Here is a 57671-nt window from a genome sequence, read left to right as displayed (position 1 = left end):
CCAGGTCTTTGTCGGCCAGGCGACGCAGGTAGCGCATCAATTCGGTTTCGCTGTGGTAGCGATTGAACACCGGGTGCTGAAGAATCGCCGATTGACGCTGCAGCGCAGCCGGCAGGCGCGAGCCGGTGCTGGCGGCGAGGGCGGCGAAGTCAGGCTGTACCTTGTCGCCAGCCAGCAGTTGCCAGAGGGCTTCGACGTCAGCCTGGGTGCTGGTTTCGTCAAGGGACAGGCCCAGGTGGCCGGCGTCGATCTGGCGCAGGTTGATGCGCTGGGCGCGGGCTTTTTCATGCAGGTTGGCAGTGGCAGCACCGGTGGCCAGGGTCAGGGTGTCGAAGGCGGTCTCGCCCAGCACCTCGATGCCCAGGCTCTTCAGGCCGGCAGCCAGGATCGCGGTCAGCGCATGGGTGCGCTCGGCGATGCGCTTGAGGCCTTCCGGACCGTGGTAAACGGCGTACATGCTGGCGATGTTGGCCAGCAGTACCTGAGCGGTGCAGATGTTGCTGGTGGCCTTCTCGCGGCGGATGTGCTGCTCGCGGGTTTGCATGGCCAGGCGCAGGGCAGTCTTGCCGAAGCGGTCGATCGATACGCCCACCAGGCGGCCCGGCATGTCACGCTTGAACGCGTCACGGGTGGCGAAGTAGGCCGCGTGCGGGCCACCGAAGCCCAGCGGCACACCGAAGCGCTGGGCGCTGCCGATGGCGACGTCGGCGTCGAACTCGCCAGGCGGGGTCAGCAGGGTCAGGGCCAGCAGGTCGGCAGCAACGGCAACCAGCGCGTTGGCGGCGTGCAAGCGCTGGACCAGTTCCCGGTAGTCGAACACTTCACCGTTGCTGGCCGGGTACTGCAGTAGGGCGCCGAAGAAGGCACTGACATCGGTCAGTTCACGTTCGTCGCCAACCACGATCTCGATGCCCAGTGGCTCGGCTCGGGTGCGCAGCACGTCCAGGGTTTGCGGGTGGCAATGGCGGGAGGCGAAGAAGGCATGGCTGGCCTTGTTCTTCGACAGGCGTTTGCAGAAGGTCATGGCCTCGGCAGCGGCGGTGGCTTCGTCGAGCAGGGAGGCGTTGGCGATCGGCAGGCCGGTGAGGTCGCTGATCAGGGTCTGGAAGTTCAGCAGCGCTTCCAGGCGGCCCTGGGAGATTTCTGGCTGGTAAGGGGTGTAGGCGGTGTACCAGGCCGGGTTCTCCAGCAGGTTGCGCAGGATCGGTGCCGGCGTGTGGGTGTTGTAGTAACCCTGGCCGATATAGCTCTTGAACAGCTGGTTCTTGCCGGCGATGGCTTTCAGTGCGGCGAGGGCGTCGGCTTCACTCTGGCCGTCTTCGCTGCCCAGCACGCTGGTGCCCTTGATGCTGTCGGGGATGACGGCGGCGGTCATCGCTTCCAGCGAGTCGAAGCCCAGGCTGGCGAGCATGGCTTGCTCGTCGGCGGCGCGGGGGCCGATGTGACGGGCGATGAATTCGTTGGCGGTGCCGAGGTTGATGGTCATGGTCGGTTCCTCAGGCGTCGTCGTTGGCTTTGATCAGACGGTCGTAGGCGTCCTGGTCGAGCAGGGCAGCCACTTCGCTCATGTCGGCGGGGACGAAGCGGAAGAACCAGCCCTCGCCCAGCGGATCTTCGTTGACCCGCTCGGGGCTGTCGTTGAGGCCTTCGTTGACGGCGACCACTTCACCGCTCAGGGGCATGTACACGCCGCTGGCAGCCTTGACCGATTCGACGGTGGACGCTTCGGCGCCTTTGTCGTACGACTGCAGCTCCGGCAGTTGCACGTAGACCACATCGCCAAGGGCGTTCTGAGCGTAGGCAGTGATGCCCACGGTGACGCTGCCATCGGCTTCGACGCGCAGCCATTCGTGATCTTCGGTGAAACGCAACTCGCTCATGGGAATTCCTCGGGAAGCAGGGCGTTGGGCGCGGTGGCTCCGCGCTCTTGGGGTTGGAATTCCCTTAGCAAATATGCGGCCAGTATTTAAAAACTCATTTAAATCAAAGACTTGTGTGATTACAGAAATGTTTCTGACATTTCGGTGGAATGAAAACGCTACAGAAGGCGCGGGTAGCAAAAGGGTTGGCGGATCAAACCCTTGCGTAGTGGCATTTGCAGGAGGGTGTATTGGTTTCGATACGGTGTATTGATTTCGATACGGAAGAGTCGCAACGCCCAGGCCAGGTTCAGGCTTTGCTGGGTATGCCGTACTTGCGCAAGCGCTGCGCAATTGCGGTATGCGAGGTTTGTAGTCGTCCTGCCAGTTGCCGGGTGGAGGGGTAGCTTGCGTACAAGCGCTGCAACAGTTCGCGCTCGAAATCTCCCACCGCCTGCTCAAGGCTGGCCACGTCGCCATCCTGCCCCCGCGCCACCGAGGTACCGGCGATGTCCAGATCGCCAATGTCTACCAGGTTACCCTCGCAAATGGCGGCGGCGCGAAAGATCACGTTCTGTAGTTGGCGCACGTTGCCTGGCCAAGGGTTGGCCAGCAGCGCCGAATGGGTGGCGGGCGCCAGGCGGCATGGCGGGCGCTGGATCTGGGTGCAGGCCTGCTGCATGAAGAAGTGGGCGAGCATCAGGATGTCCTGGCCACGTTCGCGCAGGGGAGGCACCTGCAGGTTCAGCACGTTCAGCCGGTAGAACAAGTCTTCGCGGAAGCTGCCTTCGGCCACCATGCGTTCGAGGTCGCGGTGAGTAGCGCTGATGATGCGTACATCGACCTTCACCTCGCGGTCACCGCCGACCCGGCGGAAGCTGCCATCGCTGAGAAACCGTAGCAGCTTGGCCTGTAGGTAGGGTGACATCTCGCCAATTTCATCGAGGAACACCGTGCCTTGGTTGGCCAGTTCCATCAGCCCCGGTTTGCCGCCGCGCTGGGCCCCGGTGAAGGCGCCCGGGGCGTAACCGAACAGTTCGCTTTCGGCCAGGCTCTCGGGTAGCGCAGCGCAGTTCAGGGCCAGGAAGGGCGCCGCATGGCGACTGCTGATCGCGTGACAGGCGCGGGCCACCAGTTCCTTGCCGGTACCGGTCTCACCGTGGATCAGCAACGGTGCGTCCAGGGTTGCCACGCGCAAGGCTCGGGCCTTGAGGGTGCGGATCACCGGGGACTCGCCGAGCAGAGCGTCGAAGCCTTCGGCATGGTCGTGGTGCAGGGCCGAAAGCCGCTCACCCATGCGGGTGGGTGGGTACAGGGTCAACAGGCCGCCGGCATTGGTGATCGGCGTGGCGTCCAGCAGCAGGCTCTGGCCGTTGAGCTGCATTTCGCGCATCGGCAAGTGGAAGTTATTGTCCAGCAGGGCCTGAAGCAGCCCTGGATCCCCGAACAGCTCCCCCACTGAGCGGCCAGCCGATTCGCGCCCGCACAGGGCGATCAGGGCGGGGTTGGCCAGCAACACCTTGCCAGCGCTGTCGACAGCCAGCACCGGGTCGCTCATTGCCGCCAGCAGGGCATCGAGTTGCAGGTGGCGGCGTTGGCCGGGGAGGATGTCGACGACCTCCACCGACTGCACGCCACGGACTTCGAACAGCGCGTCGTGCAGCTCTTCCAGTACAGCAGGGCTGAGGGTCGGCGCGTCGATGTAGACGTTCGGCGGGACCATCTCCACGGCGTCCAGGTTGAGGTTGCGGGCACCGAGCAGGGCCAGGACTTCCTGGGTGATGCCGACGCGGTCTATGAAGCTGACGTGGATGCGCATGGGGGGCAGAGCTTGTGGCCGTGGAGGGCGGTAGTATGCCTTGGGAGGGGGATTAAGCCCAATCGCCGCGACGGGCCAGCTGCCACAGGTATTCCGCATTATCTGAAGCGGCGGAGCACCTGTGGGATTGGCTGTCGTGCATTGGCTGTACCGGCGGCGTCGCCGGTAAGCGGGCTCCTGCGCGGCTTGCGGTCATTCCAGGTGTTCTGGCTTGATCGGGTCGCCCGATTTCACGTCCAGCTTGATGCGAATGTCTTCGAACATCGCGTCGTAGATCTTGTGGGGCGAAGAGAGCGTCTCGAATTTCTTCGGTGGGGGAAGGTGTGCCTGCGCTTTACGGCTCAGTACCATGAGAAAGCTGGGCAGCACCTGGTCTTTGGCCAGGAAGAACTTTTCATCGACATCCTTGCCCTCGATGCTGCCATGCATGCGGAACTGGATGCCCCGGCCTTCCCGTGGGTCTTGCGATGCTTCGTACTCGATGTTGAGGTCGTAGCTGTGGTCATTCTTGTTCAGCGCGTCGCGCTCGATATGTACATGACCTGGCTTGAACTGAGCCATGGCGAAATCCTCTGGAAGGTTGATAACGGCGGGCACCGTAGCACCCGCCGACTGCCATCAACGGTAGCTGATTCCCGGCGTAGCGGTGCTCACCCGCGTGCCGGCGGTGCCTTTGACGATGTCTTCGATGTTCTCCAGCGAGCTGATCACTGCCACTTTGCCGGTATGACGGGCGAAATCACAGGCGGCCTGGACTTTCGGTCCCATCGAGCCGGCAGCGAAGCCCAGGCGTTCGAGTTCGTCGGGATGCGCCTGGGCAATGGCTTTCTGCGTCGGCTTGCCCCAGTCAATGTACGCCGCATCCACATCCGTGGCGATTATCAGAAGGTCGGCATCCAACTGTTCGGCCAGCAGCGACGAGCACAGGTCCTTGTCGATGACAGCTTCGATGCCTTTGAGCTTGCGATTTTCATCGTACATGGTGGGGATGCCGCCACCGCCGGCGCAGATCACGATGCTGTTCTTTTCCAGCAGCCACTTGATCGGACGAATCTCGAAAATGCGCTTGGGTTTCGGGCTGGCCACCACACGGCGGTACTTGTCGCCGTCGGCCTTTACCACCCAGCCCTTTTCCTTGGCCAGGCGTTCGGCTTCTTCCTTGCTGTAGACCGGGCCGATGAACTTGGTCGGGTCCTTGAAGGCCGGGTCGTTGGCGTCGACTTCCACCTGGGTGAGCAGGGTGGCGAAAGGCACTTCGAAGGCCAGCAGGTTGCCCAGTTCCTGTTCGATCATGTAGCCGATCATGCCTTCGGTTTCGGCGCCCAGCACATCCAGTGGGTAGGCTTCATCGGGTTTGTAGGCCAGCCCCTGGAGTGACAGCAGGCCGACTTGCGGGCCGTTGCCATGGGCAATGACCAATTCGTTGCCGGGGTGAATCTTGGCGATCTGTTCGGTGGCGGTACGGATATTGGCGCGCTGGTTGTCAGCGGTCATGGGCTCGCCGCGGCGTAGCAGGGCGTTGCCGCCCAATGCAACAACGATACGCATGGGGAATGTCCTTTCATGTAAAGAGGTGAGTGAAGCTCAGGGGCTGGACACCGCCCCCTGTGGGCACCGGTTTACCCGTGAATGCGTGAGCAGCATCCGTGGCGAATCCGGGACTGACGCTTTCGCGGGTGAACCAGCGCCCACAGGGATTGCGGTTAGAGATCAGCCAGGGTCGACACCAGAATCGCCTTGATGGTGTGCATGCGGTTTTCTGCCTGTTCGAAGGCGATGCATGCTGGCGACTCGAACACGTCCTCGGTCACTTCGATACCGTTGGCCAGGTGTGGGTACTGTTCGGCGATCTGCTTGCCAACCTTGGTCTCGGAGTTGTGGAACGCCGGCAAGCAGTGCATGAACTTGGTCCGTGGGTTGCCGGTGGACTTCATCAGTTCCTTGTTCACCTGGTAGGGCAGCAACTGCTTGATACGCTCGCCCCAGGCTTCGACAGGTTCACCCATCGACACCCAGACGTCGGTGTGCACGAAGTCCACGCCCTTGACCGCGGCTTTCGGGTCTTCGGTGAGGGTGATGCGAGCACCGCTTTCTTCGGCGTACTTGTGGCAGCGTTCGACCAAGTCGTCGTGGGGCCACAGGGCCTTGGGCGCAGCGATGCGTACGTCCATGCCGAGCTTGGCACCGATCAGCAGCAGCGAGTTGCCCATGTTGTTGCGGGCATCGCCCAGGTAGGCGTAGCTGATGTCGTGCAGCGGTTTGTCGCTGTGCTCGCGCATGGTCAGCACGTCGGCGATCATCTGGGTCGGGTGGTATTCGTCGGTCAGGCCGTTGAAGACCGGAACGCCCGCGAACTTGGCCAGTTCTTCGACGATCTCCTGCTTGAAGCCCCGGTACTCGATGGCGTCATACATGCGCCCAAGCACGCGGGCGGTGTCCTTCATGCTTTCCTTGTGGCCGATCTGCGACGAATTGGGGTCGATGTAGGTGACGTTGGCGCCCTGGTCGTAGGCGGCGACTTCGAAGGCGCAGCGGGTACGGGTCGAGGTCTTTTCGAAGATCAGGGCGATATTGTTGCCCTTCAAGTGCTGCTGCTCGGTGCCGGTGTACTTGGCGCGCTTGAGGTCGCGGGACAGGTCCAGCAGGTACTTCAGCTCGCGGGTGGTGTGGTGTTCCAGGCTGAGCAGGTTGCGGTTGTGGATATTGAACGCCATGACAGTTTCTCCTTGAGTTCGGTGATGTTCCGGCCACCACCTTGTGGGGATGGCCGGGCGTGATGGACGTTAGTAGTCGATGGGGTCGCGTACGATCGGGCAGGTCATGCAGTGGCCACCGCCGCGGCCACGGCCCAGTTCGCCGGCGCTGATGGTGATGACCTCGATCCCGGCCTTGCGCAGCAGGGTGTTGGTGTAGGTGTTGCGGTCGTAGCCGATGACCACGCCGGGCTCGATCGCCACCACGTTGTTGCCGTCATCCCACTGCTCGCGCTCGGCGGCGAAGCTGTTGCCGCCGGTCTCGACCACACGCAGCTTGACGCCCAGGTGCTCGCCGACCACCTCGATGAACGACTTGTTCTCGCGACGCACGTCCATGCCGTATGGCTTGCTTTCGTCCGGGCGGATGATGAACGGCACGATCTCTTTCACCACTTCCGGGAAGACTGTGACCAGGTCGCGGTCGCAGAAGCTGAAGACGGTGTCCAGGTGCATGGCGGCGCGGGATTTCGGCAGGCCGGCGACGATCACTTCCTTGACTGCGCCCTTGGCGAACAGGCTCTGTGCCAGCTGGCCGATGGCCTGGCGCGAAGTGCGCTCGCCCATGCCGATCAGCACGATGCCCTTACCAATCGGCATCACGTCACCGCCTTCGAGGGTAGACTGGCCATGGTCCTTGTCCGGATCGCCGTACCACACCTGGAAGTCGGCACCGGTGAACGCCTTGTGGAATTTGTAGATGGCGGTGGTCAGCAGGGTTTCCTGGCGTCGCGCCGGCCAGTACATCGGGTTCAGCGTCACGCCGCCGTAGATCCAGCAAGTGGTGTCGCGGGTGAACTGGGTGTTGGGCAGTGGCGGCAGGATGAAGCTGGAGTGGCCCAGGTATTCGTTGTACATCTTGACCACTTCGGCACCTTCGGTATCCGGCAGGTCCTGGCCGGCCACGCCGCCGATCAGGTACTCCGCCAGGCGCCGAGGTTCAAGCCCTTCGAGCCAGTGGCGTACTTCGTTGGTCAGCCCCACACCGACAGTGTCTGGAGTGATCTTGCGGTCGAGGATCCACTTGAGGGCCTCTGGCTGCTGCACGATGTCGGTCAGCAGGTTGTGCATTTCCAGTACATCCACACCGCGCTCGCGCATCTTGGTGACGAAGTCGAAATGGTCACGCTTGGCCTGTTCGACCCAGATCACGTCATCGAACAGCAGCTCGTCACAGTTGCTTGGCGTCAGACGCTGGTGCGCCAGGCCGGGCGAGCACACCATCACTTTGCGCAGTTTGCCGGCTTCGGAGTGGACACCGTACTTCTGTTTTTCAGCGGACATGGTTTCATTCCTCCAATTGAGCGAAGACGTGGATCAAAGCGTCAGGAAGCCGTCGTACAGACCATAGGCTGCCACCAGAGCACCGATGACCACGGCGGCGAAGATCAGCTTTTCCACGTTGGTGAAGACAGGTCGGCCAACTTCACGCTTGGCCTTGGCGAACAGGATCACGCCCGGGGCATACAGCAGCGCCGAGAGCAGCAGGTATTTCACACCGCCGGCATACAGCAGCCAGATGGCATACAGCAGCGCGATGGCGCCGATGATCAGGTCTTTCTTGCGTTCGGCCAGGGCCTGTTCATAGGTTTCGCTACGCAGGGCCAGCAGGAAGGCATAGGCCGCCGACCACAGGTAAGGCACCAGGATCATCGAGGTGGCGAGGTAGATCAGCGACAGGTAGGTACTGCTCGAGAACAGCGTGATTACCAGGAAGATCTGCACCATGGCGTTGGTCAGCCACAGGGCATTGGCCGGCACCTGCTTGGCGTTCTCGCGGCGCAGGAACTCCGGCATGGTGTGGTCTTTGGCGGCGGCGAACATGATTTCGGCGCACAGCAGTACCCACGACAGCAGGGCACCGAGCAAGGAGATGACCAGCCCGACGCTGATCAGCACGGCACCCCAGTGGCCGACCACATGCTCGAGCACCGCAGCCATCGATGGGTTTTGCAGCTTGGCCAGCTCTGGTTGGGTCATCACGCCCAGCGACAGCACATTGACCAACACCAGGAACAGCAGCACCGTGATGAAACCGATGACAGTGGCCTTGCCGACGTCCGAGCGTTTTTCCGCACGAGACGAGAAGATGCTTGCGCCTTCGATGCCGATGAACACCCAGACGGTGACCAGCATCATGTTGCGCACCTGATTCATCACGCTGCCAAGCTCTGGCGTGCCCAGGGCCCAGATGTCGGCGGTGAAGATATCGAGCCTGAAGGCGAACAGGCAGATCAGGGCGAACAGCACCAGCGGCACGACCTTGGCCACCGTGGTCACCAGGTTGATGAACGCCGCTTCCTTGATGCCGCGCAGTACCAGGAAGTGTACTGCCCAGAGCAGGACCGACGCGCCGACGATGGCGGCAGGCGTATTGCCTTCGCCAAAGATCGGGAAGAAGTACCCCAAGGTACTGAACAGCAGGACGAAGTAGCCGACGTTGCCCAGCCAGGCACTGATCCAGTAACCCCAGGCCGAGGAGAAGCCCATGTAGTCGCCAAAGCCCGCCTTGGCGTAGGCGTACACCCCGCCATCCAGGTCAGGCTTGCGGTTGGCCAGGGTCTGGAACACGAAGGCCAGGGTCAGCATCCCCACGGCGGTGATGGCCCAGCCGATCAACACGGCACCGACACCGGCGCTGGCCGCCATGTTTTGCGGCAGCGAGAAGATGCCGCCGCCAATCATCGAGCCGACGACAAGTGCAACTAACGCACCAAGTTTTAGTTTTCCGGACGAATCAGACATTTAACAACTCCTACCAGGAGAAAGTTGACGTCAGAGTAAATCTGACGCCTGGATCATTAGCTGACGTGGGTCAGCTGATGACGACGTGAAGTGGGAAAATTCCTTCACGTAGCTCCTGGAGCGTGCCGACAGCTCTGCTGCAGGCCTCGTGCGCTGGCACCTCCATGTCTTTCTAGAGCAAACGCTCTGTTCAGCCTGCGAAGTCTGAAACTAGCCGCTTTTGCCGCTTTCGCAAATTTTTCACGATAATTTCGAGTGCTATCACTTTCTTTTCTGGCGACCTCTCAATGGCGGTTTTTTCCGCAGGCTTGGCATAGACAACGCAGTTCTGAGTGCTATAGCTTTAATGGCTTGCGCTCATATAAACCGGCTTTGTTATATGAGTGTGTAGCTGTTTCAAATGAATGACAGCGCATAAGAAGGAGGCCCATGAGCGAACCGGGACAAAAGCTGCGCCTTGGCGCATTGATCGCGTTGGTGGTCGGTTCGATGATTGGTGGCGGCATCTTCTCGCTGCCGCAGAACATGGCGGCCCGCGCCGATGTCGGTGCCGTGCTCATCGGTTGGGCCATCACTGCCGTGGGCATGCTGGCGTTGGCCTTCGTGTTCCAGACGCTGGCCAACCGCAAGCCGGAGCTTGACTCTGGGGTGTACGCCTACGCCAAGGCGGGCTTTGGCGAGTACATGGGTTTCTCCTCGGCCTGGGGTTACTGGATCAGTGCCTGGCTGGGCAACGTCGGCTACTTCGTCCTGCTGTTCAGTACCCTGGGCTTCTATTTCCCCGTGTTCGGCGAGGGCAACACGCCGGTGGCCATCGGTTGCGCCTCGCTGTTGCTGTGGGCGGTGCACTTCCTGGTACTGCGTGGCATCAAGGAAGCGGCATTCATCAACCAGGTGACCACGGTGGCCAAGGTGGTGCCGTTGCTGATCTTCATCGTGATCGCCGCCTTCGCTTTTCGCGCCGACATCTTTACCCGCGATATCTGGGGCTTGAGCAACCCGCAGTTCGGCAACGTGCTGAACCAGGTGCGCAACATGATGCTGGTGACGGTGTTCGTGTTCATCGGTATCGAAGGCGCCAGCGTGTACTCCGGTCGTGCGCAGCGCCGTTCGGATGTCGGCAAGGCCACGGTGATCGGCTTTCTCGGCGTACTGGCGCTGTTGGTGTTGGTGAACGTGCTGTCTCTGGGGGTAATGACCCAACCAGAACTCGCCGGCCTACAGAACCCGTCGCTGGCATCGGTTCTCGAGCATATCGTCGGGCCGTGGGGGGCATTGCTGATCAGTATCGGCCTGGCGATCTCGCTGCTTGGGGCCTTGTTGTCCTGGGCCTTGTTGTGCGCCGAGATTCTCTACGCCACGGCGCGGGACAAGACCATGCCGCGATTCCTGGCGAAGGAAAACGCCAACCACGTGCCCGCAAACGCGCTTTGGCTGACCAACTGCATGATCCAGGGCTTCCTGCTGATTACCCTGTTCTCGGCCGGTACGTATACCAGCCTGATCTACCTGGCATCGTCCATGATCCTGGTGCCGTACCTGTGGTCGGCGGCTTATGCGGTGTTGCTGGCGCTGCGTGGTGAAACCTATTCCGGCCAGGGCGCACTGCGGCGCAAGGACCTGCTGGTGGCGATGGTGGCGCTGCTCTATGCGATCTGGCTGCTGTATGCCGGTGGGCTCAAGTATTTGCTGCTGTCGGCGCTGCTGTATGCCCCGGGGGTGATCCTGTTCGCCCGCGCCAAGCGAGAGCAGGGGGAGGTCTTGTTCACCACCTGGGAAAAGCTGATTTTCACTGCCGTGCTGGTGGGGGCGGGGTTGGCGGCGTATGCCCTGTATTCAGGGTTGCTGAGCCTGTGATGCTTCAGTGTCGAGCGCTGCTGCTCGCTCGGGGCGTGACCAGATCCACAGGTTGCCGAGCGTCATGCCGGTAATGGCCAGGAACACCGGCCAGCGGTGTTCGAGAAAAATCAGCATCAAGGCCGCACACACCAGCATGCTGAAGGTGGCGCTGATCTTGGCGCGACGCTGGATCACCTTGCCATTGCGCCAGTTGCGCAGAATCGGCCCGAACACCCCATGATTCTCCAGCCAGGCCGAGAGGCGCGGGGAACTGCGGGTGGCGGCCCAGGCGGCCAGGAGAATGAATTCGGTGGTTGGCAGACCGGGAATGACGATCGCGACCAGGCCGATGCCCAGGCTGACATAAGCCAGGGTGGCGTAGAGCAAGCGGGACAGTTTCGAGCGGGCAGGTCGTGTCATGGTCTCACTGCGAAAAACGGTTGGCCACCGCAAGGGTGGCCGGGTAGAGCGTATCAGGCCAGCGCAGCATCGGCGGCGTAGGCGTGCTTAAGCAGTTCGGTGAAGCGTTCGAATGCCGCGACAGCACCGCGTTCGACAGCAGCATCTTCCTCGGCCGACAGCTCCAGGCCATCGAGTATACGCGTGAATTGCTTCCAGCCTTCGGCGCGACCGCCGACCGGCTCACCCAGGTGACGTGCGCCGAAATGGTCGGACAACCCCAGCGCCACGGCGCGCTTGATCAGAAACGCGGCGCCCAGTTTGGAGCCTTCGGAGACGAAGATCCAGCCCATGGCTTCACCCAGGCTGGGGTTTCGCAGTGCGCCGGGCGCTGGCGCTGGCACCGGCGTATCGAGGTCAGCGAGGTCCAGCCTGGCCTGCTCGGCGCGGCAACGCGCGGCGAGGTCCGGGACGATGGCGATCAGTTTCGGATCGTTGTACAGCGCCTGCAGTTCGGACTGGAACAGGTACTGGGCAGCGACGAAGCGGGCGAAGCTTTCGCGGGTATCGAACGGTGCGTGGGATTGGACCAGGGCGTCCAGATCGGAGTGGGGGGCCTGGGTTACTTGGTTCAGTCGCTTGGAGCGCAGGGCTGGGCGTTCGGTGGTCATGGGCAATCCTTGGGAAATTTGGGCTTCTAATGACATAACGAAGCAGCGTGCATTGGAGCGTAAACGTTTTTGTCAGTGATGGCCCTATCGCCGGCAAGCGGGTTCTTGCAGGTGCCGTGCGATAGGGTAACCAAAACGGGTGATCAGATGTCCCAGACCACATTGATGGCGAAGTTACGCCCCGGCATGGTGAGGCGATCGAGGTTGGCCGGCTGGGTCACCGCCGCTTCGCCCTGGCCGTCGTAGCTGCGTACCGAATCCCACTGCCAGTACTTCTTGTCGGTGAGGTTATACAAGCCGGCGTTGAGGGTGACGTCGTCGGTCACTTTGTAGAAGCCGGTCAGGTCCAGGACACCGTAGCCTGGTGTGCGGAATTTCGTGCTCGAACCGTCCGGAGCATAGAAGGCGGTGTCGTCCACGCGAGTCTTGCGCTTGACCAGCGTCCAGCTCAGCAGGCCGCCGAAATTCGGCTGCTCGTAACCCAGTCCGAACACACCGGTCAGCGGGTTGACGGTATTCAGCGGTTGGCCGGTGTCGTCGTTGCGACCATAGGCATAGGCGATCGACGTCTGGGTGTACAGGCCCTGCGGCGCGCCGAAGTGGTCCAGGTTCAAGCGGCCCTTGAATTCGGCGCCCTTGATGGTGGCATGCCTGATGTTGTTGGCCTGGAAGGTCTGCTCCAGGTTGGCGCTTTGCACGGCGTCCTCATCGATGAAGTCGCGGTACTTGTTGTAGAACACCGCCACATCGAAGTGACCGGCATCGAAGTTGCCGCGCAGGCCGGTCTCGTAGCTCTTGCTTTTTTCCGGCTCAAGCCCAGGGTTGCCCTTGACGCTGTAGCCCAGGGTCTGGTTTTCGAAGCGGCCATACATGGACTTGGCGGTCGGTGTGCGGAAGCCTTCGGCATATTGGCCGTACCAGGTGTAGTTGTCATTGAAGGCATAGGTGATGCCGAACTTGGGCGACACGCGGTGCCACTTCTTGTCCGAGTCGTCGCTATCGGTAGGTGCCGAGGTGCCGGAGCCTTGCAGGCCGCGCAGGTACGCTTCGGTGAACTTGGGCTCCATGCGGGTGTAGTCATAGCGAGCGCCGGGCATGAACGTCCAGTTGTTCCAGCGGATCTCATCCTGGGCGAACAGGCTGTAGGTGTTGACGGTTGGGTCCGGGAAATCGCTGACCAACACCTGGCCGTCACGCGAACTGTCCTGGCCGACGAAGGTGCAGGAGCCTCCGATGTTGAGGCAGGTGCCGGTGCCGCTGCGCGAGCCGGTGACCTTTTCGTGTTTCACGGTGGTGCCGTATGTCAGCACGTGGTCGGTCTGGCCGAGGCTGAAGGCCTTGTCCAGCTGCGCATCGAACACCCACTGGCGGTCCTTGTAAGTGGTCTGGCGTTCGCGCATAACTTCACGGCCCGATGCCGCGTACAGTTCGTCTGTGCGCTGGTCGGTCTTGGCGATCTGGTAGTTCAGGCTCCACTTCACATGGTCGGCGACCAGGCTGTCGAGACCGAACTGGTGATCGATGCCGAAGCGTTCCCGGGTGATGGTGTCGTTACCCTGACGCATGCGATAGGCGTTCATGCCGCCGAAGCCCGGAATGAACGGTCCGCCCACGGCGCTGAGGATATTCTGGTCGCGGTCATCCTTGTAACGCTCGTAGGTGAAACCCAGGCGTGCATCGTCGGCATAGTCCCAGCCCAGTTTGGCCAGCACGTTGGTGGTACGCGCATCCTGCGGGTTGGCTTCGGTGCGGTCCAGGCCGGTGCCGCCGTGGCTGCCGTAGGACTCGGTCTCGTGGCCATTGCGCTGGCTCAGGTGCAGCAGAGCGTCGAAATCGCCCTGGCGACCGGCCACCGTGGCGGAGGTCAGCCAGCTGTCGTCGGCCGAGCTGTAGCCGGTCTTCAGGCGCACACCGGCGTCCTTGCCGGACTTGATGATGTCGTCCGGGTCGAGGGTGAAGTAGCTTACCGCGCCACCGATGGCGTTGCTGCCGTACAGCACTGAGGCTGGGCCACGCAGAATCTCCACCCGCTTGACGATCTCTGGGTCTACATAATTGCGCTGGGTCTGAGCGTAGGGGCCATAGAAGAAACTGTCGGGAATGGACACGCCATCGACCTGGGTGAGGATGCGTTCACCGTCGATGCCGCGGATGTTGTAGCCGTTCAGGCCACTGCGCTGGCCGGTGCCAGCCACCGAAACACCTGGCTCGTAGCGCACCAGGTCCTGGATGTTGTTGACGTTTTGGCGGTCCAGCTGTTCACGGTTCTGCACGGTCACGGTGCTGGGCACCTGGCTGACTTCCTGGGCGCTGCGGGTGGCGCTGACGGTCAACTGCTGCAGGGCGATGGCCTTACCGGCCGACTGGCGCTCGAGCACCACGTTGCCGTTGCCGATCTTGCGAAAGCCCAGGCCGGTGCCATGCAACAACTGCTTGAGCGCAGCATCTGGCGGCAGAGAGCCTTGCACGCCTGGGGAGGCGATCCCCTCGGCCAGCGGCGCGCTGAACCCGACCTGCCACCCGGTGACCTGGCTGAACGCATTGATCGCCGCCACCAGCGGTTGCTGGGCAATGTCGAAGCGGTAGTCGCCCATGCGCGGGCTACTGGCTTGGGCCGGCTCGGCGGCCAGCGCCGGCAAGCAGCAGGCGCCGCTGGCAAGCAGGGCCAGGGTCAGTAGGGACAATTGCCCGGTACGGCGGGGAAGGGTGGACGGACGAGCTGGGGCTGTGGACATCGAAAGCGCTCCCTGACGCGCGAACTGTTATAGGTGATGTCTGTTCTTGTTTTTAAACAAGAATCAGTTGCATTGGCTATAACGTGACGGGCGGGGTGCTGCGATCGCGTAAAAATAATCTGGCCGTCGGTGATTCGGCTTGGCGACGGATTGCGGCGATGGGGCCAGGGCAGGATTTCTAGTTGAGAATGACCAGGGCCGGGTACTCATGCAACTGGGCCGACGTGATATGAGCCAGGGCACGCAAGGTTTCCAATGGCTGATCGAGGCGGTAGTTGCCAGTGACGGCTACATCGTCCAGCTGGCTGTTGCGGTTGATGATCCAACCGGGGTAGTAGCGCCGGACCTCCGCCAGCACCTGGCTCAGTGGGCAGTTTTCGAACACCAGGCGGCCGTCGACCCAGGCCAGGTCCTTGTCCATGTCTGGACGTTGGCGCTGGCCGAACCCTTTGGGGCCGACACTGATGCTGTCGCCAGCATTGAGGCGGATACGCTCGTCGCTGGCAGCCAGCAAGTCCACATCGCCACGCTGGACGCGCACCTGGGCTTCGCCATCGAGGTAGCGTACGGCGAAATCGGTGTCCCGCACCTGGGCGCGTAGTGGGCCTGCTTGCACTTCCAGCGGCAGTTGGGCGCCGCCGGGTACCTGGAAGTAAGCCTCGCCTTGTAGCAGCCGCGCGATCGACCGGCCGTCGCGCTGGTCGCTGGCCAAGGCTGAATGGGTGTTGAGCAGCACCTTGGCGCCACCGTCCAATGCCAGCCGCTGACGTTCGCCAACCACGGTCAGATGATCGGCTTGCAGGCGTATCGGCAGGTTGCCGAAGGCGAACAGACCCACCATCAGGACGGCAGCGGTGGCCAAGGGTTTCCAGTGACGTCGCAGGCGCCCATGCAAGGAGCGGCGCTGCTCCTGGTTCAGTTGCAGCGCCGCCTTGCGCAAAGCGGCACCATTCCACAGCGCCTCTGCTTCGACATAGGCCTCGGCGTTTTCCGGCGCGGCGCTCAGCCATGCCTCGAAGGCACGGGTATCGTCTTGGTCAGCGCATTGCAGGCGGATGAGCCAGTCCAGCGCCTCGTCCATGGCACGGGCACGGGCGTCGGGCCCGGCAGGTGACGAGTGAGTGACGGGGCTGTCGGTCACGGGTAATCCTTGAAATGATTTTCCACGAATGATCAAGGCTTGGGTCAGGCATGGCAAGGGCCTGGCCGTGCCAATCAGGCGGGCGGTCGGCTTACTTGAGGCGGTCGGCCACACCCATGCAGATGGCCATGATCAGCTTCAGTTCCTTCTGTACCGTGCTGGCCGAGACGTTCAGTTGCTCGGCGATTTCCAGGTAGCTGGCGCCCTGCAGGCGGCTGAGAATGAAGATGCGTTGCTGGCGAGGGGTAAGCTGGCCAAGGCTCACGCTCAGGCGTTTGAGTATCTGTTCGGCGTGGGCGGCGTCTTCGCTGCTGCTGGTCGGTGCGGCGACGTTGTGCAAGACCTCTTCGGGCACGTCATCGACCAGGGTACGCGACTGCATCCGGCGCGTGCGCAGGTGGTCCAGTGCCAGGTTGCGCGCGGTCTGGAAAACGAACGGTTCCAGGTGTTCGATGGGACGCTCGCTCAGAGCACGGGAAACCCGCAGGTAGGTTTCCTGCAGCAAGTCCTCGGCGGTGCTGGGGTTGCCCACCATGCGCTGCAGGGTGCGCAGCAAGCTAAGGCGCTGAACGAGGAAGACGGAGTTGAACCGGGACTGACTCACGGTGGGACCTGGCCGATGAAAAGTTAATGATAATGCTTATCATCCGCTCGCAGGGTCAAGCCCGAAAGTGTTAGTAAAAGGTAAAGATTGTCGGCAGTGCAGTTAAATGAGTTGCTGTAGAGGCCTCTCGCGAGACAAGCCTGCCTGCTCCCACTGGGAGCAGGCTTGCCGGCGACACGGCCGAGGGATCAGCGCGCGCTGCACAAAGCCAGGCAGTTATCCAGCATGCGGTTGGAGAACCCCCACTCGTTGTCGTACCAGGCCAGTACCTTGAGCATGCGTCCGTTGGCGCGGGTGTGGTTGGCGTCGAAGATCGACGACAGCGGGTTATGGTTGAAGTCGCACGACACCAGCGGCAGGGCGTTGTAGCCCAGCACCTTGGAATGCCGGCTCGCCTCCAGGAACAGTTGGTTGACCTCGTCGCTGCTGACCTCGCGCTTGAGGTTGACGGTGAGGTCGACCAGCGACACGTTGATCACCGGCACTCGCACGGCCATGCCGGTGAGCTTGCCGGCCAGTTCCGGGAGTACCAGGCCGACCGCCTCGGCCGCGCCGGTCTTGCTCGGAATCATCGACTGGGTGGCCGAGCGTGCCCGGTACGGGTCGCTGTGGTACACATCGGTCAGCACCTGGTCATTGGTGTAGGCGTGGATGGTGGTCATCAGCCCTTGCTCGATGCCGAACTCACGGTGCAGCACCTGGGCGATCGGCGCCAGGCAGTTGGTGGTGCACGAGGCATTGGAGATGATCTGGTGCGAGGCGCGCAGGATGTCGTGGTTGACGCCATAGACCACGGTGGCATCGGCGCCCTTGGCCGGTGCCGAGACAATCACCTTGCCGGCTCCCGCGGCCAGGTGGGCAGCCGCCTTGGCCCGTTCGGTGAACAGGCCGGTGCATTCGAATACCACGTCGATCGCTTCGGCTTTCCAGGGCAGTTCGGCCGGGTTGCGGATGGCACTGACGGCGATGCGGTCGCCGTTGACCGTGATGCTCTCATGGTCTGCCTCGACGATGGCGTCGAAGGTGCCATGCACGCTGTCGTATTTGAGCAGATGGGCGTTCATCGCGCTGTCACCCAGGTCGTTGATGGCGACGACCTGCAAGTCCTGGCGGTAGCCTTGGGTATACAGTGCGCGCAGGACATTGCGCCCGATGCGGCCGAATCCATTGATCGCGATACGAAGGGTCATGGCATTACCTCTGGCAGTCCGAGTGAAGCTTGTGGCAAAAAGGAGCTTCACTGAAACGGTTTTGTTGTTGGAATTACAAGATTATTCACTGGCAGATAGAAAACAAGCCTTTTTGATGGCAGTATTTTGTTTAAATATACAACGAGTGGTTGGGAAAGCCCCTTTGTCGATGCGTCAGGCCCTGTTTCCATGAGCCTAGGTGGCAATCGTTTGAAGGGGAAATGCCCCGGTAAACCGCCCTTACCGTTAGTCTGGAGTCCAGTACATGCATCCGCGCATCCTTGAGGTTACCCAACGGCTGGTCGAGCGCAGCCGTGCCACCCGTGAACGCTACTTGCAGCTGATTCGAGGGGCGGCGACCGACGGACCCATGCGTGCCAGCCTGCAGTGCGCTAACTTCGCCCACGGTGTGGCCGGTTGCGGCGCTCAGGACAAGCAAAGCCTGCGAATGATGAACGCGGCCAACGTCGCCATCGTCTCGGCCTACAACGACATGCTCTCGGCGCATCAGCCCTATCTGCACTTCCCCGACCAGATCAAGCGAGCCCTTCGTGAGGTCGGCTCGGTCGGCCAGTTCGCAGGTGGCGTACCTGCCATGTGCGATGGCGTGACCCAGGGTGAGCCGGGCATGGAGTTGGCCATTGCCAGCCGCGAAGTGATCGCCATGTCCACAGCGGTCGCCCTGTCGCACAACATGTTCGACGCCGCATTGATGCTGGGTATCTGCGACAAGATCGTGCCCGGATTGATGATGGGGGCACTGCGCTTCGGGCATCTGCCGACCATCTTCGTGCCAGGTGGCCCCATGCCCTCGGGTATCTCCAACAAGGAGAAGGCCGATGTGCGCCAGCGTTACGCCGAGGGCAAGGCCACCCGCGAGCAGCTGCTGGAATCGGAAATGAAGTCCTACCACAGCCCCGGGACCTGCACCTTCTACGGCACCGCCAACACCAACCAGCTGGTCATGGAAGTGATGGGCCTGCACCTGCCGGGAGCCTCGTTCGTAAACCCTTACACCCCACTGCGCGAGGCGCTGACTGCCGAGGCCGCCCAGCAGGTCACCCGGATGACCAAGGCCAGCGGCAACTTCATGCCCTTGGGCGAAATCGTCGATGAGAAAGCGCTGGTCAATTCCATCGTCGCCTTGCATGCCACCGGTGGCTCCACCAATCACACCCTGCACATTCCTGCCATTGCCCAGGCGGCGGGCATTCAGCTGACGTGGCAGGACATGGCCGACCTGTCCGAGGTGGTGCCGACCTTGTCTCACGTCTATCCGAACGGCAAGGCTGACATCAACCACTTCCAGGCGGCGGGCGGCATGTCGTTCCTGATCCGCGAGCTGCTCGATGCCGGGCTGCTGCACGAGGACGTCAACACCGTGGCTGGCCACGGCCTGCGCCGTTATACGCAGGAGCCGTTCCTGGAGGATGGCAAGTTGGTATGGCGCGAAGGCCCGACTCAAAGCCTGGACGAAAGTATCCTGCGTCCGGTGGCGCGGCCGTTTTCGGCCGAAGGTGGCCTGCGGGTGATGGAGGGCAACCTCGGCCGTGGTGTGATGAAGGTGTCTGCCGTGGCGGCTGAACATCAGGTCGTCGAGGCTCCGGCCCGGGTGTTCCACGACCAGCAATCCCTGGCCGATGCCTTCAAGGCCGGCGAGCTGGAGCGCGATTTCGTTGCTGTGGTGCGCTTCCAGGGGCCACGTTGCAATGGCATGCCAGAGCTGCACAAGCTGACGCCGTTCCTCGGGGTGCTGCAAGACCGCGGCTACAAGGTGGCACTGGTGACCGACGGGCGCATGTCCGGTGCTTCGGGCAAGATCCCGGCAGCGATCCACGTTTGTCCCGAAGCCTTTGACGGTGGCCCGCTGGCACGGGTGCGCGATGGTGATATCGTGCGCGTCGATGGTGTCGAAGGCACGCTGCGGGTGATGGTTTCCAATGAGGAACTGGCCAGCCGCGATCTGCCGCCAGCGCCCCAGGGCAACGACCTGGGCTGCGGGCGCGAGCTGTTCGGCTTCATGCGTATGGCGTTCAGCCCGGCCGAGAAGGGGGCAAGCGCCTTTACCTCGGCTCTGGAGAACCTCAAATGAAGGCATTGCTGGTCGGCGACATCGGTGGCACCAATGCACGTTTTGCCCTGTGGCGCGACAACCAGCTCAAGGCCGTGAAGGTACTGGCGACAGCGGACTACACCAGCCCCGAACAGGCCATCGAGGCTTACCTGGCCGAGCAGGGTATCGCCCGCGGCGGCCTTGAGGCCGTGTGCCTGGCAGTGGCAGGGCCTGTGAGTGGCGACGAGTTTCGCTTCACCAACAATCACTGGCGCCTGAGCCGTAGCGCCTTCTGCCAGACGTTGCAGGTCGAACGGTTGCTGCTGCTCAATGACTTTTCCGCCATGGCCCTGGGGATGACCCGTCTGCGTGAAGGCGAGTTCCGCGAGGTTTGTCCAGGGACGCCAGACCTCTCGCGACCCGCGCTGGTCATCGGCCCGGGAACGGGTCTGGGAGTCGGTAGCTTGTTGCGCCTGGAGGATCAGCGTTGGCTGGCTTTGCCGGGCGAGGGCGGGCATGTTGACCTGCCGGTGGGCAATGCCCGTGAAGCGGCTATCCATCAGCAGATCCACAGCCAGATTGGCCATGTGAGCGCCGAGACCGTGCTCAGTGGGGGGGGGCTGGTGCGCTTGTATCAAGCCATTTGCGCGCTGGATGGCCAAGCCCCGCGACACAAGACCCCTGCCGAGGTCACCGACGCCGCGCTGGCCGGTGAGCCACGGGCGCTGGAGGTGATCGAGCAGTTCTGCCGGTTCCTCGGACGGGTGGCCGGTAACAATGTTCTTACCTTGGGCGCGCGGGGCGGAGTCTATATTGTCGGCGGTGTGATTCCGCGTTTTGCCGAGTTGTTCCTGAGCAGCGGTTTTGCCACGAGCTTCGCTGACAAGGGCTGCATGAGCGGTTACTTCGCTGGCGTCCCGGTGTGGTTGGTGACGGCTGAGTTTTCCGGCTTGCTGGGCGCTGGGGTGGCGTTAGGGCAGGCGCTGGATCACTGAGTTTCCAGAAAAGGGGCGCTGTTGCGCCCCCGATTGGCAGAGAGGAGCCGGCTTGCCGGCGATTGGGGCGCGAAGCGGCCCATGCAGCAGGCGACCAAGACCTGCGACAACGAGAGGGCGGGATACCTTGAGCACTGCCGGAAAATCGATCCTCATGGTCGACGATGACCAGGAGATCCGTGAACTGTTGCAAACCTACTTGAGTCGTGCCGGTTTCCAGGTGCATGCCGAAGCCGACGGTCAGGGATTTCGCCGGGCACTGGAAAACACCCCCTGCGACTTGGTGATCCTGGATGTCATGCTGCCCGACGAAGACGGTTTCAGCCTGTGCCGCTGGATTCGCCAGCACCCTCGTCAATCGCGGGTGCCGATCATCATGCTCACCGCCAGCTCCGACGAAGCCGACCGGGTGATCGGCCTGGAACTGGGGGCCGACGATTACCTGGGCAAGCCGTTCAGCCCCCGTGAACTTCAGGCGCGCATCAAGGCGCTATTGCGTCGTGCCGAGTTTGGCCAGGCCACGCCCAACGGGGTGGTGCTGGCCTTCGACGACTGGCGTCTGGACACGGTCAGTCACCGCCTGTTCCACCGCGATGGCGAGGAAGTGACCCTGTCCGGCGCCGACTTCGCCTTGCTCAAGCTGTTTCTCGATCACCCCCAGCAGATTCTCGACCGCGACACCATTGGCAACGCCACCCGTGGCCGCGAGCCGATGCCCCTGGATCGCATCGTCGACATGGGCGTGAGCCGCCTGCGTCAACGCTTGCGTGATACCGACAAGCCGCCGCGGTTGATCCGTACTGTGCGCGGCAGTGGTTACCTGCTGGCCGCCAATGTCCACTGCACGTCCTGAGCGGCGCTGGCGCCTGCTGCCTCGCTCGTTGCTGGGGCGCATGCTGCTGCTGACCCTGTTGGTGGTGCTGGTCGCCCAGGGCCTGTCGAGCGTGATCTGGGTGGCTCAGTTGCGGGCCAGCCAGTTGCAGGGGCTGCGTGCCAGCGCCGCCAGCCTTGCCCATTCCATGAGTGCCAGTGTCAGCTATTTCCGCTCGTTGCCGGTGGCTTTCCGGCCGATGGTCCTGGACCAGTTGCGCAGCATGGGTGGCACGCGTTTCTTCGTCTCGCTCAACGACAAGCCACTGGAGATGCCGGTGCTGCCCATCACGCCGCGTAAGCAGGCAGTGATCGAGGTGTTTCAGCAAGTGCTGCACGAACGGCTCGGGCCGCAGATGGAGATCTCCGTCGAGTTCGTCAGCCCCGATGACCTGCGTATCTTCAATAGCGGCCTGAAGCTCGACGAGCTGCCGCGCTCCTGGGCGCACTATTCGCTGACCCTGGAACCGCTCAACCCGCCTGTGCTGGTGACGCAGATCCGTCTGGGCGAGGGCGAGTGGCTGTACATCGCGTCGCTGCTGCCCGAGCCCTATACCAGCCTGGAGGCCGAGCGCCTGCCACGCCAGCAGATCGGTTTCATCGTGCTGACCACTGCATTGCTGTTGCTGTTCATCGGTCTGTTGGTGCACTGGCAGAGCTGGCCGCTCAAGCGTCTGGCCCGGGCGGCGCGGGAGATGTCGCTGGGGGCCGATGTGGCGCCCGTGGTCGAAGGTGGTGGCAGCGAGGTGGCCGAAGTGGGCCGCGCCTTCAACAACATGCGCGAGCGCATCAGCCGCTACCTCACGGAGCGCTCCCAGCTGTTCAGCGCCATTTCCCATGACCTGCGAACGCCCATCACTCGCTTGCGTCTGCGGGTCGAACTGTTGGAGGACGAGCGCCTGCAAGCCAAGTTCAGCCAGGACCTGGATGAGCTGGAGTTGCTGGTCAAGGGTGCGTTGCAATGCGTGAAGGACACCGACATTCACGAGAACATCGAGCCGATCGACCTCAACCAGGTGTTGGAAATCCTTGCCGAGCCATACCTGGGCGATGGCAGGATCACGCTCGAGGGGCGCGCCCTGGCGGCGTATCCGGGCAAGCCGCTGGCCTTGCGCCGGTGCATCGGCAACCTGATCGACAATGCCATCAAGTACGGCGAGCGGGCGCATTTGCGCATCCTCGACAGTGCCGAGGGGTTTGTCCTGCAAGTGGATGACCAGGGCCCCGGGGTGCCGGAGCAGCGCCTGGAGCAGGTGTTCGAGCCCCACTTCCGCTTGGCCGGGCAGCAGCAAGGGTACGGATTGGGCCTGGGGATTGCGCGCAACATCGCCCATAGCCATGGGGGAGAGGTGAGTCTGCTCAACCTGCGCGAGGGTGGGTTGAGGGTGACGTTGTACCTGCCGCGTGGGGCCGATTGACTGGGCGGTCGGTGGCGGCCCTCCACGGGTGCTCCTAGGCGGTTGTGCGCGCAGTGGACAGTGAATGTAACCAAACGATGACATTCGCACATCGCTTCGTTACCTGGCGTGGTCCGTGCGCTGATTAGACTCATGCCATGCAAGCGACAGTCTTGCCCGGCATAACAACAAGAAAAGGTGCTCTCATGTATTCCACGCTCCGCCTCGCTGCCGCGATCTCCCTCGCTTCGCTCCTCCCATTAAGCGCCCTTGCTGCCGATTCCAAAGGCAATGTCGAGGTGGTGCACTGGTGGACGTCGGGTGGAGAAAAAGCCGCAGCCGATGTGCTCAAGGCCCAGGTCGAGAAAGATGGCTTCACCTGGAAGGATGGCGCCGTCGCAGGCGGTGGTGGTGCCACGGCCATGACCGTGCTCAAGAGTCGCGCAGTGGCCGGCAACCCGCCCGCCGTGGCCCAGATCAAGGGCCCCGACATCCAGGATTGGGCCGCCACCGGTCTGCTCGACGCCGATGTGCTCAAGCCTGTCGCCGAGCAGGAAAAATGGGACACCCTGCTCGACAAGAAAGTCGCTGCCACCGTGAAGTACGACGGTGACTACGTGGCGGTGCCGGTGAATATTCACCGCACCAACTGGCTGTGGATCAACCCTGAGGTGTTCAAGAAAGCCGGCATCGACAAGGCACCGGCAACGCTCGAGGAATTCTACGCCGCTGCCGACAAGCTCAAGGCTGCTGGCTTCATTGCGCTCGCCCATGGCGGCCAACCCTGGCAGGACAGCACCGTGTTCGAGAGCGTGGCGCTCTCGGTCATGGGCGTCGACGGCTACAAGAAGGCACTGGTCGAACTCGACAAGGACGCCCTGACCGGGCCTGGAATGGTCAAGACCCTGACCGAGCTGAAGAAACTCGCCACCTACATGGACCCTGACGGCAAGGGCCAGGACTGGAACCTCGAAGCGGCCAAGGTCATCAACGGCAAGGCAGGCATGCAGATCATGGGCGACTGGGCCAAGAGCGAGTGGACCCTGGCGAAGAAAACCGCCGGCAAGGACTACCAGTGCGTGCCATTCCCCGGTACCGAAAAGGCCTTCCTGTACAACATCGACTCGTTGGTGGTGTTCAAGCAGAAGGATGAGGGCACCGCAGCAGGCCAGCAGGATATTGCCCGGATCGTGCTCGGCAAGGACTTCCAGAAACTCTTCAGCACCAACAAGGGGTCGATTCCGGTACGCAACGACATGCTCGCGCAGATGGGGCAGTACGGCTTCGATGCCTGCGCCCAGGCCTCTGCCAAGGACTTCCTTGCCGATGCTGGCAACGGCGGTCTGCAACCGAGCATGGCGCACAACATGGCCACGACCCTGGCCGTGCAGGGCGCGTTCTTCGATGTGGTGACCAACTACATCAACGACCCCAAGGCCGACCCGGCCGATGCGGCGAAGAAGCTGGCAGCGGCGATCCAGGCTGCCCAGTAGCCGATGTCACAGCCGTAGATCCGGCACGGTCCCTGTGGGAGCGGGCTCACCCGCGAAGCGTACACCGCGATTGCAGGTCAAGGGCTTGGCCTTTGTTCGCAGATAGGCCCGCTTCCACAGGTCACTCCTACACCAGGACGTCCCATTCCTGAATCGGGGTTTCAATCATGACTACGACAACCGCCCGACTGCGGGCCTCGCCCCTGGACGCTCTACAGCGCTGGCTACCGAAACTGGTGCTGGCGCCGAGCATGTTCATCGTCCTGGTGGGCTTCTATGGCTATATCCTGTGGACCTTCGTCCTCTCGTTCACCACGTCCACCTTCCTGCCGACGTACAAATGGGCAGGCCTGGCGCAATACGCCCGTCTGTTCGACAACGACCGCTGGTGGGTAGCCAGCAAGAACCTACTGGTGTTCGGCGGGCTGTTCATCGCCATCACCCTGGCCATTGGCGTCCTGCTGGCGGTGCTGCTCGATCAGCGCATCCGTCGCGAGGGCTTCATCCGCACCATCTACCTGTACCCGATGGCGCTGTCGATGATCGTCACCGGCACCGCCTGGAAGTGGTTGCTCAACCCTGGCATGGGGTTGGACAAGCTGCTGCGTGACTGGGGATGGGAGGGTTTTCGCCTGGATTGGCTGATCGACCCCGATCGGGTGGTGTACTGCCTGGTCATCGCCGCTGTCTGGCAGGCTTCGGGGTTCATCATGGCGATGTTTCTCGCCGGGCTTCGGGGTGTCGACCAGTCGATCATCCGTGCCGCCCAGATCGACGGGGCCAGTCTGCCGCGCATCTACTGGACCGTGGTGCTGCCGAGCCTGCGCCCGGTGTTCTTCAGCGCGTTGATGATCCTCTCGCACATCGCCATCAAGAGCTTTGACCTGGTGGCGGCGATGACTGCGGGCGGGCCGGGTTACTCCTCCGACTTGCCGGCCATGTTCATGTATTCCTTCACCTTCAGTCGCGGTCAGATGGGCATGGGGTCGGCCAGCGCCATCCTGATGCTCGTGGCGATTCTCGCGATCCTGGTGCCGTACCTGTACTCCGAGCTCAGGAGCAAGCGCCATGCATAGCCCTTTGGACAAACCGGCGATGAGCCTTGGTCGTCTCGCCATCCATGCAGTGCTGCTGATGGCCGTGCTGCTGTACCTGGTACCACTGGTGGTGATGGTGCTGACCAGTTTCAAGACCCCGGAAGACATCGGCAGCGGCAACCTGTTGAGCTGGCCGGCGGTGTTCACCGGCATCGGCTGGGTCAAGGCCTGGAGCACGGTAAGCGGTTACTTCTGGAACTCGATCCTGATCACCGTCCCGGCCGTGGTGATCTCCACGGCCATCGGTGCGCTGAACGGTTACGTGCTGTCGATGTGGCGCTTCCGTGGTTCGCAGCTGTTCTTCGGGTTGTTGCTGTTCGGCTGCTTCCTGCCGTTCCAGACCGTCTTGCTGCCAGCTTCGTTCACCCTCGGCAAGCTCGGCCTGGCCAGTACCACCAGTGGCTTGGTGCTGGTGCACGTGGTGTATGGCCTGGCCTTCACCACGTTGTTCTTCCGCAACTTCTACGTAAGCGTCCCGGATGCGCTGGTCAAGGCGGCGCGTCTTGATGGCGCGGGGTTCTTCACCATCTTCCGCCGCATCATCCTGCCGATGTCGACGCCGATCATCATGGTCTGCCTGATCTGGCAGTTCACTCAGATCTGGAACGACTTCCTGTTCGGGGTGGTGTTCTCCAGTGGCGATTCGCAACCGATCACCGTGGCCCTGAACAACCTGGTCAACACCAGCACCGGGGCCAAGGAATACAACGTCGACATGGCAGCGGCGATGATCGCCGGCCTGCCAACCCTGCTGGTCTATGTGGTGGCAGGCAAGTATTTCGTCCGCGGGCTGACCGCCGGCGCCGTCAAGGGGTAAGTCATGGCAACGCTTGAACTTCGCAACGTCAACAAGACCTACGGCAGCGGTTTGCCGGACACCCTCAAGGACATTCAGCTGTCGATCAAGGACGGTGAGTTCCTGATCCTGGTGGGCCCTTCGGGCTGTGGCAAATCGACCTTGATGAACTGCATCGCGGGTCTTGAGCAGATCACCGGGGGCGCGATCCTGATCGACGACCAGGATGTCAGCGGCATGAGTCCGAAGGATCGCGATATCGCCATGGTGTTCCAGTCCTATGCCCTGTATCCGACCATGAGCGTGCGCGAGAACATCGAGTTCGGCCTGAAGATTCGCAAGATGCCGCAGGCCGCCATCGATGAGGAGGTGGCGCGGGTGTCCAAGTTGCTGCAGATCGAGCACTTGCTCGCCCGTAAGCCGGCCCAGCTGTCCGGCGGTCAGCAGCAGCGGGTAGCCATGGGCCGGGCCCTGGCGCGGCGGCCGAAGATCTACCTGTTCGACGAGCCGTTATCGAACCTCGATGCCAAGCTGCGGGTAGAGATGCGCACCGAGATGAAACTCATGCACCAACGCCTGCGCACCACCACGGTGTACGTGACCCACGACCAGATCGAGGCCATGACCCTGGGCGACAAGGTAGCGGTGATGAAGGACGGCATCATTCAACAGTTCGGCACGCCACAGCAGATCTATAACGACCCCGCCAACCAGTTCGTGGCCAGTTTCATTGGTTCGCCGCCAATGAATTTCATCCCTGTGCGTCTGACGAAGCAGGAGGGCCGCCTGCTGGCCTTGCTCGACAGTGGCCAGGCACGGTGCGAGCTGCCGCTGGGGGCGGCCAGCGATACGCTCGATGGGCGCGAGATCATCCTTGGTATCCGCCCGGAGCAGATCTCGCTGGGAGCCGGCGAGGGCAATGGCTTGCCAGGGATTCGCGCCGAGGTCGAAGTTACCGAGCCCACCGGGCCGGACCTGCTGGTGTTCGTCACCCTCAACCAGACCAAGGTCTGCTGCCGACTGGCGCCGGATGTGGCGTGCCGGGTCGGTGACAACCTCAACCTGCAGTTCGACCCGGCCAGGGTGCTGCTGTTCGACGCCGCCACCGGCGAGCGCCTGGACCCTGCCGCCAGCAGCGCTGCAGTAAAGGACAACGTGGCCCGCTTCAAGGGACGTTGAAACGTCTACACCATCAAATAAGAACAAAGAGGACGCAAAAGGATGGAACAGCGCAATCGCATCAAGACATTAGGCTCGCTGGCCTTGCTGGCGCCATTGGCCATGCTCGGCAGCGGCGGGGCGCAAGCTGCCGAGGCATTTTCCAGCGAGTCGAAGTGGATGACCGGCGACTGGGGTGGCACGCGTACCGAACTGCTGGAAAAGGGTTACGACTTCACCCTCGATTACGTCGGTGAGGTGGCTGGCAACCTCAACGGAGGCTACAACGACGACAAGACGGCCCGTTACAGCGACCAGTTCGCCCTCGGTGCGCACCTGGACCTGGAAAAGATCTTTGGCTGGAACGACACCGAGTTCAAGCTGGCGATCACCGAGCGTAGCGGTCGTAACCTGTCCAACGACCGGATCAGCGACCCGCGTGCCGGACAGTTCAGTTCGGTGCAGGAAGTCTGGGGGCGCGGCCAGACCTGGCGGCTGACCCAGATGTGGATCAAGCAGAAGTACTTCGACGGTGCCCTGGATGTGAAATTCGGCCGCTTTGGCGAGGGGGAGGACTTCAACAGCTTCCCGTGCGACTTCCAGAACCTGGCGTTCTGTGGCTCGCAGGTGGGCAACTGGGTGGGCGGCATCTGGTACAACTGGCCAGTCAGCCAGTGGGCGCTGCGGGTCAAGTACAACATCACTCCGGAATTCTTCGTGCAGGTGGGGGCCTTCGAGCAGAACCCTTCCAACCTGGAAACCGGCAATGGCTTCAAACTCAGCGGCAGTGGTACCAAGGGCGCGATCCTGCCGGTAGAGATGGTCTGGTCGCCCCAGGTCAATCGGCTGCCGGGCGAGTACCGCCTGGGTTACTACTACAGCACGGCCAAGGCGGACGACGTGTACGACGACGTCAACGGCAACCCGCAGGCGCTGACCGGCGAGGCCTTCAAGTCGCATTCCAGCAAGCACGGTTGGTGGGTGGTGGCGCAGCAGCAGGTCACCGCCCATGGTGGCGATGTCAACCGTGGTCTGAGCCTGTTCGCCAACTTCACGGTTCACGACAAGGCCACCAACGTGGTCGACAACTACCAGCAGGTCGGGATGGTTTACAAAGGCGCCTTCGATGCCCGGCCCAAGGATGACATCGGCTTCGGCGTCGCCCGTATCCATGTCAACGATGATGTGAAAAAACGCGCCGAGCTGCTCAATGCCCAGAGCGGTATCAGCGATTACGACAACCCCGGCTTCGTGCCGCTGCAGCGCACCGAATACAACGCCGAGCTCTACTACGGTTTCCATGTGACCAATTGGCTGACGGTGCGCCCCAACCTTCAGTACATCAAGAGCCCGGGCGGTGTCGACGAGGTGGACAACGCGCTGGTCGCTGGCTTGAAGATTCAGTCGTCATTCTGAGGGTACTTGTTGTAAATTTACGCCAATCCAATCCCGTTACCCGGCATCCACTGGCTTGCAGTGGGTGTTGGGGATACGGAAAGACAGCGCTATCTCAAACAACAAGAGCTTGGAACCATGCCTGAACATCCGCTACATCGCTTCTTTTCCTCGCAACGGCCCAGGCCGACCTTCGAGTGGGAGCGTTACCAGCAGCGCGATGTGCTGATCATCGATCACCCCCGCTGCCAGGCGGTGTTCAGTCGCCAGGGGGCGCAGCTGTTGCATTTCCAGCCGGCTGGCGAGCGGCCATGGCTGTGGTGTGCCGAACAGTGGCCGCAAGTGGGGGCCATCCGCGGTGGTGTGCCGGTGTGTTGGCCTTGGTACGGCCGTCACCCCAGTGAGGACCTGTGGCCTGCCCATGGTTGGGCGCGCCTGCTCGACTGGAAGCTGGTAGACAGCCGAGAGGACGAAGAGGGGGTTACGCTCAAGTGGCGTCTTGACCTGTGCGACTGGCAGGTCGACTTGCATGCCAAGCTGGGCAGTCGCATGGAACTGAGCCTGAGCACCGAGCATCAGGACAGCGAACCCTGCCAGCTGAGTCATGCGCTGCTGGCTTACTGGCGTATTAGCGACGTGTCCGAGATAGCGCTGTCTGGGCTTGAAGACATCGAGGGCTACGACCGCCTGAACCGTCAGGTTTGCCGCGAAGGCGGCGCGCTCAAGCTCAAGGGCGGTTGCCAGAAGGTGTTTCCGGGTACCCCTCGTGTTCAGTTGCAGGACCCGGCCTGGCAGCGTGAATTGTGCATCGACACTGGCGACAGCGACGACACGGTGGTCTGGCACCCCGGCAACCGGCCGCTAATGGGTGTGAGCGGGCGAGAATGCCAGGGGTTCGTCTGTGTCGAGGCTGCCAGCGGCAGCGGCGAGGGCCTGAGCCTGGCGCCGGGGCAACGCGCCCACCTGCGTCTGCAGGCGCACCGGCTCAGCTGAGTTCGTCGTCCTCGATGGGGTAGCGGCTGGCGTTCAGGCTTTCCTTGATCTTGCGCAGGTGCGGCTGGAAGTCCACGCCACGGCGCAGGGTCATGCCGGTGGCCAGGACGTCGAGCACTGTCAGCTGGATGATCCGCGAGGTCATCGGCATGTAGATGTCGGTGTCCTCGGGCAGCGGGATGTGCAGGCTCAGGCTGCAGGCGTTGGCCAGCGGGGAGCCTGCGGCGGTCAGGCCCAGCACCGAAGCGCCGTTTTCCCGCGCCAGGCGTGCCACCTCGACCAGTTCGCGGGTGCGCCCGGTGTAGGAAATGATCACGAACAGGTCGCCGGTGTGGGCAACCGAGGCCAGCATGCGTTGCATCAGCACGTCGGCATGGGCCGACACGGCGAGGTTGAAGCGGAAGAACTTGTGTTGCGCATCAAGCGCCACCGGGGCTGAGGCGCCGAGGCCGAAGAAGTGGATCTGCCGGGCCTGGATCATCATGTCCACGGCGCGGCTGACCTGCTGCGGGTCGAGCTGCTGGCAGGCGCTGTCCAGGGAGGCGATGGCGCTGCCGAAGATCTTCTGCGTGTAGGCCGCCGGATCGTCGTCGGCCTCCACGGCGCGGCTGACATAGGCTGCGCCACTGGCCAGGCTCTGCGCCAGTTGCAGCTTGAGCTCGGGGTAGCCGCTGACGCCGAACGAGCGGCAGAAGCGGTTGACGGTCGGCTCGCTGACCTTGGCCGCTTGGGCCAGCGCGGCAATGCTGAAGCGGGTGGCTTGTTGCGGGTTGAGCAGGATGACTTCGGCGACTTTGCGTTCGGCCTTGTTCAGCTCGTCGAGGCGTCCCTGGATCTGCTCCAGGAGGTTTCGCACGCGGTCCATGGTATGTCCTTGGGTCGGGAAGACAGCCGGCTGCCTGGGCAGCAGGCTTTTTGCACGGTCGTCTATCGTACTGTCGGTGCGGTTGGCGCACCACTTGTCTGTTACGCTTACCGATAATGTTGTGTTTTTTACTACATTATCCCTTGAAAACCGTATGTGAAAGCGGTATTCCTAGACCAACTTTAGGAAAGAACCAACATCATGGCTGCGATCAGTGTCGAACCTTGCACATTTGCCTTGTTTGGCGCCCTGGGCGACCTGGCATTGCGCAAGCTGTTTCCTGCGCTTTACCAACTAGACCGTGCCAACCTGCTGCACCCGGATACCCGCTTGCTGGCGCTGGCCCGTGAGCCTGGGAGTGCGCAGGAGCATCTGGGTACCATCGAAGCCCATCTGCGTCGGCACGTGACGGAGGCCGACATCGAGCCGGCCGCACTTGGGCGTTTCCTTGGGCGCCTGAGCTATCAGCACCTGGACTTCCTGCAGCCTGAGGGCTACCAGGCCCTGGCCGAGCAACTGCCGGACGAGCTGCCGTTGATCGCCTATTTCGCCACCGCGGCGGCGGTTTACGGGGCGATCTGCGAGAACCTCGACAAGGTTGGGCTCGCCGCACGTACCCGCGTGGTGCTGGAAAAGCCCATCGGCCATGACTTGGAGTCGTCGCGCCGGGTCAATGACGCCGTGGCCAGGTTCTTCCCCGAAAGCCGGGTCTACCGCATCGACCATTACCTGGGCAAAGAGACGGTGCAGAACCTGATTGCCCTGCGTTTTGCCAACAGCCTGTTCGAAACCCAGTGGAACCAGAATTCCATCTCCCACGTGGAAATCACCGTGGCCGAGAAGGTTGGCATCGAAGGCCGTTGGGGTTACTTCGACAAGGCCGGCCAGCTGCGTGACATGATCCAGAACCACCTGCTGCAGCTGCTGTGCCTGATCGCCATGGACCCGCCCAGCGACCTGTCTGCCGACAGCATCCGCGATGAGAAGGTCAAGGTGCTCAAGGCACTGGCACCGATCACCGGCGAGCGTCTGAGCACTGCCGTGGTGCGTGGCCAGTACATTGCCGGCTACAGCGACGGTAAACCGGTGCCAGGGTACCTTGAAGAGGATAACGCCAACGCCCAGAGCGATACCGAGACCTTCGTCGCTCTGCGTGCCGACATCCGCAACTGGCGCTGGTCGGGCGTGCCGTTCTACCTGCGTACCGGCAAGCGCATGCCGCAGAAGCTCTCGCAGATCGTCATCCACTTCAAGGAGACGCCGCATTACATCTTCGCTCCGGAACAGCGTTTGCAGATCGGTAACAAGCTGATCATTCGCCTGCAACCGGATGAAGGCATTTCCCTGCGGGTAATGACCAAGGAGCAGGGCCTGGACAAGGGCATGCAACTGCGCAGTGGCCCTCTGCAGCTGAATTTTTCCGACACCTGGCGCAGTACACGAATCCCGGATGCCTATGAGCGCTTGTTGCTCGAAGTGATGCGCGGCAACCAGAACCTGTTCGTGCGCAAGGACGAGATCGAGTACGCCTGGAAGTGGTGTGACCAGCTGATCGCAGGCTGGCGCAACGCCGGGGACGCGCCCAAACCATACGCGGCGGGGTCCTGGGGGCCGATGAGCTCGATTGCATTGATTACCCGCGATGGGAGGGCATGGTATGGCGATATCTGAACTGAATCTGCCGGCGGCGATCAAGGCCCATCAATTAGCCGACGGCAAGGCCCTGGCGACCACGCTGGCCGAGGATGTCGCCGACCGCTTGCGCGCTGCCATCGCCGCCAAGGGCCACGCCTGCGTGGTGCTGTCGGGGGGGCGCAGCCCGGTACCCTTCCTCGAGCAACTGGCGGTGCAATCGCTGGATTGGTCGAAGGTGACGGTGAGCCTGGCCGATGAGCGTTGGGTGCCGGTGGAACATGCCGACAGCAATGCGGGCCTGTTGGCCCGGCACCTGCTCAAGGGGCCTGCGGCCAAGGCGCGTTTTGTCGGCCTGTACCAGAGTGCGGTCAACCTCGAAGCTGCGTCCGAGCTGGCTGACCAGCTGATGGCCGAACTGCCACCCATCGACGTGCTGGTGCTGGGCATGGGCGATGATGGCCATACCGCTTCGCTGTTCCCAGGTAGCCCGTTGTTGCGCGAAGGCCTGAACCTTTCAAGCCCGCGCCGCATCCTGCCGATGCTGGCGCCGAGCGTGCCGCGCCAACGCCTGACCATGACCCGTTCACTGCTCGCCAGCGCCGCATTCATCGCGCTGTCCGTGCAAGGCGAGGGCAAACTCGCTACCCTGCGCGCCGCCCTGGCGGGCAACGACCTTTCCGAAATGCCGATTCGCGCTTTTCTTCACGACCCCCTGGACATCTACTGGTGCCCATGAGCCAAGGATCCACTGTCATGACCACCCTCGAACGCCCACAGCCCAAGCTCTCGATGGCCGAGAAAGCTGCACGGATCGATGCCATCTGCAAAGCGGCGCGCATCCTGCCGGTGATCACCATCGCCCGTGAGGAAGACATCCTGCCTCTGGCCGACGCTCTGGCCGTTGGCGGCATCCGTACCCTGGAAGTGACCCTGCGCTCGCAGCACGGTCTTAAGGCCATCCAAGTGCTGCGTGAGCAGCGCCCGGAGTTGTGCGTCGGCGCCGGTACCGTGCTCGATCGCAGCATGTTCGCTGCCGTCGAAGCTGCAGGTGCGCAGTTCGTCGTTACCCCTGGCATCACCCAGGACATTCTCGAAGCGGGCGTGGACAGTGAGATCCCGCTGCTGCCAGGTATCAGCACACCGTCTGAAATCATGATGGGCTATGCCCTGGGTTACCGCCGCTTCAAGCTGTTCCCGGCGGAAATCAGCGGTGGCGTGGCGGCAATCAAGGCCTTTGCTGGCCCGTTCGGCGATATTCGTTTCTGCCCGACTGGCGGCGTGAACCCGGCCAACGTGCGTAACTACATGGCCCTGCCCAACGTGATGTGCGTGGGCGGTACGTGGATGCTCGACAGCAGCTGGATCAAGAATGGCGACTGGGCGCGGATCGAGGCATGCAGTGCCGAGGCGATTGCGCTGTTGGATGCCAACTGAATTTGTTGTGTGCTTTACGGCTTATGGGGCGCTTGGTCGGCGCCCCTTTTTTTTGCCTGGCGTGGGTTGGGTGGCGCCTGTGAGATCCAGCGCCGCCCGCGCGGCACATCGCGAGCGCCTTTCACAGGCGTTACTGGCCCGAGACAAACGTAGGAGCGAGCGCAGCTCGCGATGCGCCGCGCGGGCGGCGCTCGATTGCATCGACGCTAAAAATGCTGTGGCGAACGCAAAAAAAACCCGCATCCAATGATGCGGGCTTTCTTGTCCATCAGGGTAAGGCTCAGGCGGCCTTGGCTTCCTGCTGGCTCAGCGAGCGGTTCAGCGCGCTGAACAGGGCCTTGAAGCTGGCGGTGGTGATGTTCTCATCGATACCCACGCCGTGCACCGGACGGCCACCGGCCACGCGCAGCTCGATGTAGGCCGCCGCCTTGGCGTTGGTGCCCGCGCCGATGGCGTGCTCGTTGTAGTCCATGATTTCCACTGCAACCGGCAGGCCGGCTACCAGGGCTTCCAGGGCGCCATTGCCCTTGCCGCGCCAGTGCAGGGTGGTCTCGCCTTCACCGGCGACTTCCACTTCCACGGCGCTGTGGCCGTTCTCTTCCTGCAGACGATGGCTGACCAGCGCATAAGGGCTGTTGGCCTGGAGGTATTCCTTGTGCAGCAGGATGTAGATCTGCTGGGCGGTCATCTCCAGGCCCAGACGGTCGGTTTCTCCTTGAACCACCTGGCTGAATTCGATCTGCATGCGGCGTGGCAGGCTGATGCCGTATTCCTGCTCGAGCAGGTAGGTGATGCCACCTTTGCCCGACTGGCTGTTGACGCGGATCACCGCCTCGTAGCTGCGGCCGATGTCGGCCGGGTCGATCGGCAGGTACGGCACTTCCCACAGCTCGCCTTCCTTCTGCTTGGCGAAGCCCTTACGGATGGCGTCCTGGTGCGAGCCGGAGAATGCGGTGTGGACCAGGTCGCCAACGTACGGGTGGCGTGGGTGTACCGGCAGCTGGTTGCACTCTTCGACCACCTTGCGCACGCCGTCGATGTCGGAGAAGTCCAGCCCTGGGTCGATGCCCTGGGTGTAGAGGTTCAACGCCAGGGTCACCAAGTCGACGTTGCCGGTACGCTCGCCGTTGCCGAACAGGCAGCCTTCGGCGCGGTCGGCACCGGCCATCAGGCCCAGCTCGGTGGCGGCGATGCCGGTGCCGCGGTCGTTATGGCAGTGCAAGCTGATGATCACGCTGTCACGGCGGTTGATGTTGCGGCAGAACCACTCGATCTGGTCGGCGTAGATGTTCGGCGTGGCAACTTCCACGGTGGCCGGCAGGTTGAGGATGATCTTGTGCTCAGGGGTCGGGTTCCACACGTCGATGACTGCGTCGCAGACTTCCTTGGCGAACTCCAGCTCGGTCGCGCTGAACGTTTCAGGCGAGTATTGGAAGGTCCACTGGGTTTCCGGCTGCTGGGCGGCATATTTGACGAACAGCTTGGCTGCGTTCACCGCGATGTCCTTCACGCCTTGCTTGTCCTGGTTGAAGACAATGCGGCGGAACGACGGGCTGGTGGCGTTGTACAGGTGGACGATGGCCTTTTTCGCGCCGCGCAGCGACTCGAAGGTGCGGGCGATCAGGTCTTCGCGGGCCTGGGTCAACACCTGGATGGTGGTGTCGTCGGGAATGTGGCCTTCTTCGATCAGCATGCGCACGAAGTCGAAATCGGTTTGCGAAGCGGACGGGAACGATGCCTCGATTTCTTTCACGCCAACCTGCACCAGGGTCTTCCAGAAGCGCAGTTTCTTCTCCGAGTCCATCGGCTCGATCAGCGACTGGTTGCCATCACGCAGGTCGGAGCTGCACCAGATCGGCGCCTGGGTGATGGTTTTCGACGGCCAGGTACGGTCGGGCAGGTCGATAGTCGGGAAGGCGCGGTATTTCTTCGAAGGGTCTTTGAGCATGGTCATGGAAGCAATCCTTTTGTGTGCGGCCGAGATCGGGCCTGCCGAGCGATAACGAGATGAAGAGGCGAGGCGACGCGATTCAACCTGGTAGTCGGGCGCTGACCAGGCAGAGGCTGCGATGTTGTCGGAGCAGAATGAGGGTGCTGAAGGTTTTCATGCCTTCAACCCTAACCAGTGGGGTGGGGGATGGCAAGTGTTCAGAAAAAATTGAGAGGAATGCTTAAAAAAAGCGCAGTGACGAGATTTTATCGCTGATATTTGTCTGTGTATTTGGATTTCTTGCGCGGTATTTTTCAATGGCGCAACAAGGTGGAGAGGGGTTCAATTAGGCGGCCCCGTTCGCGGGTAAACCCGCTCCTACAGGTGTGATACCCCCGTGGGAGCGGGTTTACCCGCGAAAAAAGCGCCGTCGATATCAGGGCTGGAACGCACCGATGAAAATCGCCGGATCCACCCGGGCATCGTTCAGGCTGACATTCCAGTGCATATGTGGCCCGGTAGCCCGCCCGGTCGAACCCACTCGCCCGATCACATCACCTCTGCGCAGCGTCTGGCCTGGTTGTACGTCGATCTTCGACAGGTGGCAGAACATGCTAATGAAGCCTTGGCCGTGGTCGACGAAAACGGTGCGGCCGTTGAAGAAGTAGTCGCCCACCAGAATCACCTTGCCGTTGGCGGGCGTCTTGATCGGCGTGCCGGCAGGTACCGCGAAGTCCAGGCCTGCGTGCGGGTTGCGTTCTTCGCCATTGAAGAAACGACGCACGCCGAACTTGCTCGACAGCGGGCCGTTGACCGGCTTGTCGAGGATCAGGTTGCTCGGCAGGGCCGGGCTGAAGCTGCGGTAGGCGTTGATCTGTTCGGCCAGTTCGCGGTCGATGCGTTTCAGGTCGGCGGGGTTGGGGTTGACCTGGCGCTTGTTCTTCAGGGTGATGTGCTGCTCGGGGTACTTCTTGCTGCCGACGGTGAAGCGCAGGTTGCGACCGCCCTGGTTGAGGACGGCGGTGCCCGGCTTCTGGGTCAGCGGAATGCCGACGATGGCCAGCCAGTTGTCCTGTTCCTTGACCACCAGCACCGGTTTGCCATCGAAACGTGCGCTGGGTGCGGTTGCCGAGGGGCCCAGGTCGATGACTGCGACGCCACCGGGCACCGGCTTGTTCAAGGTGCGGGTGATGTAGCTGGCCTGGGCGCCGCCGGCAAGCAGCAGCAGGGAAAGGGCGAGCAGGGGCGCGATCAGGCGAGGCATGAGTCAGTCCAGTAGGGGGAGGGTGACCGGGGTCAGGTGGTTGTCTTCGACCCGCACCTGCAGTTCGCCCTCGTTGAGGCGGGCGGTCAGGCGCTGGCCGTTGTGGGTCTGATCGGCACTGCGGATGGCCTTGCCGCGTTCGTCGAGCAGGATGCTGTAACCGCGGGCCAGGGTCGCCAGTGGGCTGACCACCTGCAACGTCTGCAGTTGCGCCTGGAAGCGCTGACGGCGGTCCTTGAGCACTTCGCGCATGGCCCTTGGCAGGCGCTCGGCGAGGCTGTCCAGGCGCTGGCCCAGCAGTTTCAGGGCGCGGCCCGGATGCTGCGCGGCCAGGCGGGTGTCCAGGCGTGCCAGGCGTTCGCGGCGCTGGTTCAGGTCTAGCATGAACGCTCGGCGCAGGCGCATGTCCAGGTCGTCCAGGCGCTGGGCTTGCTGGCGCAGGCGTTCGCCAGGGTGGCGCAGGCGACGGGTCAGGGACTCCAGGCGCAGACGGTCATGGGTCAGGCGGTTTTGCATGCGCAGCAGCAAGCGCCGCTGCAAACCGTCCAGGCGCTGTTGCAGGCCACTGTTGTCCGGGGCCAGCAGTTCAGCGGCCGCCGAAGGTGTCGGAGCCCGCACGTCGGCGACGAAATCACTGATCGATACATCGGTTTCATGGCCTACCGCACTGACGATTGGCGTGGCACAGGCGGCCACCGCGCGGGCCACGGCTTCTTCGTTGAAGCACCAGAGGTCCTCCAGCGAGCCGCCGCCACGGGCCAGGATCAATGCATCGAAGCCACGGCTATCGGCCAGTCGCAGGGCCCGGACGATCTGGCCGATGGCTTCACGTCCTTGCACCGCAGTGGGGATCAGGTTCAGCTCGACCTGTGGTGCGCGGCGGCGGAACACACTGATGATGTCGCGGATCACCGCGCCGGTGGGCGAGGTGATGATGCCGATGCGTTGCGGATGGGCCGGCAGCGGCTTCTTGCGTTCGGCGCTGAACAGGCCTTCGGCGCCGAGCTTTTCCTTCAAGGCCTCGAATGCCAGGCGCAAGGCGCCGTCGCCAGCGGGCTCGACGGTGTCGAGAATCAGCTGATAGTCGCCACGCCCTTCGAACAGCGAGACCTTGCCGCGTACGCGTACCGCCAGGCCATCGCGCAGGGCCTGGCGCACGCGCGCGGCATTCTGCCGGAACAGCGCGCAGCGCACCTGCGCCCCGCTGTCCTTGAGGGTGAAGTACATGTGGCCGGAGGCCGGGCGGGCGAGGTTGGAAATTTCGCCTTCCACCCAGACACTGCGGAATACATCTTCCAGCAGCACCCGGGCGCGGCCGTTGAGCTGGCTGACGGTGAGGACCTCGCGGTCCAGGCCGAGTCGTTCGAAGGGGTCTTTGATCATGGTGGGCATGATAAGGGGGAGGGTGGGGGGCGCCAAGTGCATGGCGGGAGAATTATGATGCTGTCGCGATCGAGCGCCGCCTACGCTTGTTTTTCCTGCGAGATACCGGGCGGTCGTGCGCGCCTTCGACAGGTATTATTGGCCCGAAACAACGGTAGGAGCGAGCCTTGCTCGCGATGCGCCGCGCGGGCGGCGCTCGATTACCCACGCGCTATAACCCTAAAGGCATGCCCCTGTCCGCCTCGGCGCAATCCGGTGACGGACACACCAAGGACTCCACAGGAATCAAGCAAGATGCTGACCCAGCTGTCACTTAGCCCTCTCGACTGGCTACCCATTCTCCTCGCCATTGGCGTTGCCTACATCGTCTTCGGTATCGCTGGCTTCGGCACGGCATTGGTGGCCGGCCCGGTGCTGATCCACTTCATGCCGCTGTCCCGCATCATCCCGCTGTTGGTGTTGCTCGACTTCGTCGCCGCATTCGGCAACCTGCTGCCGTCACGCCGTGATGTGGTGCGCGGTGAGCTGCTGCGCCTGCTGCCATGCATGGCGGTGGGCTGCACGTTGGGCGTGGTGTTCCTGCTGGGGCTCAAGTCCGACCTGCTGCTGTTACTGATGGGGCTGTTCGTCACCGCCTACGCGATCTATGGCCTGGCTGTGAAGGTGCGACCGGCCAGGCTGGCCGGCTGGTGGGCGGTGCCGATGGGAACGGTCGGCGGCCTGTTCGGGGCGTTGTTCGGCAGTGGTGGTTTCCTGTATGCCATTTACCTGAGCGCACGGCTGGACGCGAAAGAGCAGGTCAGGGCAACCCAGAGCGCGCTGATCAGTTGCAGCACGGTGGTGCGCTTGTCGCTGTTCCTGATCGCCGGTGTCTATGCCGATGCGAGCCTGCTACTGCTGGCAGTCTCCCTGCTGCCGGTGATGTTCATAGGCCTGTGGTCCGGGCGCCGGCTGACCACGAAGCTGTCCCGCGAAGCCTTCGTGCGCCTGGTCACCTGGCTGGTCCTGGCCAGCGGCCTGGCCCTGATCGGTCGCTACCTGAGTGCGTGAGCGTTAGAATTGCCTCATTACCGCAGTCCGTAGGCTCGCTTGCTTGATGAACACCCAAAGCATCATCGTTCCGAAACTTTCCACCGTGCCCGTGCACGAAGCCCGTGCCAGGGCCATCCTGCGCTGGCTGGTGCGCGAGAAGATCGTCGAGGAGCACCTGACCACCTGTGGTCGAACCGGGAACCGCATGGGCCATGCCCTGTCCGAAGGCGCGCGCAAGGTCGCGCTGCATCCCGAGAAACTGCCTTTCGGCGAGCAGGTCAACGGGCTGGAAGTGGTGCTCAAGCGCTGCATCTATACCCCGACCGAAGGTTTTCTCGAAGAGGCCGGCTGTCCGGAGTGCCGCCGCGAAGTGGGCGAGCCGCTGTTCGAAAGCCTGGAGGAGTGGATGCCCGGCGTCAGCGATAACTTCACCTGCCCGCTGTGTGGTTTCGAAGATGACATCAATGGCTTTCTCTTCCTCCAGCCATGTGCCTTTTCCAACCTGGGATTCATCTTCAACAACTGGGGCGAGGCCGGATTCACCCAAGCCTTCCTTGACAGCTTCGCCGACTGGCTCGACCAGCCGGTGGCGGTGGTACAGGTAAAAGTGCCACGCGCCTGACCGAAGGCCCCTTTTTTGCATTGAGCGGCGCGCCGTGGATGAGTATAATGGCGCGCTTCCATTTTTCCCGCCCGGGAGCTCCCGCGATGCTGCGTATCAGCCAAGAAGCCCTGACCTTCGACGATATCCTCCTTGTACCTGGTTATTCCGAGGTACTGCCCAATGAAGTCAGTCTCAAGACCCGTTTGACCCGTGGCATCGAGCTGAACATTCCGCTGGTTTCCGCTGCCATGGATACCGTGACCGAAGCGCGCTTGGCCATCGCCATGGCCCAGGAAGGCGGCATCGGCATCATCCACAAGAACATGACCATCGAACAGCAGGCCGGCGAAGTCCGCAAGGTCAAGAAGTTCGAGGCTGGCGTGGTCAAGGACCCGATCACCATCGACGCCGACGCCACCGTGCGCGACCTGTTCGACCTGACCCGCCTGAACAACATCTCCGGCGTTCCGGTGCTGGCGAACGGTGACCTGGTCGGTATCGTGACCTCCCGTGACGTGCGCTTCGAAAGCCGTCTGGACGCCAAGGTCCGCGACGTGATGACGCCAAAAGAGCGTCTGGTCACCGTTCGCGAAGGCGCCGACAAGAACGAAGTCCGCGAGTTGCTGCACAAGCACCGTCTGGAAAAAGTCCTGATCGTCGACGACAAGTTCAACCTCAAGGGCATGATGACCGTCAAGGACATCGAAAAGGCCAAGGCCTACCCGCTGGCCAGCAAGGACGACCAGGGTCGTCTGCGCGTTGGCGCCGCCGTCGGTACCGGCAAGGACACCGGCGAGCGCGTTGCCGCCCTGGTTGCCGCTGGCGTTGACGTCGTCGTCGTCGACACTGCCCACGGTCACTCCAAGGGTGTCATCGACCGCGTTCGCTGGGTCAAGGAAAACTACCCGCACGTGCAGGTGATCGGCGGAAACATCGCCACCGGCGCTGCTGCCAAGGCCCTGGCTGAAGCCGGCGCCGACGCGGTCAAGGTCGGTATCGGCCCAGGTTCCATCTGCACCACCCGTATCGTCGCCGGTGTCGGCGTGCCGCAGATCAGCGCCATCGCCAACGTTGCCGCTGCACTGGAAGGCACGGGTGTCCCGCTGATCGCCGACGGTGGCATTCGCTTCTCCGGTGACCTGTCCAAGGCCATCGTTGCTGGCGCCTCGTGCGTGATGATGGGTTCGATGTTCGCCGGTACCGAAGAAGCACCGGGTGAAGTCGAGCTGTTCCAGGGCCGTTCCTACAAGGCTTACCGCGGCATGGGCTCGCTGGGCGCGATGGCACAGGCGCAAGGCTCCTCGGACCGTTACTTCCAGGACTCTTCGGCCGGTGCCGAGAAGCTGGTTCCGGAAGGCATCGAAGGCCGCGTCCCTTACAAAGGCGCCCTGGCTGCGATCATCCACCAGCTGATGGGCGGCCTGCGTTCGTCCATGGGCTACACCGGCAGCGCGACCATCGAAGAGATGCGTACCAAGCCGGAGTTCGTGCGCATCACCGGTGCCGGCATGGCCGAGTCCCACGTGCATGACGTGCAGATCACCAAAGAAGCCCCTAACTACCGCGTAGGTTGAGGCTTCCAGCTACAACAGAAAGCGGGGCTGTCATGACAGCCCCGCGTCGTTTCCGATTTCCACTGACGAGATTGAGTCATGGCCCTCGACATTCACGCTCACCGCATCCTGATCCTCGATTTCGGTTCCCAGTACACCCAGCTGATCGCCCGCCGCGTGCGCGAAATCGGCGTGTACTGCGAGCTGCATCCGTTCGACATGGCCGATGAAGCGATCCGCGAATTCAACCCGCGCGGCATCATCCTCGCCGGCGGCCCCGAGTCGGTCCACGAAGCCAACAGCCCCCGCGCTCCACAAGCGGTATTCGACCTGAAGGTCCCGGTGCTGGGTATCTGCTATGGCATGCAAACCATGGCCGAGCAGATGGGCGGCAAGGTCGAAGGTTCCGACCTGCGTGAGTTCGGCTATGCCCGCGTTGATGTAGTAGGCAAGAGCCGCCTGCTCGATGGCATCGAAGACCACGTCGATGACGACGGTGTACTGGGCCTGGACGTGTGGATGAGCCACGGCGACAAGGTTACCCAGATGCCGGGCAACTTCCACGTGCTGGCCAGCACCCCGAGCTGCCCGATCGCCGGCATGTACGACGATGCCCTGGGCTACTACGGCGTGCAGTTCCACCCGGAAGTGACCCACACCAAGCAAGGCGGTCGCATCCTGTCCCGTTTCGTTCAGGACATCTGCGGCTGTGAAGCCCTGTGGACCCCGTCCAACATCGTCGAAGACGCCATTGCCCAGGTTCGCGAGCAAGTCGGTTCGGCCAACGTCCTGCTGGGTCTGTCCGGCGGCGTCGATTCCTCCGTGGTCGCCGCGCTGCTGCACCGCGCCATCGGCGACCAGCTGACCTGCGTGTTCGTCGACAACGGTCTGTTGCGCTTGCACGAAGGCGACCAGGTCATGGCCATGTTCAAGGAAAACATGGGCGTCAAGGTCATCCGCGCCGACGCTGAAAAACAGTTCCTCGACAATCTGGCCGGCGAAGCCGACCCAGAGAAGAAGCGCAAGATCATCGGCCGCACCTTCATCGACGTGTTCGATGCCGAAGCCAGCAAGCTGGAGAACATTCAGTTCCTCGCCCAAGGCACCATCTACCCGGACGTGATCGAGTCGGCTGGCGCCAAGAGCGGCAAGGCTCACGTGATCAAGTCGCACCACAACGTCGGTGGCCTGCCGGAGGAAATGAACCTCAAGCTGGTCGAGCCACTGCGTGAACTGTTCAAGGACGAAGTGCGCAAGATCGGCCTGGAGCTGGGCCTGCCGTACGACATGGTCTACCGCCACCCGTTCCCGGGCCCAGGCCTGGGCGTGCGTATCCTGGGTGAAGTGAAGAAGGAATACGCCGACCTGCTGCGTCGCGCCGACCACATCTTCATCGAAGAACTGCGCAAGGCAGACTGGTACCACAAGACCAGCCAGGCGTTCGTGGTGTTCCAGCCGGTCAAGTCGGTGGGTGTCGTTGGCGACGGTCGTCGCTACGCCTGGGTCGTGGCCCTGCGTGCCGTCGAGACCGTGGACTTCATGACCGCTCGATGGGCGCACCTGCCATACGAGCTGCTGGAGACCGTTAGCGGCCGTATCATCAACGAAATCGACGGTATCTCGCGCGTTACCTACGACGTGTCGAGCAAGCCGCCAGCCACCATCGAGTGGGAATGAGTTGAGCCACAGGGGCGCCGCAAGGCGCCCTTGTCGTTAATGCGCCAGGCTCGGCGCGTTGCGCATCAGTGCAACCCGCTTGGTAGTGGTGGCCAAGCGGGTGACTTGGAGGTGAAAGTCCTCTGCACACCCGGCGACGGCACGTGTTAGCCAGGGGCAAGGGTGTCGCGACTGCGGATCTGAAGGAAGCCCGAGGCAAGGTGCTGGCCTGGCGAACAGCAAGCCGATAGAGGCGGCACGGCGGGGTAAGGTTGCATTGACCACCAAAGCCCGATACTTGCACGCAATGCTATACGGTAGCGTGAGAGGACAGCGGGTGCAAACCCGCCTCCAACTCGATTCCACCGCCCGAAGAGGCTCGAAACCAGCGATACAATCCTTCACTTAATATTTCCCATTTGCAGGTGTATCGTATTTGCCCTTCATCGCCAGCGGCTGCTGGCAGACTGATTGCGCCGAACACGAGGTACCCGCACCGATGTCCTTCACCCGTCGACAAATGCTCAAAGGCCTGACAGGCCTGGTTGTGGTAGGCCTGGGCGCCGGAGGGGCGGCGCGGTACTGGCTGGGCAAGGTCGAAGACGAGAACGCCGGGCACGACTACGAGTTGATCGCCGCCCCCTTGGATGTGGAGCTGGTGCCTGGCTTCAAGACCGAGGCCTGGGCTTTCGGTCCGTCGGCCCCAGGCACCGAATTGCGGGTGCGACAGGGCACCTGGCTGCGGGTGCGCTTCATCAACCACTTGCCGGTGGAAACCACCATCCACTGGCATGGTATCCGTCTGCCGCTGGAAATGGACGGTGTGCCATACGTCTCACAGTTGCCGGTAAAACCAGGCGAGTATTTCGACTATAAATTCCGTGTGCCGGACGCCGGCAGCTACTGGTATCACCCTCATGTCAGCAGTTCCGAGGAGCTGGGGCGTGGCCTGGTCGGACCATTGATCGTCGAGGAGCGCGAGCCCACCGGATTCCGCCACGAGCGCACGCTGAGCCTGAAGAACTGGCACGTGGACGAGCAGGGCGCCTGGCTGCCCTTCAGCATTCCACGCGAGGCGGCGCGCAACGGCACGGCTGGGCGGCTGATCACCATCAATGGCCAGCCGGACTCGGTCACCGAACTGCCTGCCGGCCAAGTGGTGCGCGTGCGCCTGCTGAACCTGGACAACACCTGGACCTACCGGCTCAACCTCAAGGGCAACTGCGAGGCGAAGATCTATGCCTTGGACGGTAATCCCGTCACGCCGCGCCCGCTGGAAGACGAATACTGGCTTGGCCCTGGCATGCGTATTTGCCTGGCCATCCGCATTCCAGAGGTGGGAGAGGAGATTTCCCTGCGCGATGGCTTCGTGCGCCTGGGCACCCTGCGCTCCGTGGCCAGCACTGATGCGCCCAGCGATTGGCCGCCGGCTTTGCCGGCCAACCCGATCGCCGAACCGGACCTGGAGAATGCCCAGAAGCTGAACTTCAATTTCGAATGGGTTGGTAAAGTGTCGGTCAACACCGAGAACGGCAAGCCGCCTAGCCTGTGGCAGATCAACGGCCAGGCCTGGGACATTACCGACAAGACCTGCGCCGACCGCCCCATCGCTACGCTGCAGAAGGGCAAGAGCTACATCTTCGAGTTGAAGAACATGACCCAGTACCAGCACCCGATTCACCTGCACGGCATGAGTTTCAAGGTAATCGCTTCCAACCGCCGCGACATCGTCGAGCCTTGGTTCACCGACACCTACCTGCTGGGCAAGAACGAGCGGGCACAAGTCGCGCTGGTGGCCGATAACCCAGGCACATGGATGTTCCATTGCCATGTCATCGACCACATGGAAACCGGCCTGATGGCCGCGATTGCGGTGGTCTGATGCGTGCGCAGATCATCGATCGCAGCCGCGATCAGGAATTCATGCGCCTGGCACTGGCCCTGGCTGCCGAGGGCGCGTCGATGGGCGAGGTGCCGGTGGGCGCGGTGCTGGTGCAGCATGGGCAGGTGATCGGCCAGGGCTTCAACCGGCCGATCATCGACAGCGACCCCAGTGCCCACGCCGAAATGGTGGCTATTCGGGCGGCAGCCAAGTCAGCCTGCAATTATCGCCTGCCTGGCAGCACCCTGTACGTGACGCTCGAACCTTGCAGCATGTGCGCGGGGCTGATCGTGCATTCGCGGGTGGCGCGGGTGGTGTATGGCGCGCTGGAGCCCAAGGCGGGTATCGTGCAGAGCCAGGGACAGTTCTTCAGCCAGGGGTTTCTCAACCACCGGGTGATGTTCGAAGGCGGGGTGCTGGCCGAAGAGTGTGGGCAGCTCCTGAGTGAGTTTTTCAAGGCTCGCCGGGCCAATGCCTAGGCCCTGTACGAAAAGCCTTGATACGCGGTGATGCTGCGTTGAAAACAGCCTCGGTAGGCTCATTCACAACCCGTAAACGCCGCTTCCTCGGCTGTTTTCGCCTTGCCTGAGCTTCATCCCCAGACTTTTCACTCTGCCTAGCGCTGCCCAGGGGCTGTGCACAGCCTGTAGGAGCCGGTTTGCCGGCGGTCAGGCCGTGAAGGTTCACATCGGCGGCGATTGATCCGCTGGTTTGTCCTTGTTGACCCCGGGCACATGCAGGCTGCCCTCGGCCACCTGGCCCTCGAGCTGCGGCTGGGTCACCCAGGTGAGGATGTCGTAGTAACGACGAATGTTGGCCACGAAATGCACCGGTTCGCCACCGCGGGCATAGCCGTACTTGGTCTGCCGGTACCACTGCTTCTGCGACAGGCGCGGCAGCATTTTCTTCACGTCCAACCACTTGTTCGGGTTCAGCTTCTCGCGCTTGGCCAGGGTGCGGGCATCTTCCAGATGGCCAGTGCCGACGTTGTATGCGGCCAGGGCGAACCAAGTGCGGTCCGGCTCCTGAATACTGTCATCGAGCTCTGCCTTGATTTTCATGAAGTACTTGGCACCGCCCTGGATGCTTTGCTTCGGATCCAGCCGGTTGGATACGCCCATGGCCTGGGCGGTGCGCTGGGTCAGCATCATCAGGCCGCGTACGCCGGTCTTGGAGGTGACTTCCGGCTGCCACATCGATTCCTGGTAGCCAATGGCGGCCAGGAGGCGCCAATCGACCTTCTCGACCTTGGCGTAGCTTTTGAAATGTTTCTCGTACTTGGGCAGGCGTTGTTGCAGATGCTGGGCGAAGGTGTATGCACCGACATAGCCCAGTACGTCGACATGGCCGTAGTAGCGATCTTTCAGGCGCTGCAAGGTGCCATTCTTCTGCGCCTTGTCGAGGAACTCGTTGACCTCGTTGAGCAGGCTGTTGTCGTCACCCGGAGCCACCGCCCAGCGCTGGTCGCGGGTATCGCCCAGGTCGAAGGCCACCCGCACGTTGGGGAAATAGACCTGGTTCATGGCCAGCTCATTGGAATCGACCAGGGTCAGGTCGATCTGGCCTTCATCCACCATGCGCAGCAGGTCGACCACCTCGACGGCGTCCGACTCTTCATATTGCAGGGACGGGTACTGTTTTTTTAGCGCGGCCAGCTGGTCGGCGTGGCTGCTGCCCTTGAGCACCATGATTTTCTTGCCGACCAGCCCCTTGGGGTCGGTGGGGCGTGGGCGGCCGTTGCGGTAGATGACCTGTGGGGTCACTTCCAGATAGGGGTGGGAGAACCGGGCCTGGGTCTGGCGCCGTTCACTGCTGACAAGGCCCGCCGCTGCGAGCACCGGACCGGAGGGTTTGTTCAATTGGTCGAACAGTTCGTCGAGGTTGTCGGCGGTCTCGATCTCCAGCTTCACGCCGAGATCATCGGCGAAATGCTTGACCAGCTCGTATTCGAAGCCGGTTTCGCCGTTACGATCCTGGAAGTAGGTGGCCGGGCTGTTGCGGGTAATCACGCGCAGCACACCATCCTCCTTCACGCGCTCCAGGGTGCTGGGTTTTTCAACACAGGCACCGAGCATCAGAAAGAGTCCGGTTGCGATGAGCCATCTGGCGCAGCGCTGGCGCAAAGCAGTGTGGGCGAACATAGGTTGCAGTATACGCAAAGGACCGGCCCCGCCATATCTCGACAACGGTTAGCTTGTCTGGTAGCGGGTTATGTGCTGCGCCTGTGCCTAAGGTGGCCGGCTTTAGGGGGAGTGGGGATGGGAGATCGAGCGCCGCCTGCACGGAGCATCGCGAGCAAGGCTCGCTCCTACAGTTATGCCTGTGGGATTCGCGCGCGTTCGTCACTGGCATTACTGGCTCGAAACAAGCGTAGGAGCGAGCCTTGCTCGCGATGCTCCGTGCAGGCGGCGTTCGATCCCCCAGGCCCTGCGCCTCTCAATCCAATCACCCTAAATTTCTGACCCGAAAGTCCGGTTCCACCGCCCGGCAGCCGTGGCGTAGAGCGGGTGCCGAAAGTTATCGAATTAGGCTAGAATGCACGGCCTCTAAGCACACCCCTTCCTGAGGCTGTCCCGACGATGTTGATCCTGCGCGGCGCTCCTGCCCTTTCTGCCTTTCGCCACGGTAAATTACTCGAGCAACTGAGCCAGAAAGTCCCCGCTGTTACTGGTTTGTATGCCGAATTCGCCCATTTCGCCGACGTCGACGGCGAGCTGACCGCCGACCAGCAGCAGGTGCTGGGCCGTCTGCTCAAGTACGGCCCGAGCGTCCCGGTACAGGAGCCAAGCGGCCGCCTGTTCCTGGTCGTCCCGCGTCTGGGCACCATTTCGCCCTGGGCCAGCAAGGCCAGTGACATCGCCCATAACTGCGGCCTGCAGTCGATCCAGCGCCTGGAGCGTGGCATCGCCTACTACGTCGCGGGCAACCTGAGCGACGCCGACGCCGAAGTCATCGCCGCCGAGCTGCACGACCGCATGACCCAGCGCGTCCTGGGTCAGCTGGAGCAGGCAGCCGACCTGTTCAGTCACGCCCAGCCCAAGCCAATGACCTCGGTCGACATCCTGGCTGGCGGCCGCGCAGCCCTGGCCCAGGCCAACGTCGACCTGGGCCTGGCCCTGGCCGAAGACGAAATCGACTACTTGGTCAACGCCTTCCAGGGCCTCAAGCGCAACCCGAACGACATCGAACTGATGATGTTCGCCCAGGCCAACTCCGAGCACTGTCGCCACAAGATCTTCAACGCCAGTTGGGACATCGACGGCCAGGCTCAGGAAAAGAGCCTGTTCGGCATGATCAAGAACACCTACCAGATGCACAGCGAAGGCGTGCTGTCCGCGTACAAGGACAACGCCTCGGTAATCGTCGGTAACGTCGCCGGTCGCTTCTTCCCGAACCCTGAGACCCGCCAGTACGGTGCGGTACAGGAGCCGGTGCACATCCTGATGAAGGTCGAGACCCACAACCACCCGACCGCCATCGCCCCGTTCTCCGGCGCCTCCACCGGCTCCGGTGGCGAAATCCGCGACGAAGGTGCTACCGGTCGCGGCGCCAAACCCAAGGCTGGCCTGACCGGCTTCACCGTTTCCAACCTGCGCATCCCGGGCTTCGAACAGCCATGGGAAAAGCCATACGGCAAGCCAGGCCGCATCGTCGACGCCCTCGACATCATGGTCGAAGGCCCGCTGGGCGGCGCTGCGTTCAACAACGAATTCGGTCGCCCGGCCCTGACTGGCTATTTCCGTACCTTCGAGCAGGCCATCAACACCCCGCGTGGTGAAGAAGTCCGCGGCTACCACAAGCCGATCATGCTCGCAGGCGGCATGGGCAACATCCGTGAAGACCACGTGCAGAAGGGCGAGATCACCGTCGGTGCCAAGCTGATCGTGCTCGGTGGCCCGGCCATGCTGATCGGCCTGGGCGGCGGCGCCGCCTCGTCGGTCGCTACCGGTGCCAGCTCCGCCGACCTGGACTTCGCCTCGGTACAGCGCGAAAACCCGGAAATGGAGCGCCGTTGCCAGGAGGTCATCGACCGCTGCTGGCAGCTGGGCGACAAGAACCCCATCGCCTTCATCCACGACGTGGGTGCAGGTGGTATCTCCAACGCCTTCCCCGAACTGGTCAACGACGGTGGCCGCGGTGGTCGCTTCGAGCTGCGCAACGTGCCCAACGACGAGCCGGGCATGGCCCCGCACGAAATCTGGAGCAACGAGTCGCAGGAACGCTACGTGCTGGCTGTCAGCGCCGAAGACTTCGAGCGCTTCCAAGCCATCTGCGAACGCGAGCGCTGCCCGTTCGCGGTAGTGGGTGAAGCCACCGAAGAGCAGCACCTGACCGTCACCGACAGCCATTTCGGCAACACGCCGGTGGACATGCCGCTGGACGTGCTGCTGGGCAAGCCGCCGCGCATGCACCGTTCGGTCACCCGCGAAGCCGAGCTGGGCGATGATTTCGACCCGAGCGAGCTGGACCTGGACCAGGCCGTCGAACGTGTCCTGCATCACCCGGCGGTTGCCAGCAAGAGCTTCCTGATCACCATTGGCGACCGCACCATCACCGGCCTGGTGGCACGCGACCAGATGGTCGGCCCGTGGCAGGTGCCAGTGGCCGACTGCGCCGTCACCGCCACCAGCTTCGATGTCTACACCGGTGAGGCCATGGCCATGGGCGAGCGTACCCCGCTGGCTCTGCTGGACGCCCCAGCCTCCGGCCGCATGGCGATCGGCGAGACCCTGACCAACCTGGCAGCGGCGCCAATCGCCAAGCTTTCCGACATCAAGCTGTCGGCCAACTGGATGTCCGCCGCCGGTCACCCGGGTGAAGACGCTCGCCTGTACGACACCGTCAAGGCTGTCGGCATGGAGCTCTGCCCGGAGCTGGGCCTGACCATTCCGGTCGGCAAGGACTCCATGTCGATGAAGACCAAGTGGAGCGATGACGGCGTCGAGAAGAGCGTCACCGCGCCGATGTCGCTGATCGTCAGCGGCTTCGCCCCGGTTACCGACGTGCGCAAGACCCTGACCCCGCAACTGCGCATGGACAAGGGCGAGACCGACCTGATCCTGGTCGACCTGGGCCGCGGCAAGAACCGCATGGGCGCCTCGATCCTGGCCCAGACCTACGGCCAGATCGGTGCCCAGGCACCGGACGTCGACGACGCCGAAGACCTCAAGGCCTTCTTCGCCGTGATCCAGGGCCTGAACGCCGATGGTCACCTGCTGGCTTACCACGACCGTTCCGACGGCGGCCTGCTGACCACCGTGCTGGAAATGGCCTTTGCCGGCCACTGCGGTCTCGACCTGCAGCTCGACACGCTGACCGACAACCGCAAGGACGTACCGGCCATCCTCTTCAACGAAGAGTTGGGCGCGGTGATCCAGGTTCGCCAGGATGCCACTCCGGACGTGCTGGCCCAATTCAGCGCCGCCGGCCTGGGCGAAGGCTGTGTGTCGGTGATCGGCAAGCCGGTCAACAACGGTGACGTCTCCATCAGCCTCAATGGCGAAGTGCTGTTCGACGACGAGCGCCGCATGCTGCAGCGCCAGTGGGCCGAGACCAGTTACCAGATCCAGCGCCTGCGCGACAACGCCGACGGTGCCGATCAGGAATTCGACCTGCTGCTCGAAGAAGACAACCCAGGCCTGTCGGCCAAGCTGGGCTATGACGTCAATGACGACATCGCCGCACCGTACATCAAGAAAGGCGTACGTCCACAAGTGGCGATCCTGCGTGAGCAGGGCGTCAACGGCCAGGTCGAGATGGCTGCCGCGTTCGATCGCGCAGGCTTTGCCGCCATCGACGTGCACATGAGCGACATCCTCGCCGGCCGTGTCGATTTCGCCGATTTCAAAGGCCTGGTGGCCTGTGGTGGCTTCTCCTACGGTGACGTGTTGGGTGCCGGTGAGGGCTGGGCCAAATCGGCGCTGTTCAACGCCCGTGCCCGCGACGCCTTCCAGGCCTTCTTCGAGCGTACCGACAGCTTCGCCCTGGGCGTGTGCAACGGTTGCCAGATGATGTCCAATCTGCACGAGCTGATTCCGGGCACCGAATACTGGCCGCACTTCGTGCGCAACCGCTCGGAGCAGTTCGAGGCGCGCGTGGCCATGGTCGAGGTGCAGAAGTCCAACTCGATCTTCCTGCAGGGCATGGCCGGTTCGCGCATGCCAATCGCCATCGCCCACGGTGAAGGCCATGCCGAGTTCGCCAGCGAAGAGGCACTGCTCGAAGCCGATGTGTCCGGTTGCGTGGCACTGCGCTACGTCGACAACCATGGCAAGGTCACCGAAGCCTATCCGGCCAACCCGAACGGCTCGCCGCGTGGTATCACCGGCCTCACCAGCCGCGATGGCCGTGTGACCATCATGATGCCGCACCCGGAGCGCGTGTTCCGTGCTGTGCAGAACTCCTGGCGCCCGGATGAGTGGCAGGAAGACGCACCCCTGATGCGCATGTTCCGCAATGCGCGCGTTTGGGTGAACTAAGGGTGTACAAGCTCGCCTTCTTCGTCCCCGCCAGCCACCTCGAAGTGGTCAAGGCCGCCGTGTTCGCCGAGGGTGGCGGACGCATTGGCGACTACGACCACTGCGCCTGGCAAACACTTGGCCAGGGCCAGTTCCGCCCATTGGACGGTAGCCAGCCGTTCCTGGGGCAAACCGGCCAGGTCGAAGTGGTGGAGGAGTGGAAGGTGGAGCTGGTCGTGGACGACGACCTGATCGCTCAGGTCGTCGCCGCGCTCAAGCAGAGTCACCCTTACGAGACGCCAGCCTACGAGGTCTGGCGGCTCGAACAGTTTTGAGCGCTTAACCGAACGGGAAAGCGCTGCTGATAATTTCCGAGACGGTGTTGGGTGCGTTGCGGTACTGCTCTCCCAGCACTCTCACCCTGTCCTTTTCCTCTCTCTCGAGTTGCGCCTGCAGTTGCACCAGGTCTTCCAGGCGGCTGCCCGCTTGAATCTTGTTCCGCGATCCATCCGGGTCTTTCGCCTCCCATGCCGCCACGATGTCCTCATGCCAATTGTCGGCATCAGGGTGCAGAATGAAATTCATGGCCACGCTAGCCGGGTCTCGCTCGGTGTTGCCCTGCCAGAATTCATACATCGAGCGGCCCACCTGCTCTACCGCGTAAGTGGCCAGATAGGCTGCCAGTTCATGAAACGGGTGGGTGTCGTGATCCTTGGCCAGTTGTGAATGTGTCGGGTGCAAGCCAGGCTTCTCATTGGGGTTATGCCCGGACAACGTCTGGTATTCGTCGACGCTGTCCGCAACCCAGTTCAGCATGCCCTGCATCGTGGAGTTGATTGCATTTTGCAGCAGCGTCAGCGGCAGTTGAGTGATCCACCGTCCGGCTTCGAATAAGCCGAACAAGGGCGCCGCCGCTGCCTTGTCGCGCAATTCCAGGTAGGTTTTCAGCCAGGAGAGCGGCACATCGGTAGGATGTTCGGCCAGCAGGATCAGCAGGGCCTGCTCTGCGTCACTGCGGTCCCCCGGTTTGGTGCGTTTGAAATCGAGCGCTTTCGTCTCGAAAAAGATCTGGCCCAGCGGCTCGGCGATGCTGGCGATCACGTCCAGACCACCAAACATGCCCGTGACGATCGGCAAGCCATGCTTGCAGTCTGTTTCCGTGGTCCAGGGCAGAACCTCATGGCCCTTTTTGCGCAGGCACAGTTCGACGAAGTTGGAGTGAGAGAAATAGTCTTCGAGCACATGCAGCGCTTCGCCGAAATAGCGTCGGCCCTCGATCGTGTTACCCGCGTTCATGGCGTCGATCAGCTTGTTGTACATGTAGCGGGCGGCATGGTCGACGTAGTTCGAAATGGAGCGCGCCGGATGGACCCGCAGCAGTGGGTCGTCAGCCTTTACCAACGGCTCGAAGTCCGGATCGATGGCCTGAGGGTCGATGCTGTCGCTGGCCGGGTTCAGCGGATTGTCGATATGCTCGGAAGGCCGGTATACCCCAAGCTTTTCCTCATCCACGGTGTAGGCGCGGCGGCCGGCTGGGGTGTCCTGCAGGTCGTGAAATTCCTTGAGTGCCAACAAGTCGACCAGCTTGGTCAGCGCGGCTCGCGACAATGTTGACGGAAAGTTCTTCGGTTCGTCCGGTTTACGCACGATTTTGGGGTCCAGCAACTGTGAGTGATCGCGCAACCAGTTGCCGAAGTAGATGCTCCGACGTTCTTCGTCAGTGAACCCCACGGATGCCAAGCCCCTTTCCAAGGCCTCGTGACCGAAAGAGCCAGCCTTGTCGTGGCCGTTACCTGCGACGAACGCTGCGGTTTGAGGGAGCGGCTCCTGGGTAGGCATCGTCAGGCGCAAGTCTTCACCCGCGTAGTTGGCGTACACGGTGTGGTCGGTTGCGCTGGCACCGTAGAAGAACATCATGGCGGCGTAATCGGTGCCGACGTCGTGCGCTGTCTCGGCCTGGGACTCAGGTGAGCGTTCCTGTGCACGTTCGTCGATGTCTCGGCGTATCACGCTGCGCAGGTATTCGCCGAACGCCCTGGTCATGGCGTTGAACAGATTGACACTCATGAAGGCTTCGTCGCGTGCCTGCGCGATCGCGGAAATCGCTACGACAATCGTACGGCTGGCGCCGTCATAGCGGGCAAGGGTGCTTTCCTGGGCATCGATCCGATAGCTCGGGTTGGCGATGTTGCCCTCATGCAAGGCTGCCCGCAGTTTCAAATAGGTAGCGACTGGCAGGTCGGTACCAAACACTGACATCAGCAGCGTGACGAAGAGCGCTTTGTCGGTGTGCCGGGCCAAGGCATCGAGTCGGCCCAGCTCATAGGTGCTTTCCAGGGTTGGGCTGTTGACGTTGGTTTCAATGGGCATGGGCGTCTTTCCGTACAGAATGGAACGCCCAGTCTGGTGGCCTGGATTACCCGGATGAACCGAGCAGCCTTACCTGAGGGAGAGGTTTTCCTCACCGGTCGCATCGGCCTGCATTCCAGGGGGCGGGTGCGCGCCGACCAGCGTGCTCGCCACCAGCCCCAGTTCGAACAGCACCCACATCGGTACCGCCAACATCGTCTGCGAAAACACGTCAGGCGGCGTCAGAATCATCCCCACCACAAAACAGCCGACGATCACGTAGGGTCGGCTGCGCCGTAACCTGGCCACATCGGCCAGCCCCGTCCAGATCACGATGAACGTCGCCACCGGAATCTCGAACGCCAAACCGAACGCCAGGAACAAGGCCATGATGAAGTCCAGGTACTGACTGATGTCGGTCATCATCGCCACGCCTTCAGGTGTCACGCTGGCAAAAAAGCCGAACATCATCGGAAACACCAAGAAGAACGCGAACGCCATGCCGGCATAGAACAGCACGATGCTCGACACCAGCAGCGGCAGGGCAATTCGCCGTTCGCGGCGGTACAGGCCAGGGGCCAAAAAGCCCCAGGCCTGGTGCAGCAGCAGCGGCATGGCGACGAACAGCGCGCACAGGGCCGTCAGCTTGAACGGCGTCAGGAACGGTGAGGTCACGCTGGTGGCGATCATGCTCGCGCCTTCGGGTAGAAAGCGCCGCAGCGGCTCGGAGATCAGCGTGTAGAGAGTTTGGGCGAAGGGAAACAGGCCGGCGAATACCACGGCGATCACCAGCAGGCAGCGCACCAGGCGCTTGCGCAGTTCGCGCAGATGTTCGGTCAGCGGCATCCCCGTTGCCGGGTCCATGGCAACGCTCATGAAGTATTCTCCTTCGGTAGGCTGGCGGTGTCTGCATCGTTGGCCGGCGCCGTGTTGAGGCTGATGCCTCGGCGTATATCCTGCTCAAGACGTTGCAACGGTGCGCTGTCCAGGTTCGGCAAGTCGATCTCGCGCTCCATCTGCGTGCGCAGTGCGTTCATGGCCCGGCGTGCCTGGCCGAGGCCACGCCCCAGGGTACGTGCCGCCACCGGCAAACGTTCCGGGCCCAGTACCAGCAAGGCGATGACACCTACCAGCAGCAGTTCGCTGAAACCAACCTCGAACATCAGGCCTGTCGATCCGACTGTGCTTGCTGAGTCGTCAGCGGCGCGGGCTGTGGCGGCTGCGGGTTGGCGTTGGCATCCCCATCGCCGCCCATGGATTTGCGAAAGCCCTGGATCGCCTCGCCGACGTCGCTGCCCAGGCCTTTGAGGCGTTTGGTGCCGAACAACAGAAACACGATCAGCAGAACGATGACCAGTTGCCAGATTCCAATGCCACCCATGTGCGACCACTCCTGTAAGGTCATGAAAAGGAAAGGTAATCCTGCCCGGTGCAGATGACATGAACATGACCGCCCCTTGATTGCCATCTGACTGCAACACCCTGGGTGTTGACTGGCGCTTTCAGTGACCAGCAAGGCGGTGAGGGATGGGTGGCAGGCGACAGCGGGGGGCAGCGCTGCTGATGGTGATGGTGGTGCTGGCGATGCTCGCTGCAGGCATGGCCTGGATGGTGGAGGATGGCCGACGCCAGGTCGACGAGGTTCGCCTGTTGCATCAGCGTGTGCAGGTGCGAGCCATGGAGCAGGCGGGGTTGGCCTATGCCGAACAGGCATTGCGCGACCCAGCCTGGCGTCAAAGCCCGCTGTTCTGGCAGGCATTGCGCGGACAACCACTGACGTATGATTTCGGCGCCGGCAAGGCGCAACTGCGCGTCAGCGACCAGCACACCTGTTTCAACGTCAACGCGCTGCTTGGGGCAGACGGCGAACGGGCCGAGCGCCAGTTGCGCTTCCTGCTGGGGGACGACATGGCGGCCGAACGCCTGGTCGATGCCTTGGCCGACTGGCTCGACAGCGACAGTGACGCCCGCCTGCAGGGCGCCGAGAGTGCCCAGTACCTGCGCCAGCAACCGCCACGCCTGGCAGCGAACCAACCCATGCTCGACACCAGCGAGTTGAACCTGTTGCTGGAGCCCGATGCTTCACGTCAGGGCCAATTGCCGATGCTCTGCGCCTTGCCACAGACCACGGGCTGGCGCCTCAACGCCAATGCCTTGGGGTTGGAGCATCTGCCGTTGCTCGATGCGCTGTACGAGGGACATTACCCGCGCTCGCTGCTAAGTCGCATCGTCAGTGGCCGACCAACGTCCGGCTATGCGGATGCCGCAGCGTTGCGCCAGGCGCTTGGCGCGGTGGATGACCAGACCTTCGAGACACTCAGTGAAGGCTTGCTGCTCAACAGCGGGCATTTCCTGTTGCAGTTGTCGTTCGAGGAGCAGGGGCGGGTGATGCGCAGCGAGTTTCAGCTGGAGGCGCTGGGAGTGGTGCAGTGGCATGCGCGGGTACCGGCGCAGCAGGTGCGAGTGCGGAGTCGCGCGCCGATGGCCTGGTGAGCCATGGGGCCGGCCTCAGTGCCGACCCCGCCGCCGAGTACGTCAGGCGGTGCCGATTTCCCCGCCATCATCGCGCTGGATCACCACCGTCGAGGCGCGTGGCCGCACCGTGCTGCCTGCTGGCGTGGCATCGGTAGCCCTGTCGGTGTACGGCCAGTTCTCGGGGTGCTGAATGTTCACGAACATTGTCTTGTTGTCCGGAGTGAAGGTGATCCCCGTCACTTCGCAACCATTCGGACCGACGAAGAAGCGGCGCAGGTCCACCTGGTTCTGGGCATTGACTGGGACCTGCTTGCCGCTGGCATCGACCAGGTTGGTGGGGATCACCGCCAGCAATTGGTCGTTGGTGTAGTCGGTCACGGTCGACTCACCATTGTCGGTCTCGAACCACAGCACGCCACGGCTATCGAAGCTCATGCCGTCGGGGCTTGCGAACTGGTTGAGTTCGGTCAGGCCCGAGCGGTTGATGTCAGCGGTACCTGCGGCGTTGGCGCCGAACACGAAGATGTCCCAGGTGAAGCTCAAATGATCGTCGCTGTCGTGCCAGCGGATGATATGGCCATGGCGGTTCGGGCCGCGCGGGTTGGCCGCGTCGACCTTGTCGGCGGTGCGCGCGCTGTTGTTGGTCAGGGTCAGGTAGACATCGCCATTGAGCGGGTTGACCGTGGTCCACTCCGGGCGGTCCATCGGCGTGGCGCCCACGGCATCGCCCGCGCCACGGGTGTTGAGGAGGATGCCCGGCAGGTCGCCATACAGCGCCCCCAGGGTGCTGCCGCCCGTGGTGGCGGTGGTGACGTCGAGCAGCAGCCAGACGCCGGTGCCGTCGGCATTGAAGCGCGCCACGTAGAGCTTGCCCTGGTCCATGTACTTGGCACCGGTGGCCAGGCGATTGGCCGGGGTGGCGTCGGCGGCATCCCACACGGCATCGGACACGAACTTGTACACGTATTCGTTGTTGGAGTCGTCACCCATGTACCAGACCAGCGGCTTGCCGGCCACCGGCAGGCCTGGGCAGCACCCTTCATGGCGCAAGCGTCCCAGGGCCGTGCGCTTGGTGGCCTGGGTGGAGCTGTCGTACGGGTCGATCTCGACGATGTAGCCGTAGGTGCTGGCTTCGTTGCGGTAGTCGTC

General features: G+C 62.7%; 48 protein-coding genes (2 of these 48 running past the window's edge). 24 read left to right on the top strand and 24 right to left on the bottom strand.

The genetic code is table 11. The features are described from left to right. The 8 genes from gcvP to arcD (H620_RS0100725) all read right to left on the bottom strand — a co-directional run. Positions 1-1486: the 5' portion of an aminomethyl-transferring glycine dehydrogenase gene (gene gcvP / locus H620_RS0100760; RefSeq protein ID WP_027906578.1), read on the bottom strand. The gene continues 1370 nt to the left of window position 1, outside the view; only the first 1486 of its 2856 coding nucleotides appear in the window; the start codon lies at positions 1484-1486; its stop codon lies off the left edge, out of view. Between the two features lie 10 nt (positions 1487-1496). Further along, entirely contained in the window at positions 1497-1880 is a 384-nt protein-coding gene (gene gcvH, locus H620_RS0100755; RefSeq protein ID WP_023382113.1) for a glycine cleavage system protein GcvH, read from the bottom strand. A 289-nt stretch (positions 1881-2169) separates the two neighbouring features. Then, positions 2170-3678 carry a sigma-54-dependent transcriptional regulator gene (locus tag H620_RS0100750; RefSeq protein ID WP_023382112.1) on the bottom strand — a complete coding sequence of 503 codons (1509 nt, stop codon included), beginning with the start codon at positions 3676-3678 and terminating at the stop codon, positions 2170-2172. A 192-nt stretch (positions 3679-3870) separates the two neighbouring features. Further along, a complete protein-coding gene (locus H620_RS0100745; RefSeq protein ID WP_023382111.1) occupies positions 3871-4239 on the bottom strand; it encodes a DUF5064 family protein in 369 nt (122 codons plus the stop codon). A 57-nt stretch (positions 4240-4296) separates the two neighbouring features. Beyond that, positions 4297-5226 (bottom strand): carbamate kinase, encoded by a 930-nt coding sequence (gene arcC, locus H620_RS0100740; RefSeq protein ID WP_023382110.1) that lies wholly within the window; start codon positions 5224-5226, stop codon positions 4297-4299. Between the two features lie 155 nt (positions 5227-5381). Continuing rightward, positions 5382-6392, bottom strand: coding sequence for an ornithine carbamoyltransferase (locus H620_RS0100735; protein WP_023382109.1), 1011 nt, complete (start codon positions 6390-6392; stop codon positions 5382-5384). 69 nt (positions 6393-6461) lie between these two features. Next, positions 6462-7715: an arginine deiminase gene (gene arcA / locus H620_RS0100730; protein WP_023382108.1), complete on the bottom strand. Its 1254-nt coding sequence runs from the start codon at positions 7713-7715 to the stop codon at positions 6462-6464. A 33-nt stretch (positions 7716-7748) separates the two neighbouring features. Further along, positions 7749-9176 carry an arginine-ornithine antiporter gene (gene arcD, locus H620_RS0100725; RefSeq protein WP_023382107.1) on the bottom strand — a complete coding sequence of 476 codons (1428 nt, stop codon included), beginning with the start codon at positions 9174-9176 and terminating at the stop codon, positions 7749-7751. Between the two features lie 429 nt (positions 9177-9605). Here arcD (H620_RS0100725) and arcD (H620_RS0100720) point away from each other — a divergent pair, with 429 nt between their 5' ends. After that, on the top strand, positions 9606-11033 hold the full coding sequence (arcD, locus tag H620_RS0100720) for an arginine-ornithine antiporter (protein WP_027906577.1): 1428 nt from the start codon (positions 9606-9608) through the stop codon (positions 11031-11033). Here arcD (H620_RS0100720) and H620_RS0100715 read toward each other — a convergent pair. From H620_RS0100715 to gap, 6 genes are all read right to left on the bottom strand, one after another. Continuing rightward, complete coding sequence (locus H620_RS0100715; protein ID WP_023382105.1) at positions 11013-11435, bottom strand: YbaN family protein; 423 nt, start codon at positions 11433-11435, stop codon at positions 11013-11015. The two genes, arcD (H620_RS0100720) and H620_RS0100715, sit on opposite strands and share 21 nt — an antisense overlap. 53 nt (positions 11436-11488) lie before the next feature. Further along, complete coding sequence (locus tag H620_RS0100710; RefSeq protein WP_023382104.1) at positions 11489-12085, bottom strand: biliverdin-producing heme oxygenase; 597 nt, start codon at positions 12083-12085, stop codon at positions 11489-11491. A gap of 143 nt (positions 12086-12228) precedes the next feature. Next, the gene (locus H620_RS0100705) at positions 12229-14820 is read right to left on the bottom strand and encodes a TonB-dependent receptor (protein ID WP_027906575.1); all 2592 of its coding nucleotides are present in this window, start codon (positions 14818-14820) and stop codon (positions 12229-12231) included. Between the two features lie 178 nt (positions 14821-14998). Beyond that, positions 14999-15961 carry a FecR family protein gene (locus tag H620_RS0100700; protein ID WP_027906574.1) on the bottom strand — a complete coding sequence of 321 codons (963 nt, stop codon included), beginning with the start codon at positions 15959-15961 and terminating at the stop codon, positions 14999-15001. 91 nt (positions 15962-16052) lie between these two features. Next, positions 16053-16565 carry an RNA polymerase sigma factor gene (locus H620_RS0100695; protein WP_023382101.1) on the bottom strand — a complete coding sequence of 171 codons (513 nt, stop codon included), beginning with the start codon at positions 16563-16565 and terminating at the stop codon, positions 16053-16055. A 188-nt stretch (positions 16566-16753) separates the two neighbouring features. Continuing rightward, the gene (gene gap, locus H620_RS0100690; protein WP_023382100.1) at positions 16754-17755 is read right to left on the bottom strand and encodes a type I glyceraldehyde-3-phosphate dehydrogenase; all 1002 of its coding nucleotides are present in this window, start codon (positions 17753-17755) and stop codon (positions 16754-16756) included. On the opposite strand from gap, the gene H620_RS26825 reads away from it, so the two are divergent. The 11 genes from H620_RS26825 (at position 17754) to H620_RS0100640 (ending at position 30002) form a co-directional block, all read left to right on the top strand. After that, positions 17754-17948, top strand: a complete 195-nt coding sequence (locus tag H620_RS26825; RefSeq protein ID WP_148299931.1) for a hypothetical protein — start codon at positions 17754-17756, stop codon at positions 17946-17948. The two genes, gap and H620_RS26825, sit on opposite strands and share 2 nt — an antisense overlap. Positions 17949-18020: 72 nt before the next feature. Further along, complete coding sequence (gene edd / locus H620_RS0100685; RefSeq protein WP_023382099.1) at positions 18021-19847, top strand: phosphogluconate dehydratase; 1827 nt, start codon at positions 18021-18023, stop codon at positions 19845-19847. Beyond that, positions 19844-20803, top strand: coding sequence for a glucokinase (locus tag H620_RS0100680; RefSeq protein ID WP_023382098.1), 960 nt, complete (start codon positions 19844-19846; stop codon positions 20801-20803). The genes edd and H620_RS0100680 overlap by 4 nt, the downstream gene beginning before the upstream one ends. A 127-nt stretch (positions 20804-20930) precedes the next feature. After that, entirely contained in the window at positions 20931-21656 is a 726-nt protein-coding gene (locus H620_RS0100675) for a response regulator (RefSeq protein ID WP_027906573.1), read from the top strand. Continuing rightward, complete coding sequence (locus H620_RS0100670; protein WP_023382096.1) at positions 21637-23091, top strand: ATP-binding protein; 1455 nt, start codon at positions 21637-21639, stop codon at positions 23089-23091. The genes H620_RS0100675 and H620_RS0100670 overlap by 20 nt, the downstream gene beginning before the upstream one ends. A gap of 185 nt (positions 23092-23276) precedes the next feature. Then, positions 23277-24563, top strand: a complete 1287-nt coding sequence (locus H620_RS0100665) for an ABC transporter substrate-binding protein (RefSeq protein ID WP_023382095.1) — start codon at positions 23277-23279, stop codon at positions 24561-24563. A gap of 167 nt (positions 24564-24730) precedes the next feature. Next, complete coding sequence (locus tag H620_RS0100660; RefSeq protein ID WP_027906572.1) at positions 24731-25639, top strand: carbohydrate ABC transporter permease; 909 nt, start codon at positions 24731-24733, stop codon at positions 25637-25639. Then, positions 25632-26477, top strand: a complete 846-nt coding sequence (locus H620_RS0100655) for a carbohydrate ABC transporter permease (RefSeq protein WP_023382093.1) — start codon at positions 25632-25634, stop codon at positions 26475-26477. The genes H620_RS0100660 and H620_RS0100655 overlap by 8 nt, the downstream gene beginning before the upstream one ends. Positions 26478-26480: 3 nt before the next feature. Further along, on the top strand, positions 26481-27635 hold the full coding sequence (locus H620_RS0100650; protein WP_023382091.1) for an ABC transporter ATP-binding protein: 1155 nt from the start codon (positions 26481-26483) through the stop codon (positions 27633-27635). A 102-nt stretch (positions 27636-27737) separates the two neighbouring features. Beyond that, entirely contained in the window at positions 27738-29030 is a 1293-nt protein-coding gene (locus H620_RS0100645) for a carbohydrate porin (RefSeq protein WP_244880937.1), read from the top strand. A 117-nt stretch (positions 29031-29147) separates the two neighbouring features. Continuing rightward, positions 29148-30002 (top strand): D-hexose-6-phosphate mutarotase, encoded by an 855-nt coding sequence (locus H620_RS0100640; RefSeq protein ID WP_023382089.1) that lies wholly within the window; start codon positions 29148-29150, stop codon positions 30000-30002. Here the strand turns inward: H620_RS0100640 and hexR are convergent. Continuing rightward, positions 29995-30858, bottom strand: coding sequence for a DNA-binding transcriptional regulator HexR (gene hexR, locus H620_RS0100635; protein ID WP_177325267.1), 864 nt, complete (start codon positions 30856-30858; stop codon positions 29995-29997). The two genes, H620_RS0100640 and hexR, sit on opposite strands and share 8 nt — an antisense overlap. A gap of 210 nt (positions 30859-31068) precedes the next feature. Here hexR and zwf point away from each other — a divergent pair, with 210 nt between their 5' ends. From zwf to H620_RS0100620, 3 genes are read left to right on the top strand one after another with little or no spacing between them, the layout of a single operon-like run. Next, a complete protein-coding gene (gene zwf / locus H620_RS0100630) occupies positions 31069-32538 on the top strand; it encodes a glucose-6-phosphate dehydrogenase (protein WP_027906570.1) in 1470 nt (489 codons plus the stop codon). After that, positions 32525-33238 carry a 6-phosphogluconolactonase gene (gene pgl, locus H620_RS0100625; protein WP_027906569.1) on the top strand — a complete coding sequence of 238 codons (714 nt, stop codon included), beginning with the start codon at positions 32525-32527 and terminating at the stop codon, positions 33236-33238. Before zwf ends, pgl begins: the two co-directional genes overlap by 14 nt. Positions 33239-33255: 17 nt before the next feature. Further along, complete coding sequence (locus H620_RS0100620; RefSeq protein WP_027906568.1) at positions 33256-33936, top strand: bifunctional 4-hydroxy-2-oxoglutarate aldolase/2-dehydro-3-deoxy-phosphogluconate aldolase; 681 nt, start codon at positions 33256-33258, stop codon at positions 33934-33936. Positions 33937-34216: 280 nt separating this feature from the next. Here H620_RS0100620 and leuA read toward each other — a convergent pair whose 3' ends face one another. From leuA to xseA, 3 genes are all read right to left on the bottom strand, one after another. After that, entirely contained in the window at positions 34217-35890 is a 1674-nt protein-coding gene (gene leuA, locus H620_RS0100615; protein WP_027906567.1) for a 2-isopropylmalate synthase, read from the bottom strand. A 412-nt stretch (positions 35891-36302) separates the two neighbouring features. Further along, a complete protein-coding gene (locus H620_RS0100610; RefSeq protein WP_027906566.1) occupies positions 36303-37130 on the bottom strand; it encodes a M23 family metallopeptidase in 828 nt (275 codons plus the stop codon). Positions 37131-37133: 3 nt separating this feature from the next. Continuing rightward, complete coding sequence (xseA, locus tag H620_RS0100605; RefSeq protein ID WP_023382082.1) at positions 37134-38513, bottom strand: exodeoxyribonuclease VII large subunit; 1380 nt, start codon at positions 38511-38513, stop codon at positions 37134-37136. Positions 38514-38807: 294 nt separating this feature from the next. Here xseA and H620_RS0100600 point away from each other — a divergent pair, with 294 nt between their 5' ends. The 6 genes from H620_RS0100600 to tadA all read left to right on the top strand — a co-directional run bounded on the left by H620_RS0100600 (position 38808) and on the right by tadA (position 45719). Then, positions 38808-39563 carry a sulfite exporter TauE/SafE family protein gene (locus H620_RS0100600; protein ID WP_023382081.1) on the top strand — a complete coding sequence of 252 codons (756 nt, stop codon included), beginning with the start codon at positions 38808-38810 and terminating at the stop codon, positions 39561-39563. Positions 39564-39609: 46 nt separating this feature from the next. Further along, a complete protein-coding gene (locus tag H620_RS0100595; RefSeq protein WP_023382080.1) occupies positions 39610-40167 on the top strand; it encodes a hypothetical protein in 558 nt (185 codons plus the stop codon). 86 nt (positions 40168-40253) lie between these two features. Then, on the top strand, positions 40254-41723 hold the full coding sequence (guaB, locus tag H620_RS0100590; protein WP_023382079.1) for an IMP dehydrogenase: 1470 nt from the start codon (positions 40254-40256) through the stop codon (positions 41721-41723). Between the two features lie 78 nt (positions 41724-41801). Next, positions 41802-43379 carry a glutamine-hydrolyzing GMP synthase gene (gene guaA, locus H620_RS0100585; RefSeq protein ID WP_023382078.1) on the top strand — a complete coding sequence of 526 codons (1578 nt, stop codon included), beginning with the start codon at positions 41802-41804 and terminating at the stop codon, positions 43377-43379. A 478-nt stretch (positions 43380-43857) separates the two neighbouring features. Further along, the gene (locus H620_RS0100580; RefSeq protein WP_023382077.1) at positions 43858-45240 is read left to right on the top strand and encodes a multicopper oxidase family protein; all 1383 of its coding nucleotides are present in this window, start codon (positions 43858-43860) and stop codon (positions 45238-45240) included. Beyond that, on the top strand, positions 45240-45719 hold the full coding sequence (tadA, locus tag H620_RS0100575) for a tRNA adenosine(34) deaminase TadA (RefSeq protein ID WP_027906564.1): 480 nt from the start codon (positions 45240-45242) through the stop codon (positions 45717-45719). Before H620_RS0100580 ends, tadA begins: the two co-directional genes overlap by 1 nt. A gap of 204 nt (positions 45720-45923) precedes the next feature. Here the strand turns inward: tadA and mltF are convergent, their stop codons facing one another. Then, positions 45924-47381 carry a membrane-bound lytic murein transglycosylase MltF gene (gene mltF / locus H620_RS0100570; RefSeq protein WP_023382075.1) on the bottom strand — a complete coding sequence of 486 codons (1458 nt, stop codon included), beginning with the start codon at positions 47379-47381 and terminating at the stop codon, positions 45924-45926. Positions 47382-47819: 438 nt separating this feature from the next. Between mltF and purL the strand changes: the two genes are divergently transcribed. Beyond that, complete coding sequence (gene purL / locus H620_RS0100565) at positions 47820-51719, top strand: phosphoribosylformylglycinamidine synthase (RefSeq protein WP_023382074.1); 3900 nt, start codon at positions 47820-47822, stop codon at positions 51717-51719. A gap of 2 nt (positions 51720-51721) precedes the next feature. Beyond that, positions 51722-52033 (top strand): YqfO family protein, encoded by a 312-nt coding sequence (locus tag H620_RS0100560; RefSeq protein WP_023382073.1) that lies wholly within the window; start codon positions 51722-51724, stop codon positions 52031-52033. Between the two features lie 4 nt (positions 52034-52037). On the opposite strand, the gene H620_RS25460 is transcribed toward H620_RS0100560, so the two are convergent. The 4 genes from H620_RS25460 to tatA all read right to left on the bottom strand — a co-directional run bounded on the left by H620_RS25460 (position 52038) and on the right by tatA (position 55428). Then, positions 52038-54068, bottom strand: a complete 2031-nt coding sequence (locus H620_RS25460) for an HET-C-related protein (RefSeq protein ID WP_023382072.1) — start codon at positions 54066-54068, stop codon at positions 52038-52040. Between the two features lie 69 nt (positions 54069-54137). Then, a complete protein-coding gene (gene tatC / locus H620_RS25455) occupies positions 54138-54923 on the bottom strand; it encodes a twin-arginine translocase subunit TatC (RefSeq protein ID WP_023382071.1) in 786 nt (261 codons plus the stop codon). Next, the gene (gene tatB / locus H620_RS0100545) at positions 54920-55210 is read right to left on the bottom strand and encodes a Sec-independent protein translocase protein TatB (RefSeq protein WP_027906563.1); all 291 of its coding nucleotides are present in this window, start codon (positions 55208-55210) and stop codon (positions 54920-54922) included. Before tatB ends, tatC begins: the two co-directional genes overlap by 4 nt. Beyond that, positions 55210-55428, bottom strand: a complete 219-nt coding sequence (tatA, locus tag H620_RS0100540; RefSeq protein WP_023382069.1) for a twin-arginine translocase TatA/TatE family subunit — start codon at positions 55426-55428, stop codon at positions 55210-55212. The genes tatB and tatA overlap by 1 nt, the downstream gene beginning before the upstream one ends. A 146-nt stretch (positions 55429-55574) precedes the next feature. Here tatA and gspK point away from each other — a divergent pair, with 146 nt between their 5' ends. Then, entirely contained in the window at positions 55575-56540 is a 966-nt protein-coding gene (gspK, locus tag H620_RS0100535; protein ID WP_023382068.1) for a type II secretion system minor pseudopilin GspK, read from the top strand. A 42-nt stretch (positions 56541-56582) separates the two neighbouring features. Here the strand turns inward: gspK and H620_RS0100530 are convergent, their stop codons facing one another. Continuing rightward, positions 56583-57671: the 3' portion of a PhoX family protein gene (locus H620_RS0100530; protein WP_027906562.1), read on the bottom strand. The gene runs 972 nt beyond the window's last position; 1089 of the gene's 2061 nt are visible here — the last part of the coding sequence; its start codon lies off the right edge, out of view — the gene reads right to left on this strand; it ends in the stop codon at positions 56583-56585.

The organism is Pseudomonas taiwanensis DSM 21245 (genome assembly GCF_000425785.1).
Lineage (GTDB): Bacteria > Pseudomonadota > Gammaproteobacteria > Pseudomonadales > Pseudomonadaceae > Aquipseudomonas > Aquipseudomonas taiwanensis.
This window is presented reverse-complemented; position numbering and strand designations above follow the sequence as displayed.

What these genes read in the sequence shown, in the direction of transcription:
- gcvH (WP_023382113.1), bottom strand. Translation starts at nt 1,880, where the DNA reads ATGAGCGAGTTGCGTTTCACCGAAGATCACGAATGGCTGCGCGTCGAA.
- H620_RS0100750 (WP_023382112.1), bottom strand. Translation starts at nt 3,678, where the DNA reads ATGCGCATCCACGTCAGCTTCATAGACCGCGTCGGCATCACCCAGGAA.
- H620_RS0100745 (WP_023382111.1), bottom strand. Translation starts at nt 4,239, where the DNA reads ATGGCTCAGTTCAAGCCAGGTCATGTACATATCGAGCGCGACGCGCTG.
- arcC (WP_023382110.1), bottom strand. Translation starts at nt 5,226, where the DNA reads ATGCGTATCGTTGTTGCATTGGGCGGCAACGCCCTGCTACGCCGCGGC.
- H620_RS0100735 (WP_023382109.1), bottom strand. Translation starts at nt 6,392, where the DNA reads ATGGCGTTCAATATCCACAACCGCAACCTGCTCAGCCTGGAACACCAC.
- arcA (WP_023382108.1), bottom strand. Translation starts at nt 7,715, where the DNA reads ATGTCCGCTGAAAAACAGAAGTACGGTGTCCACTCCGAAGCCGGCAAA.
- arcD (WP_023382107.1), bottom strand. Translation starts at nt 9,176, where the DNA reads ATGTCTGATTCGTCCGGAAAACTAAAACTTGGTGCGTTAGTTGCACTT.
- arcD (WP_027906577.1), top strand. Translation starts at nt 9,606, where the DNA reads ATGAGCGAACCGGGACAAAAGCTGCGCCTTGGCGCATTGATCGCGTTG.
- H620_RS0100715 (WP_023382105.1), bottom strand. Translation starts at nt 11,435, where the DNA reads ATGACACGACCTGCCCGCTCGAAACTGTCCCGCTTGCTCTACGCCACC.
- H620_RS0100710 (WP_023382104.1), bottom strand. Translation starts at nt 12,085, where the DNA reads ATGACCACCGAACGCCCAGCCCTGCGCTCCAAGCGACTGAACCAAGTA.
- H620_RS0100705 (WP_027906575.1), bottom strand. Translation starts at nt 14,820, where the DNA reads ATGTCCACAGCCCCAGCTCGTCCGTCCACCCTTCCCCGCCGTACCGGG.
- H620_RS26825 (WP_148299931.1), top strand. Translation starts at nt 17,754, where the DNA reads ATGGCATTACCTCTGGCAGTCCGAGTGAAGCTTGTGGCAAAAAGGAGC.
- gap (WP_023382100.1), bottom strand. Translation starts at nt 17,755, where the DNA reads ATGACCCTTCGTATCGCGATCAATGGATTCGGCCGCATCGGGCGCAAT.
- edd (WP_023382099.1), top strand. Translation starts at nt 18,021, where the DNA reads ATGCATCCGCGCATCCTTGAGGTTACCCAACGGCTGGTCGAGCGCAGC.
- H620_RS0100680 (WP_023382098.1), top strand. Translation starts at nt 19,844, where the DNA reads ATGAAGGCATTGCTGGTCGGCGACATCGGTGGCACCAATGCACGTTTT.
- H620_RS0100670 (WP_023382096.1), top strand. Translation starts at nt 21,637, where the DNA reads ATGTCCACTGCACGTCCTGAGCGGCGCTGGCGCCTGCTGCCTCGCTCG.
- H620_RS0100665 (WP_023382095.1), top strand. Translation starts at nt 23,277, where the DNA reads ATGTATTCCACGCTCCGCCTCGCTGCCGCGATCTCCCTCGCTTCGCTC.
- H620_RS0100660 (WP_027906572.1), top strand. Translation starts at nt 24,731, where the DNA reads ATGACTACGACAACCGCCCGACTGCGGGCCTCGCCCCTGGACGCTCTA.
- H620_RS0100655 (WP_023382093.1), top strand. Translation starts at nt 25,632, where the DNA reads ATGCATAGCCCTTTGGACAAACCGGCGATGAGCCTTGGTCGTCTCGCC.
- H620_RS0100650 (WP_023382091.1), top strand. Translation starts at nt 26,481, where the DNA reads ATGGCAACGCTTGAACTTCGCAACGTCAACAAGACCTACGGCAGCGGT.
- H620_RS0100645 (WP_244880937.1), top strand. Translation starts at nt 27,738, where the DNA reads ATGCTCGGCAGCGGCGGGGCGCAAGCTGCCGAGGCATTTTCCAGCGAG.
- H620_RS0100640 (WP_023382089.1), top strand. Translation starts at nt 29,148, where the DNA reads ATGCCTGAACATCCGCTACATCGCTTCTTTTCCTCGCAACGGCCCAGG.
- zwf (WP_027906570.1), top strand. Translation starts at nt 31,069, where the DNA reads ATGGCTGCGATCAGTGTCGAACCTTGCACATTTGCCTTGTTTGGCGCC.
- pgl (WP_027906569.1), top strand. Translation starts at nt 32,525, where the DNA reads ATGGCGATATCTGAACTGAATCTGCCGGCGGCGATCAAGGCCCATCAA.
- H620_RS0100620 (WP_027906568.1), top strand. Translation starts at nt 33,256, where the DNA reads ATGACCACCCTCGAACGCCCACAGCCCAAGCTCTCGATGGCCGAGAAA.
- leuA (WP_027906567.1), bottom strand. Translation starts at nt 35,890, where the DNA reads ATGACCATGCTCAAAGACCCTTCGAAGAAATACCGCGCCTTCCCGACT.
- H620_RS0100610 (WP_027906566.1), bottom strand. Translation starts at nt 37,130, where the DNA reads ATGCCTCGCCTGATCGCGCCCCTGCTCGCCCTTTCCCTGCTGCTGCTT.
- xseA (WP_023382082.1), bottom strand. Translation starts at nt 38,513, where the DNA reads ATGATCAAAGACCCCTTCGAACGACTCGGCCTGGACCGCGAGGTCCTC.
- H620_RS0100600 (WP_023382081.1), top strand. Translation starts at nt 38,808, where the DNA reads ATGCTGACCCAGCTGTCACTTAGCCCTCTCGACTGGCTACCCATTCTC.
- H620_RS0100595 (WP_023382080.1), top strand. Translation starts at nt 39,610, where the DNA reads ATGAACACCCAAAGCATCATCGTTCCGAAACTTTCCACCGTGCCCGTG.
- guaB (WP_023382079.1), top strand. Translation starts at nt 40,254, where the DNA reads ATGCTGCGTATCAGCCAAGAAGCCCTGACCTTCGACGATATCCTCCTT.
- guaA (WP_023382078.1), top strand. Translation starts at nt 41,802, where the DNA reads ATGGCCCTCGACATTCACGCTCACCGCATCCTGATCCTCGATTTCGGT.
- H620_RS0100580 (WP_023382077.1), top strand. Translation starts at nt 43,858, where the DNA reads ATGTCCTTCACCCGTCGACAAATGCTCAAAGGCCTGACAGGCCTGGTT.
- tadA (WP_027906564.1), top strand. Translation starts at nt 45,240, where the DNA reads ATGCGTGCGCAGATCATCGATCGCAGCCGCGATCAGGAATTCATGCGC.
- mltF (WP_023382075.1), bottom strand. Translation starts at nt 47,381, where the DNA reads ATGTTCGCCCACACTGCTTTGCGCCAGCGCTGCGCCAGATGGCTCATC.
- purL (WP_023382074.1), top strand. Translation starts at nt 47,820, where the DNA reads ATGTTGATCCTGCGCGGCGCTCCTGCCCTTTCTGCCTTTCGCCACGGT.
- H620_RS25460 (WP_023382072.1), bottom strand. Translation starts at nt 54,068, where the DNA reads ATGCCCATTGAAACCAACGTCAACAGCCCAACCCTGGAAAGCACCTAT.
- tatC (WP_023382071.1), bottom strand. Translation starts at nt 54,923, where the DNA reads ATGAGCGTTGCCATGGACCCGGCAACGGGGATGCCGCTGACCGAACAT.
- tatB (WP_027906563.1), bottom strand. Translation starts at nt 55,210, where the DNA reads ATGTTCGAGGTTGGTTTCAGCGAACTGCTGCTGGTAGGTGTCATCGCC.
- tatA (WP_023382069.1), bottom strand. Translation starts at nt 55,428, where the DNA reads ATGGGTGGCATTGGAATCTGGCAACTGGTCATCGTTCTGCTGATCGTG.
- gspK (WP_023382068.1), top strand. Translation starts at nt 55,575, where the DNA reads ATGGGTGGCAGGCGACAGCGGGGGGCAGCGCTGCTGATGGTGATGGTG.